The sequence below is a fragment of the Acidovorax sp. CF316 genome, from assembly GCF_000276605.1.
Classification (GTDB): Bacteria; Pseudomonadota; Gammaproteobacteria; order Burkholderiales; family Burkholderiaceae_C; genus Acidovorax.
This window is the reverse complement of sequence record NZ_AKJX01000088.1, coordinates 1-56,791: the sequence shown is the minus strand read 5'-3', so window position 1 is coordinate 56,791 and position 56,791 is coordinate 1. Positions and strand designations below refer to the sequence as shown.

The window sequence follows — 56,791 nt, the reverse complement described above, 5'->3', positions numbered from 1 at the left end:
TGGCCAGGAACTGCTCCACCGCGCCGCGCTGGCGCGCGAGCTGGCCGAAGGTGTCGAACCCGGCTTCGAGGAACTGCTGCAGCGCGCCCATGCCGGCCGCCGTGGCGGGCCCGCGCATCATGCGCAGCATGGTGCGCAGGCCGGGCGCCCGGGTCAGGCGCGCCAGGTCGCGGCCCATGGCCAGCACGCGCGCCAGCTGCTGCTGGCGCCCGGCGCGCTGGCCCACGGCGCGCCAGGCGGTGGTGTAGCGCATGGCCTCGGGTTCGGCTGTGACGGTCTGCAGCCAGGCGCGGCCCATGTCCTGGTCCAGGTTCTCGGTCTGGGCGTGCAGCACGGCCAGGGCAACGGCCGTGTCCACCACGGGGCGCGGGAACATGGTCTGCAGCGTGCCTGCGATGCGGCCGAACTGCTGGTCACGCGCCGTGTAGTCGCGGTCGCTGTAGAGTTCTTCCAGAAAAAAGCGTGCCGCGGGGCCGAACGCGGGCGAAGCCATCAGGTCCGCATAGGTGCCCGCAAAGCGGCGCGCCTGAAGGGTCTTGATGGTCGCCACGGCGACCCCCAGGGGGGCGTCCCCCGTGCGGTGCAGGCGCAGGGCGTTGACATCGGCAATGCTGTCGCGGATGGTCTGGGCCGCGTCCATAGGTCCCTCTCGTGTGGCCGCACAATGCAGGCATGCCATTAGACCCTGTTCAAAATGGTCTTGAACAGCCGCCGTTGACCGGAAACAACTCCATTGCAAACCATGATTGCGCGCTGGCAAAAAATCCTCCTCCTGATCCTGGCACTGGCCGAGACCGCCTGGCTGGCCTGGCAGTGGCCGCAATCCCCCGTGCGGGCGCTGGCCGGCGCGCTGCTGCCACTGGCCCTGTTCTGGCTGGTGATGGCCATCGAGTTCGTGCTCATGCACCACCTCAACCGGGGCGATGGCGCGCCCCGAGCGCGCGCTGCACAGGTGGTGCGCGCCTGGTGGGCCGAGGTCTGGGTGGCCCTGGTGGTGTTCTGCTGGCGCCAGCCGTTTCGCCACCAGGCCGTGGGGGACTGGCTGCCGGCGCAGGCCACGGGGCGCCGCGGCGTGGTGCTGGTGCATGGCTTCATGTGCAACCGGGGGCTGTGGCTGCCCTGGCATGGGCCGCTGCGCGCACAGGGCCATGCCCATGTGGCGGTGAACCTGGAGCCGGTGATGGGCTCCATCGACGACTATGCCGCGATCATCGAGGAAGCCGTGCTGCGCGTGACGGCCGCCACCGGCATGGCGCCGGTGCTGCTGTGCCACAGCATGGGCGGCCTGGCGGCACGTGCCTGGCTGCGCGCGCATGCGGCCGATGCGCGCGTGCACCGCATCCTGACCCTGGGTACGCCGCATGGCGGCACCTGGCTCGGGCGCTTCAGCCGTGCCGTCAACGGCCGCCAGATGAGCCTGGCGGGCGATTGGGTGAAGGGGCTGCTGAGCGTGGAGCCGCAGGGGCGTGCCCAGCGCTTCGTGTGCTGGTACTCCAACTGCGACAACATCGTCTTCCCGGCCAGCACCGCGACCCTGGTGGGTGCGGACAACCGTTTCCTCGATGGCCCGGCGCACGTGGAGATGGCGCTGCACCCCGAGGTCATCAGCGCCTGCCTGGCCGAGATCGGCAGGGGCTGAGCTCCCCGGTGCCTACTCGATCTTGATCTTGGCGGCGCGGATCAGGAATTCGTACTTGCTGTTTTCAGAGCGCACGAACTGCGCGAAGCCATCGAGCGTGAGTTCTTCGGGCGTGATGCCCATCTGCTTGAATTTTTCCTTGCCGGCGGGCGATTGCATGACCGCGGTGAACGCCGCCGCATAGCGCTGCGCATCGGCCTGCGGCAGGGACGCCGGGGCGAACAGGCCGAACCAGGTCGACACATTGAAGCCCTGGACCGAGTCGTTGATGCTGGGCACCTGGGGCAGCGCATCGTTGCGGCTCAGGGTGGTCACGCCCAGCGCGAGCAGCTTGCCCGAGCGGATGTGCGGCAGTGCCGACGCGAGGTTGTCGAACACCAGCAGCACCTGGCCCGATTGCAGCGCGGCCAGCGCCGGGTTCGATCCCTGGAAGGGGGTGTGGCCCATCCTGGTGTTGGTGAGCGACTTGAACATCTCGGCCGAGATATGGCCGATGCTGCCGTTGCCGCCCGAGCCGTACTTGGCCTGGTCGGGGTTCTTCTTGAGGTACTGCACCAGGTCGGGCGTGGTCTTGATGCCCAGCTTGGCGGCCTGCTCGGCGTTCACGACCAGCACGTTTGGTGTGCGGGCCACGAGCGCGATGGGCTTAAAGTCCTTGATCGGGTTGTACGGGAAGTTCTTGTACAGCCAGGGGTTCACGGCATGGGTGGCCACGGCGCCCATCAGCAGCTGGTTGCTGCCGGCTGGCGACTTGGCCACCAGATCGGCACCGGTTCCGCCACCGGCACCGGGCTTGTTTTCCACCTTGACGGCGCCCAGCTGTGCGGCAGCGCCTTCCGCGATGATGCGGGCCGAGGTGTCCAGCGGGCCGCCTGCAGGGTAGGGCACCACGATGGTCATCGGGGCGGACGGGGTCTGCGCCAGGGCGGCGGTGGCCGCCGCGGCCAAGGCAACGCTGAACAAGGTGCTACGGAGCGACATCGGGATCCTCTTGATTTCCGGGAATGCGCAGTATAGGCATCTGTACAGGGTTTACCCTTTGTTACCGCGTGGGTGTTCCCCGGTGCTGGGCGCGCGCTGGCCCGATGGCAGGCAAAGCCCCTGGGGATGCCGCGTCAGGGGCGCGAACCCGGGGCCTGCAGGGCGCGCAGGGCCAGTGCGGCGTCCACCCGCTGCAGCTCTTCGGCCGAGAACAGCTGCTGGCGCAGGGCCTGAGCGGCGGCCTCGCCCTGCCGGGCGCGGGCCTGGCCGAGCTCGTCGAGCCGGTTCTGCCAGTGCTGCTCGTCGCGGTCCAGCTGGGCCAGGGCGTGTGCCGCTTGCTCGCCGTACTGTGCGCTGCGCGCCAGGTGGCGCTGGACATCGCCCACGCCCTGGGCGTTGAAGGCCGCGGTCTGGGCCGCCGCATCGAGGTGGGCCGTGGCGGCGGCGCGTTCGGCGCGGCGCTCGGGCGCGAGTTCGGACTCGGCGGCGCGCAGTGCGCTGGCGCGCTCCTGCGGCGAGAGCTGGGTGTTGCGCGCGATCTCCAGGCGCGCCAGGGTGTAGCGGTCGAGTTCGGCCTCCTGCGCGAACAGGGCGTCGTGCTCTTCTTCCTGGAAGTGCTGCTGCCGGACCTTCTGGCGCGCCTCGATGGCCTCGCGCAGTGCGCGCGGATCGCTGGGATCGCGGGGGGCCGACAAGGCGCCCAGCGCCACGCGGTAGTCCACGTAGCGCTCGGCCAGGGCGAGGGCGCGGGTGGCCAGCGCGGCAGGGAAACGCTCGCCTACCAGCTGCGCCAGGCGTTTCTTGAGGGCCTCTGGGTCGCTGGCTTCGCCGGCATCGGCGATCAGGGCTTCCAGCGTGTGGCGCAGGCCGGGCACCAGCAAGGGGTCGCTGCCCCCTGCCGCCAGTGAGGCGGCCGAAGCGGCGGCCAGCGCTGCGGACGCGGGCGCTGCCGATGCCGTGCTGCGGGCGGGCAGAGCAGCGCCTGCCACAGGTGCTGCCGTGCCGGAGCCGGGCCCGGTGTCCTGGCTCGCCTCGGCCCGCCAGGCCCGCCACCCGAGCACGGCCGCGACCAGAAGCGCCAGGGCAATGGCGGTCACGGCGGGGCGGGGCAGGCGGTCCATGGCGGCCATCATCGCAAATTACAGGCCGGCTGCCTTGAGGCGGTTGGCCTGCTGGCGGTACAGGGTGACCGGGTCGGTCGAGAACCAGTCGCGCAGGCCCACAAGCTGGTTCACCTCGTCGAGGTGGTTCTGGCGGTAGTCGCCCAGGTGGGTGCCCAGCCGCGAGGAGCAGGCCGAGACCAGGCCGTCGTTGGCTTCGCCGAAGACCAGGCCCAGCACGCCGAGCAGGGCGTCGCTCGCGTCAAGCACATTGGTCAGGGTCTTGGTGCCCGTCCAGGAGTAGTAGCGCACGCCATTGACCAACTCGGCCCCGTTGCCGCAGCCTGCGGTGGGCACGCCCTGCGGGAAGCGGCGGTTGAAGGCGGCCGAGCCGGCCGTGGTCAGCGAGTCGAGCGCTGCCGTGGGCATCTGCGGCAGGCCGGAGCCCCCCGAGGTCAGGTTGATCAGCGCCACCAGCGCCGAGGCCGCGCCGTTGGCGATGGTCTCGGACACCGAGCCCGCGGGCGCCACGCCGCGCATGATGTCGGCCACGCGCGAACCGCGGTTGACGCCGCCCACCGAGGTCACCGAGGCGATCTTGCCCGGGGCCACGCCGGCCACGTAGCGCGCCGTGGGCCCGCCATGCGAGTGGCCCACCAGGTTGACCTTGGCCGCACCCGTGATGGCCAGGATGTTCTTCACCTGGGCCAGCAACTGCTCGCCACGCACCTCGGTGCTGTTGGCCGCCGAGACCTGGGCCACATAGACCTTGGCGCCCCCCTGGCGCAGCGCGTCGGGGATGCCGTAGAAATAGTCCACGCCCAGCGCCGAATCGAAACCGAAGAGGCCGTGCACCAGCACGATGGGGTAGCGCGTCTGCGTGTACCCGGCCTGTGCATGGGCACTGGCCCCCAGGAGCAGTGTCGAAGCGGTAGCGGCGAGCGCGAGTCGCCGCAGAAGGCGGCCAAAGAAACCGGTCATGTGCTTGTCTCCGTTGATGGATATTTTTGGTTTCGCAAAAAAGAACGACCGTTCGTTTTTGCGGTATTCATTGTTTGTTGGCAGCCCCCTGTGTCACTATCGGGACATACCCGAGTTTGGTGAAGGGCCATCGCGGCGCCCGGCAATTTCGTAAAATCCTGCGCAATGACTGCTTTCAACGCACTTGACAAGCTGGATCGGGCCATACTGCGCCGGTTGCAGGAAAATGGCCGCGAGACCTATGACGTGATCGGCGAGCAGGTGGGGCTCTCGCCCAGCGCCGTGCTGCGCCGGGTCAAGCGGCTCGAGGACGCGGGCGTGATCGCGCGCTACGTGGCCCTGGTGCCGCCCCAGGCCGTGGGCCTGGGGCTCACCGCCTACCTCAACGTGCGCCTGGAAAAGCACACCGAAAGCCACAAGCGCAACCCCATGGACGTGTTCCGCGCCAGCGTGCAGACCTGGCCCGAGGTGGTCGAGTGCGCCTCGCTCACCGGCGAAATGGACTACCTCTTGCGCGTGGTGGTGGCCGACATGGCGCACTACAGCCGCTTCATCATGGACACGCTGCTCAAGCACCCCAGCGTGCAGGACTGCAAGACCAGCTTCGTGCTGGACCGCGTGAAGGCGACCACCGCAGTGCCCGTGTGACAATGCGCGCGCCGTGGCCCTGCGCCTGCGTGCATGAAAGGCCGGACTGCCACCCATGATCGCCATCGACGACCTGCACTTCGGCTATGGCCGCAACGCGCTCTACCAGGGCTTTTCCGCCGAGGTGCACCAGCCCGGCATCTACGGTCTCTTCGGGCGCAACGGCAGTGGCAAGTCCACCTTGCTCAAGCTCCTGTGCGGGCTGCTCACCCCCTGGGGCGGTCGCATGCAGGTGCTGGGCCAGGTGCCGCGCCAGCGGGCGGCGGATTTCCTCGCCGGCATCTACATCGTGCCCGAGGAATTCCACCTGCCCAACCTGACCACGGGTCAGCTGGCGGACACCCAGGGCGTGTTCTATCCGCGCTTCTCGAAGGCCCTGTTCGGGGAATACCTGGCCGAGCTCGAGGTGCCTACCGCCAGCCGTTTCGAGGCCATGAGCCTGGGGCAGAAGAAAAAGGCCGCGATCGCCTTCGCGCTGGCCACGGGCACGCCGCTGCTGCTCATGGACGAGCCGACGAACGGGCTGGACATCGTGGGCCGCGGCCAGTTCCGCCGCCTGGTGCAGCGGCCCGAGCACGCCGAGCGCGCCGTGCTCATCAGCACCCACCAGGCCCATGACCTCGAAAGCATCCTGAGCCACATCTGGTTCATCGACCAGGGCCAGCTGGCCCTGTCGGCGCGCATGGCCGACCTCGCCGGGGTGCTGCGCACCGGCGTGGCCAGCGGTGCGCAGGACCTGCCCGCCGCGCAGGACCTGCTCTACCAGGAAAGCATCGGCCAGCAGATCGCCTATGTGGCACGCCATTCCCGATCCGATGCGCAGGCGCCGTCGGCAGAGGGCGCCGTGCAGCTGGAGCTGCTGTACAAGGCGCTGAGCCTCAACCGCGACGGCATGCTGGCGGCGCTGGCGCCATCGCAGCAGGCCAGCCCGGACCTGGAGCAGGCATGACCATGGAATTCATCCCTGTGCGTGGACCCGAGTCGCCCACCTTGTCCTGGCCGCGCTGGCGGCGTCTGGCGCGTGCCCACTGGGCCGAGCAGCGGCCCCAGTACCTGGCGCATATGCTGGTGAGCGGCATGCTCTACGTCGCACTGCTGTTGTTCCTGCTGGGGGTGTCGGGCTTTGCGGCTTTCCAGACCACCGTGCAGGCGGCGCTGTACTTTGGCGGCTTGTTCCTTACCGGTTTCGTGTTTGCCGGGCGCTATTTCGGCGCCATGGCGCAACGCGAGTCGGCCCTGCTGGCATTGATGCGGCCCGCCTCGGCGTTCGAGAAATGGTTGCTGTGCATCGTGGTGGTGGCCATTGCCTATCCGCTGGCCTACAGCCTGCTGTTTCTGGCGATCTCCTGGCCGGCGCAGCAGATCGCCATCGCGGCGCGCTCCGCCCTGGAGCCGCAGTCCTTCAAGCCCGAGGACTATGCGCTCTTCGTGCCCCTGCTGAAGATGGCCGCCAGGCAGGCCATGCCGGTACCCCAGCAAACCGGTTGGCTGGTTGCGGTCTGGGCCCTGCAGGCGTTTGCCGTGGCCGGCTCGCTGTACTACGCACGGGCCTCGCTGCTCAAGACCCTCGCGCTGGGCTTTGCCTTGTTCGTTCTCACGGCGCTGCTGTGCTCCATGGCCGGCGTGCGTGGGGAGGTGCTTTCTGCATGGTGGTCGGCGCGCCGCTCGGTGCCCCTGGATGCGGCGGTCCATGCCGTCAACGCACTCCTGTGGATCGGCCTGCCGGCACTGCTGTGGTTGCAGGCCTATGTGCACCTCCAGGAAAAGGAGCTGCTGTGAGTGCCACTGCGACGCGACGGCACGCCCTGCCCCGGCGCGGGCGCTGGCTCTTCCTGGCCACCCTGCTGCTGTTCTGGGCCCTGCTGGCCTTGAGCGGGATGGAGCGTTTCAAACGACCCGAACCCACCGCCATCGCCTACGCCATCCCGGCCTCGGCGCTGGAGGGCGTGACCGGGCTCCGGCTGGAGGAGGGGGGCGGCAATGCCCAGCGGCTGGCGGTGCGCGTGGTGCTGGACGAGGCACCCGAGGTGCGCATCACCCTGCGGGCACGGCGGGGGGAGGGCGAGGACCCGGACACGCTGCCTGCGCAATTCCCGGAGCTGACCGCCCGCCGGGAAGCCGACACGCTGGTCCTGCGCTGGACCGAAGTTCCGGCGGTTGCCGGTGTGCCGCCCAGGCGACACGGGAAATCGACGGTGTGGATGGATGAGATCGTGCTGCCCGCCCAGTTCCGGCACCTGGCGCTTGCACGCGCCCGTATCGAAGCGCGGACTCCCGTGGAGCGCCTGGAGGTGGTCGGGCAGGCCATCGCCGTGCGCGGTGCCATCGGGCGCCTGGACCTGTGGTCCACGCAGTGCCGGCCCTGCGCGTCCGGAACCACGCCCGCGCTGGCCGAGGACGTGGCCCAGTGCGCAGAACGCACGCGCCGGGGCACGGCAGCGCTGGAGGTGAACGCCGCCCGCATGCGCTCGCTGCGGGTCGATGCCCGTGCCGGGCAACTGGATCTGTCCGAGACCCAGGGCCTGGATCGGGCGCTGCTGCAGCTGGGGGATTCCGTCGCCCTGTCCGTGGACCGTGCCAGCGTGCTCGAAAAGGCGCGCGGCAATGACCGGGGCGAGCCCTTGGGCATGCCGGCCGCCTGTGGCGGGCCCGCGACGGACCCCGCGCCGGTACAACTGCTGCCGGCCAGTCCATCGCAGGCGGAGGGGGCTTCCGGCCCTTAGAACCTGTTCGCGGCCACCAATCCCGCATGGCCAGGGCTGTTGCTATTGCATCCCGCGCGCGGGAGGCTTAACGTGGCGCTTCAGGGCCAGCAGGTGCCTCGGTGGCGTGGTGTCATGCCCTGTACTTCCCATCAACTGCTATGGAACTGAGAGCTATTGGCGGGCGCTGGTAAACAAGTTTCGCCATTTTTGAAGGAATTCGACGTGCCTCCCTATTTTGCTGCGGTGCAGCAAAAATCACTGGAAATTCCTAGGGAAAACCCTTATATTCGGAGGCATGATCGCTACCAAAGACTGGCTCAAGGCATCCTGGGACGCAGGCCGGGGAATGCTGCGCCCGGTCACCGGGCGCCCGCATGAGAGCGAGGACACCATGTCTGCACCGTTGATGGTTCCCATCCGTTCGCTCGGCCCTTCGTACCGCGAGCGCATCACGGCCCACCTGCTGCGGCTGGAGCCCGCCGACCGCTACCTGCGCTTTGGCTACGCGGCCAACGACGAGCAGATCCGCCGCTATGCGGACCAGCTCGACTTCAACCGCGACGAGATCTTCGGCATCTACAACCGCCGCCTCGAACTGATTGCCATGGCGCACCTGGCATTCTCCGAGCACCCTGAATACAAGCACTGCGCCGAATTCGGCGTGTCCGTGCTCAAGCAGGCCCGGGGCCGGGGTTTCGGCGCACGCCTGTTCGAGCGCGCCGTGATGCATGCCCGCAACGAGGGGGTGAACATGGTGTTCATCCACGCGCTGTCCGAAAACACCGCCATGCTCAAGATCGCCCGCAATGCGGGTGCGCAGGTGCGCCGCGATGGCTCAGAGTCCGAGGCCTACCTGCAGATCGCCCCCGCCAGTCTCGACACCCGCATGGCCGAACTGGTCGAGCAGCAGTTCGCCGAGGTGGACTACCAGCTCAAGCGCCAGGCCAAGCAGTTCTGGGACTTCCTCGCCGGTGTGCAGGAAGTGCGCAGCGGCGTGCAACATGCACGCCACCAGTCCGCCGAATAGGCCGGACGGCGGCGCTTAGGCGGGCCCGTACCGGGGCGATGGCCGCCCGGACGACAGGCGCTGTCACAACAATCCGCTATCCTAGAGCCCCTGATCCACTACCGCACGTCCTGCACTCCAAGACAGTGTCTGACCCGCACCCCGGGCGATTGCCCGAAAAGGAAGACAAGCGCACCTTCCTGCAGAAAGTCGCCGAGTTCATCCACCCCGGACCGGACTCGACCGAAGAACTGATCGAGACGCTGGCCGAAGCCGAGGACAACGACGTCATTGGCGCGGAATCCCGCGTGATGCTCGAACGTGTGATCCGCATGGCCGACATGACGGCGGGCGACGTGATGGTGGCCGCGCCGCGCATGGACCTCGTCAACATCGACGCGCCCTTCGATGAGCTGCTGTACCTGGTGATCACCACGGCCCACTCGCGCTTTCCGGTGTACCAGGGCGAGCGCGAGAACATCATCGGCATCCTCATGGCCAAGGATCTGCTCAAGCTGCAGCGGGCGCCCGAGCTCAATATCCGCGCACTGCTGCGCCCGGCCGTGTTCGTGCCCGAGAGCAAGGGCCTGAATGATCTGCTGCGCGAGTTTCGCGGCAACCGCAACCATTTGGCCATCGTGATTGACGAGTTCGGCCGCGTGGCAGGGCTCATCACCATCGAAGACGTGCTCGAACAGATCGTCGGCGAGATCGAGGACGAGTTCGACATCCCCGAGGATGCGGGCGACATCTTTGCCCTGGCCGACCGCACCTACCGCGTGAGCGGCGACACGCCCATCGAACGCGTGGCCGAGTCTTTCGGGGTCACGCTGCAGGGCAGCGACCGCGAGGAGGCCTTCGACACCATCGGCGGCCTCATTGCCCATGAGATGGGCCATGTGCCCAGGCGCGGCGAGCATGTGCAGCTCGGCGGCCTGCATTTCGTGGTGCTGCACACCAAGGGCGGCGCGGTGCGCTGGTTCAAGGTGTCGCGGATCGAAGAGAGCCAGGCTGGCGACTGATGGGGCTGGAGCGCGGAACGCAGGGATCCAGAATCACCTTGCCGCTGTTGATCGCCGTGGTGGCGGGGCTTGCGCAGGCGGCTTCGCTGGCGTTGCCCTGGAACGGCCAGCCCCAGTGGTGGCTGCAGATCGCATCGCTGGCCGTGCTGGCCTGGCAGGTGCGCGCAGGCGCCACCACCTGGCGCCACGGGGCGCTGCTGGGCTTCGTGTTCGCCACGGCCTGGTTGTGCGGCACGTTCTGGTGGCTCTATATCTCCATGCACACCTATGGCGGGCTGGCTGCTCCGCTCACGGTGGCCGCCATCCTCGGGCTGGCCGCCTTTCTGGCCAGCTACTACGCGATCGCGATCGGCGCCTTCTGCCGGCTGGCGGTGGTGCAACGGGTCGGGGCGGCGCTATTGTTCGCGGCCCTCTGGACGCTGGCCGAGATGGCCCGCGGCTGGCTCTGGACCGGCTTTCCCTGGGGGGCCGGCGGCTATGCCCATGTGGACGGTCCGCTGGCGGCGCTGGCGCGCTATGTCGGGGTCTACGGCCTGTGCTTCGTCACCGCCGTGATCGCCATGTTGCTGGTGCAGTTGCGCGCCAGCGACCTGCGCAGCCCGCGTGCCTGGGCCCTGGTGGCGGGGGGGCTGGCCCTGCTGGGCCTGGCCGCCGTGGACCGCCACTGTGCCGTGGAGCTGTGCCACACGCCGGCGGCGCGGGCGCCCGCGCCGTTGCAACTGGCACTGCTGCAGGGCAATATCCCTCAGGACGAGAAATTCCAGCCCGGCTCGGGCGTGCCATTGGCCCTGCAGTGGTATCGGGAGCAACTCGACGGCGCCAGCGCGTCGCTGGTCGTGGCGCCGGAGACCGCCATTCCCCTCTTGCCGCAGCAGCTGATACCGGGCTACCTCGAAGGCATCGCCCGGCGCTATGGCAGCGGCTCGCAGGCCGTGCTGCTGGGCATTCCGCTGGGGGACGAGAGCGAGGGCTACACCAATTCGGTGCTGGGTGCGCGTCCTGGCCTGACCGCCCCCTACCGCTACGACAAGCACCACCTGGTGCCGTTCGGCGAGTTCATTCCGCCCTTCTTCAAGTGGTTCACGCAGATGATGAACATCCCCCTGGGTGATTTCAACCGGGGCGGCCTGGGCCAGGCGCCATTCGCCTGGGCAGGGCAGCGCATCGCCCCCAACATCTGCTACGAGGATCTGTTTGGCGAGGAACTGGGGGTGCGCTTTGCCGATCCGGCCGGCGCCCCCACGGTGTTCGTCAATTTCAGCAACATCGGCTGGTTCGGCAACACCGTGGCCATCGACCAGCACCTGCACATCAGCCGCATGCGCGCGCTGGAGTTCGAGCGGCCCATGGTGCGCGCCACCAACACCGGCGCCACGGCCATCATCGACCACCGGGGTGTGGTCACGCACCAGCTGGAACGCCACACGCGCGGCGTGCTGCTCGGCTCGGTGCAGGGCCGGGGGGTGGACGCGCAGCAGGGCTGGGCGATCACGCCCTATGCTTTCTGGGTGTCGCGCTGGGGCTTGGTACCGCTGGCGGTGCTGGCGCTCGCCATCATTGCCTTCGCCGCAGTGGCGCGCAACCGGGAAAACCGGTGATTTCCAGGGGCCCGGGGCTTGATCCAGCTCAGCCCTGGCCGGGTGCCCGAGCGCCCTGGCAGGCCAATCGCTGGCAGGGTTGCCCCGTGCCTTGATAATAGAGCCCGCAAGCGGGGGCTTGTTTTGCATACAACGATGATTTGAAGCGGTGTGGCCGCTGTTCTGGAGCACGACTGAAAATGGCTGATTCCTTTTCCTACGAACAACTGATCGCCTCGGGCGAGGGACGGCTGTTCGACGCCGACAGCGGGCGTTTGCCGCTGCCGCCCATGCTGATGTTCGACCGCATCACGCACATCGACAGCGATGGCGGCGAGCACGGGCTGGGAAGGATCCGCGCCGAGCTGGATGTGCGTCCCGACCTTTGGTTCTTTGCCTGCCACTTCCAGGGCGACCCGGTCATGCCCGGCTGCCTGGGCCTGGACGCCATGTGGCAGCTGATCGGCTTTTACCTGACCTGGCTGCGCCTGCCCGGCAAGGGCCGCGCCCTGGGCGCGGGCGAAGTCAAGTTCACGGGCGAAGTGGGCCCGGACGTGAAGCTGGTCACCTATGAGATCGACATCAAGCGCGTGATCAAGCGCAAACTGGTCATGGCCATCGGCGATGCGCGCCTGTACGCCGACGGCAAGGAAATCTACGTCGCCAGCGACCTGCGCGTGGGACTGTTCAAGCGCGAGGAAGCCGGTGCAGCCCCAGGGGAGGCAGCATGAAACGCGTGGTCATCACGGGCACGGGCATCGTCTCGTGCATTGGCAATGACAGTGCCAGCGTCACCGAATCGCTGCGCGAAAGCCGGCCCGGCATCCGCGCCATGCCCCAGTTCACCGAGCTGGGCATGCGCAGCCAGGTGGCGGGTGTGCCGCAGATCAACCTCGAAGAGCTGATCGACCGCAAGCAGCTGCGCTTCATGGGCGATGCAGCGGCCTATGCGCACATCTCGCTGGCCAATGCCATCGCCGAATCGGGCCTCACGCCCGAGCAGGTCTCGCACCCGCGCACCGGCCTCATCATGGGCTCGGGCGGCGGCTCGCCCGCCAACCAGATCGAGGCGGCCGACATCCTGCGCAGCAAGGGCATCCGCCGCGTGGGGCCCTACCAGGTCACGCGCTGCATGAGTTCCACCGTGTCCGCCTGCCTGTCGACCAACTTCGGCATCAAGGGCATCAATTACTCCATCACCTCGGCCTGCAGCACCTCGGCCCACTGCATCGGCGCGGCCGCCCAGCAGATCGCCTGGGGCATGCAGGACGTGATGTTCGCCGGCGGCGGCGAAGAAGTCAGCTGGGGCATGGGCCTGCTGTTCGACGCCATGGGCGCCATGTCCAGCGCCTACAACGCCACGCCCGAGAGGGCCTCGCGTGCCTATGACGCGAATCGCGACGGCTTCGTGCTGTCGGGCGGCGGCGGTGCCGTGGTGCTCGAAAGCCTGGAGCACGCGCAGGCGCGCGGTGCCTCCATCCTGGGCGAAGTCGTCGGTTTCGGCGCCACCTCGGACGGTGCCGACATGGTCGCCCCCTCGGGCGACGGCGCCATTGCCTGCATGCGCCAGGCGATTGCCACCGTGGACGGCCCCATCGACTACATCAACACCCACGGCACCTCCACGCCCGTGGGCGACGTTCCCGAGCTGCGCGCGATCCGCGAAGTCTTCGGAGATGCCATCCCCCCGTTCTCGTCCACCAAGTCGCTCACCGGCCACTCGCTGGGTGCCACCGGCGTGCAGGAGGCCATCTACTGCCTGCTGATGCTGCGCCAGGGCTTCATCGCCGGCTCGGCCAACATCGAGAACCTGGAGCCCGCTGCCGAGGGCATGCCCCTGGTGCGCGAAACGCGCGACGCGCCGATCCGCACGGCGCTGTCCAACAGTTTTGGCTTCGGCGGCACCAACGCCAGCCTGGTCCTGCGCCGCTGGGATAACTGACCCGCGCGGTTTTCAGCGCAGCCCGCCATCCTGCGAGGGATGGGCGGGTTTTTTCATGCCGCCTTTGCTGAAAGGGCCTGGTGCAGCAGCCCCGGCAGCATGGCCAGCATGCGCGTGGCGGGCAGGCCCGGGGGCAGGGCGCGGGCGTGGTAGCTGTACAACGACATGGGCGGCAGTTCGTGCAGTTCCACGGCCACCATGGCCTGCGGATCGAGCTGGGTGGCGGTGAGGAAGTCCACCACGGTCCAGCCCATGCCCCGGCGCACCAGGTCGAGTGCCAGGCGCGAGGTCTGCACCTGCAACCCGGGCCCGGCCGGCGTGCCCAGGCGCTGGGCGATCTCGTCGATGGACTGGCGCATGGGATCGTCTCCCACGAGCCGGATCACCGGCACCTGGGCCAGCCGGGCGGCCGGTGTCACGGCGCGCGGCGCGCGCGTCCACACCGACTGCGCCACCGCCAGGTACATGCGGCCGCTGACCAGCAGCTCGCTGCGCACCTGCGGGTGCGGGTGCTTGTAGAAGCCCAGGCAGAAGTCCACGCTGCGCGTGAGCAGGGCCTGTGTCATCTGGTCCTGGTGGATGGTGCGCACCTCCACGCCCACCTGCGGGTAGCGCAGCGCGTGCTCCTGCAGCACCCGGGGCAAAAACTCGTGCGTGATGGATGGAATGGCCGCCAGGCGCACGTCCCCCGTGTCGCTGGTGCCCAGGTTGCGCGCCGTGCGCCGCAGTGCGTCGAGCTGGCGGTGGATGCCGGTGGACTCGGCTGCCAGCACCTGGGCCTCGGGCGTGGGCGTGAGCCCGGCCGGCGTGCGCACGAACAAGCGGTAGCCCAGCTGCAGCTCGGTGTGCGCCACGGCCTTGCTCACGGCCGAGGGGGTGATGCACAGCAGGCGCGCCGCTGCGCTCATGTTGCCGGTTTGCAGCACGGCCTGGAAGACCTCGAGTTGGCGCAGGTTCATGGGTATGAATGAAATTCACAGGGGGTGGCTGATTATTCCCTGTCGGTGTGCGCAAGTCTCTCATACCATCCGGCACCGCCAACGAGCGGGTGAGGGCGCCAGCGGCACCAAGCGCGGCAACCCTCTTCAAAACAACTGTCTGGAGATTCCCGTCATGCGCATTTCCCATCCCGTGCACCGCTGGCTTGCCGGCCTGCTGCTCTCGGCCGCATCGGCCATGGCCATGGCCCAGGCGGCCCGTCCCCATGTCGTGGTGCTGGCCACCGGCGGCACCATTGCCGGCGCTGGCGCCTCGGCCGCCAACAGTGCGACCTATGCCGCGGCCAAGGTGCCGGTGGACAAGCTGCTGGCCGGCCTGCCCGAGCTGGCGAGCGTGGCCCGTGTCTCGGGTGAGCAGGTGTTCCAGATCGCCTCGGAAAGCTTCACCAACGAGCACCTGCTGCAGCTGGGCAAGCGCGTCTCGGCCCTGGCCAAGCAGGCCGACGTGGACGGCATCGTCATCACGCATGGCACCGACACGCTCGAAGAAACCGCCTACTTCCTGAACCTGGTGGTGCGGACCTCCAAGCCCATCGTGGTCGTGGGTTCCATGCGCCCCGGCACGGCCCTGTCGGCCGACGGCGCCCTCAACCTGTACGACGCCGTGGGCGTGGCCGCCAGCAAGGATGCGGCCGGCAAGGGCGTGCTGGTCACCATGAACGACGAGATCCAGAGCGGTCGCGACGTGAGCAAGACCATCAACATCAAGACCGAGGCCTTCAAGAGCCAGTGGGGCCCGCTGGGCATGGTGGTGGAAGGCAAGAACTACTGGTTCCGTGCCCCGGTCAAGCGCCACACGGCCGCGTCCGAGTTCAACATCGACGAGATCCAGTCCCTGCCCGCGGTCGACATCGTCTACGGCTACGGCAACATGAACACCACCGGCATCGAGGCCTACGGCAAGGCCGGCGTGAAGGCGCTGGTCCACGCCGGCACCGGCAACGGCTCGGTCGCCGCACAGGCCGTGCCTGCCCTGCAGGCGCTGCGCGCCCAGGGTGTGCAGGTGGTGCGCGCGGCCCGCGTGCCCGACGGTTTCGTGCTGCGCAATGCCGAACAACCCGACGACAAGTACGACTGGGTCGTGGCCCACGACCTGCGCCCGCAGAAGGCCCGCATCCTGGCCATGGTGGCCCTGACCAAAACCAACGACAGCAAGGAACTCCAGCGCATCTTCTGGGAGTATTGATTTCTTGAATTGGCGCACCACGCGTGCGCCGACCGGCTGCCCTTGCGGGCAGTCACCGGTGCGCACCGGCAGACAGACAGCTTGCGCAATCGGTTGGAAAGGCCGGGGCTCCAAAAGGGCCCCGGCCTTTGTACTTGGGGCGGTGTTTTCGTGTCCGGGAGCGGCCTGCCGAGGGCCTGCGAGCGAAGGCGTGCTGCAGCGCCGTAAAATCACCGGTTTGCGTGCGCAAAGGGTCGCCTCTGCGCAGCGGCCTTTTTCCATTCCCCCTTAATGCCCGGCCCTGGTCCGCCAGCGCCACAGACGCCATGTTGACATTCCAGCAAATCATCCTGAAGCTGCAGTCCTACTGGGACGCGCAGGGTTGCGCCCTCCTGCAGCCCTACGACATGGAAGTGGGTGCCGGCACCTCGCACACCGCCACCTTCCTGCGCGCCATCGGCCCCGAGCCCTGGAAGGCGGCCTACGTGCAGCCCAGCCGCCGCCCCAAGGACGGCCGCTACGGCGAGAACCCCAACCGCCTGCAGCACTACTACCAGTTCCAGGTGGTCCTGAAGCCCGCACCGTCCAACATCCTGGAGCTGTACCTGGGCTCGCTGGAGGCCCTGGGCTTCGACCTGAAGAAGAACGACATCCGCTTCGTCGAAGACGACTGGGAGAACCCCACCCTGGGCGCCTGGGGCCTGGGCTGGGAGGTCTGGCTCAACGGCATGGAGGTGACGCAGTTCACCTACTTCCAGCAGGTGGGCGGCATCGACTGCAAACCCGCCACGGGCGAGATCACCTACGGCCTGGAGCGCCTGGCCATGTACCTGCAGGGCGTGGACAACGTCTACAACCTGACCTGGACCGAGGGAGCTGATGGCTCCAAGCTGAGCTATGGCGATGTCTACAAGCAAAACGAGGTGGAGCAATCCACCTACAACTTCGAGCACAGCGACGCCGACTTCCTGTTCACCGCCTTCAACGCGCATGAAAAGCAGGCCAAGCACCTGATGGAGCAGCAACTGGCCCTGCCGGCCTACGAGCAGGTGCTCAAGGCCGCCCACAGCTTCAACCTGCTCGATGCGCGCGGCGCCATCAGCGTGACCGAACGTGCCGCCTACATCGGCCGCATCCGCAACCTGGCGCGCGCCGTGGCGCAAAGCTACTACGAGAGCCGCGAGCGCCTGGGCTTCCCCATGGCCCCCCGCGAATGGGTGGAGCAAATGGCCAAGAAGACCGCCTGAACCCGCCGGAGCCCCTGACAAATGACGACAACGCAAAACCTCCTGGTCGAACTGTTCGTGGAAGAGCTGCCTCCCAAGGCGCTCAAGAAGCTGGGCGACGCCTTTGCCGGCGTGCTGGCCGAGCAGCTCAAGGCCCTGGGCCTGGCCACGCCGGCCTCCACCGTGACGGCATTCGCCTCGCCCCGCCGCCTGGCCGCCCACCTGACGGCCGTGGCCGACAAGGCCGCCGACAAGGCCGTGCAGCAAAAACTCATGCCCGTGACCGTGGGCCTCGATGCCGGCGGCAATGCCACGCCGGCCCTGCTCAAGAAGCTGCAGGCCCTGGGCGCCGACGTGTCCGACCCCGCAGCCGCCGTGGCCGCGCTCAAGCGCGCCCCCGATGGCAAGGCAGAGGCCCTGTTCTATGACAGCGTGCTGCCCGGTGCCATGTTGCAGGAAGGCCTGCAGAAGGCGCTGCTGGAGTCCCTCGCCAAGCTGCCCATCCCCAAGGTCATGAGCTACCAGCTCGAGTCCGACTGCGAACTGCCCGGCTGGACCAGCGTGAACTTCGTGCGCCCCGCGCACGGTCTGGTGGCGCTGCACGGCAGCACCGTGGTGCCGGTGAAGGCACTGGGCCTGTCGGCCGGCAACAGCACGCAGGGCCACCGCTTCGAGGCGGCCGTGTCGCCCGTGGTGTTCAAGGACGCCGACAGCTATGCTGCCACGCTGCAGGGCGATGGCGCCGTGATCGCCTCGTTCGAAGGCCGCAAGGCCGAGATCGCGCGCCAACTGGCCGCCGCAGCCGCCAAGGTGGGCAATGGCGCCCGCCCGATCGAAGACGACGCCCTGCTCGACGAAGTGACGGCCCTGGTCGAGCGCCCCAATGTGCTGACCTGCGCGTTCGAGCAGGAATTCCTCGACGTGCCGCAGGAGTGCCTGATCCTCACGATGAAGGCCAACCAGAAGTACTTCCCGCTGCTCGACGCGGCCGGCAAGCTCACCCACCAGTTCCTGGTGGTGAGCAACATCAGCCCCACGGACGCCAGCTTCGTGATCGGCGGCAACGAGCGCGTGGTGCGCCCGCGCCTGGCCGATGCCAAGTTCTTCTTCGACCAGGACCGCAAGAAGACACTGGCCTCGCGCGTCGAAGGCCTGTCCAAGGTGGTCTACCACAATAAGCTGGGCACGCAGGGTGAGCGCGTGGAGCGCGTGCGCGCCATCGCCCAATCCATTGCCGAACAGCTGGGCGACGCCACGCTGGTGGCGCAGGCCGACCAGGCCGCGCAACTGGCCAAGACCGATCTGGTGACCGACATGGTCGGCGAGTTCCCCGAGCTGCAGGGCACCATGGGCCGCTACTACGCGCTCAACGACGGCCTGGGCGAGGTAGTGGCCGACGCCATCGAGGACCACTACAAGCCCCGCTTTGCCGGCGACACCCTGCCGCGCAACACCGCCGGCGTGGTGGTGGCGCTGGCTGACAAGCTCGAGACGCTGGTGGGCATGTTCGGCATCGGCAACCTGCCCACGGGCGACCGCGACCCGTTCGCGCTGCGCCGCCATGCACTGGGCGTGATCCGCATGCTGGTCGAGAAGGACCTGCCGCTGGACATGGGCGCGCTGCTGGCCGGTGCCGTGCCCGCCTTCGGCGACAAGATCACCGATGCCTCGGCCGCGCTGGCCGATTTCATCTACGACCGCCTGGCCGGCAGCCTGCGCGAGCAGGGCTACAGCGCCCAGGAAGTCGATGCCGTGCTGGCCCTGCGCCCGCAGCGTCTGGCCCTGGTCGAAAAGCAGCTGGCCGCCGTGCGCGCCTTTGCCGCGCTGCCCGAAAGCCCGGCCCTGGCCGCAGCCAACAAGCGCGTGGCCAACATCCTCAAGAAGGCCGGCGAGGTGGATGCGCATGTCAATCCCGAGCTGCTGCAGGAAAAGGCCGAGCAGGACCTGTATGCCGCGCTGCAGCGCTTCGTGCCCGAGGCCAATGCCCAGTTCGACGCGGGTGACTACACCGCATCGCTGCAGACGCTGGCCGTGCTGCGCGCGCCGGTCGACGCCTTCTTCGACGATGTGATGGTGAACGCCGAGCAGATGGACCTGCGCCTGAACCGCCAGGGCCTGCTCAAGAGCCTGCACGACGCGATGAACCGGGTAGCCGACCTCTCCCGTCTGGCGGCCTGACCTGCTAGGCTGGCGGCTGTCACAAGGGGATTCCCATGAAACTCGCCATCCTGGACCGCGACGGCACCCTGAACCCGCTGGGTGAGGATTTCATCACCTCGCCCGAGGAGTGGACGGCCGTTCCCGGCGCGCTCGAGGCCGTCGCGCGCCTGAACCACGCCGGCTGGCATGTGGCGCTGGCCACCAACCAGCCGGGCCTGGGGCGCGGGCTGTTCGACGTGGTGGCGCTCAATGCCATCCACGCCAAGATGCACAAGCAGCTGTCCGCCGTGGGCGGGCGCATCGATGCCGTGTTCTATTGCCCCCATGCGCCCGAGGAGGAATGCACCTGCCGCAAGCCCGGTCCGGGTCTGCTGGAGCAGATCAGCGACCGCTACGGGGTGGAGCGCCACGACGTGCAGGTGGTGGGCAGCTGCCTGGCGCACCTGCAGGCGGGTGCTGCGCTGGGCGCGCAGCTGCACCTGGTGTGCACTGGCAGCGCGGCCGGCCTGGTGCCGGGACAGGCACTGCCGCCGGGCTATCCCCCGGGCACACAGGTGCACGACAGCCTGGCGGCGTTTGTCGAGCAACTGTTGCCGACGGCTCCCCTGATGGCGGTCTGACCTTTCGCAACACCCTCATGGCTACCCCGCGCCTGCGCCGCGGCGGGCAGTGCAAGACCTTCATACCATGGCCCTGATCCGTTCCATCATTCACCTGCTCTGGATGGCGACCACCGTCATGCCCTATGCGTTGCTCATCATGCTGGGCACCCTGTTCGGCGTGCGCGGCCTGCCGTTGTACCGCATCGCGGCCGCGTGGCTGTCGCTGTGCATCAGCGGCGCGCGTGTGCTGCTGGGCATCCGCGCCCGGGTGTCGGGCATGGAGAACCTGCCGCAGGGCGAGCACGACGGGGCCATCCTGCTGGTCAAGCACCAGTCGACCTACGAGACCTTTCTGATGCCCACGATCATGCCGCACCCGCTGGCCTACGTGTTCAAGAAGGAGCTGCTCTACGTGCCCTTCTTCGGCTGGGCCATCGGCCGGCTGGACATGATCCACATCGACCGCAGCCAGCGCGCCCAGGCCTTCAACAAGGTGGTGCAGCAGGGCAAGGACCTGCTGGCCAAGGGCATCTGGATCATCATGTTCCCCGAAGGCACGCGCATCGAGCGCGGACAGAAGGGCACCTACAAGACCGGTGGCACGCGCCTGGCCATCGAAACCGGCGCGCCGGTGGTGCCCATTGCCGTGACCTCGGCCAAGGTGTGGGGCCGCCGGGCCTTCGTCAAGCGCCCGGGCGTGGTGGATGTGTCCATCGGCAAGCCGATCTCCAGCGTCGGGCGCGAAGCGGAAGAGCTGATGCAAGAGGTCGAGGCGTGGATCGAGGCCGAGATGCGTCGCCTCGACCCCGAGGCCTATCCCGCAGTCCATTGACTGCCTATTGACCGCGCATTGATCGGACGCCCCCCATGATGCAGCGGCTCGTGCAGATGGCACTGGACTTCTTCGACGCGACGCCCCCTGGCGCCGCGCCGCCACCGGTTGCCAAGGTGCCCGCCACGCCACCGCCCCGGCCCGTGGGACCGCCAGCGGTCCCTCTGCCTTCGCTGCTGTCGCCTGCCGAATTCCGCCATCCCGAGGCCAAACGCGAACTGCTGCTGGGCGAGGCAGTGGTGGCCTATGCGCTGCAGCGTGCGCGCCGGCGCACCATCGGTTTCAGCGTAGGGCCCGATGGCCTGTCGGTGCGCGCCCCCAGTTGGGTGACCCTGGGCGCCATCGATGCGGCGCTGCGCGACAAGTCCGACTGGATCCTGCGCAAGCTCGGTGAGGCGCGCGAGCGCCAGCAGCGCATGGAGGGCGGGCGCATCGTCTGGGCCGACGGCACCGTGCTGCCCTACCTGGGTCGGCCGATCACCGTGGTGCTCGACCCTGCGCACGGCTTCAGCGGCCGCGGCGGGCAGCTCAAAGCCATCGCCTCGGCCGAAGATCCGGATGCGCCGCTGGCCTCGCGCCTGCACATCGGACTGCCGCACAGCGCCGGGCCCGCGCAGATCCGCGATGCCGTGCAGGCCTGGCTGATGCGCGATGCCAAGCGCCATTTCACCGAGCGCCTGGAGCACTTCGCGCCGCTGCTGGACGTGCGCTGGACCAGCCTGCGCCTGTCGAGCGCGCAGACACGCTGGGGCAGCGCCAAGGCCGATGGCTCCATCCGCCTGAACTGGCGCCTGTTGCACTACCGGCCTGCGGTGATCGACTACGTGGTGGCGCACGAGCTGGCCCACCTGCGCGTGATGGACCACAGCCCGCGCTTCTGGGACACGGTGGCCACCGTCGTCCCGGACTATGCAGCCCTGCGCAACCACCTGCGCGACGAGCCCGCCCCCCTTTGGGATTGAGCGCGGGCGGGGCAGGGTGACACCGGGCGCGGCACAATGGCAGCAACAACGCCATTCCCGCGCCCACCATGATCCCCCTGCAGCTCTTCGATCCCGCCTCCAGCACCTACACCTACGTGCTGCACGACCCCGCCACGCGCCAGGCGGTCATCATCGACCCGGTGGACGAGCACCTCGACCGCGACCTGGCCGTGCTGCAGTCTTTGGGCCTCACGCTGCGCTGGACGGTGGAAACCCACACCCATGCCGACCACATCACCAGTGCCGCACGCCTGGCCGAGCACACGGGTGCGCAGATGGCCGTGCCGGCGGGTTGCGACATCGGCACGGCGGTCGTGCAGCTTGAGCACGGCCACACCCTGGATTTCGGCGGTGAAGCGCTGGAGGCCCTGCACACGCCAGGCCACACGGCGGGCAGCATGTCCTACCGCTGGCGCAACCATGTGTTCACGGGCGATGCGCTGCTCATCAACGGCTGTGGCCGCACGGATTTCCAGTCGGGCGACGCCGCGGCGCTGTACCGCAGCATCACGGGCGTGCTGTTCGCGCTGCCCGATGACACCACGGTCTGGCCCGGCCACGACTACCAGGGCCGCAGCCACAGCAGCATCGGCGCCGAGAAGGCCGGCAACGCCCGCGTGGCGGGACGCAGCCAGGCCGAGTTCGTTGCGTTGATGGAGTCGCTCAACCTGCCGCGCCCGCGCCGCATGGACGAGGCCGTGCCCGCCAACCAGCACTCGGGCCAGCGCCAGGACGCCGATGGCGCGTCGCTGCAGGCGCCGCGCGGGGCCGAAGGCTATGCCGGCGATGTATCGCCCGCGCTGGCCTGGCAGTGGGTGCAGGAGGGCCAGGCCGTGCTGGTGGACGTGCGCAGCGATGCCGAGCGCGAATGGGTGGGCCAGGTGCCTGGTGCCGTGCCTGTGGCCTGGAAGCAATGGCCCGGCATGGCCATGAACCCCGATTTCGATGCACAGATCCGCCTGGCTGTGCCCGAGGGTGGGCGCGTGGTGTTGCTGTGCCGCAGCGGCGTGCGCTCGGTGGCGGCCGCCAAGCGTGCGACCGAGCTGGGCATCACGGCCTACAACATCCTCGAAGGGTTCGAGGGGGATGCCGATGGCCAGGCGCATCGAGGCCGCAAAGGCGGCTGGCGCTTCAGAGGCCTGCCATGGCGACAGGGCTGAGCACCATGCACCATGAAAAAAGCGGGCCTTGCGGCCCGCTTTTTTCGTTGGGAAGCGCTGTGCGCTCAGAGCGGCGGGATGCGCAGCTTCTGGCCTGGGTAGATCTTGTCGGGATGCGTGAGCATGGGCTTGTTGGCCTCGAAGATCTTGGGGTACTTGTTGGCATCGCCGTAGAACTTCTTGGCAATGGCCGAGAGCGTGTCACCGCGCACCACGTCGTGGTACTGGGCTTCGGGCTCGGGGTTGGTCACGTTCATCAGGTTCTCGACGCTGGTGACGCTGGCCACGTTGCCGCAGCACAGGGTGACTTTTTCCTTGGCCGCCTGCGTGGGGGCATCGCCCTTGACGGTGACCTTGCCCTGGCTGCCATCGAAGGCGACCTGCAGGTTGGTTGCGCCCAGGTTCTGGGTGCCGATGTAGGTCTCGATGGCCTTGGCCGCCGTGGCGTTGAGGTCGTCCTGCGATGGAGCGGCGGCCGTGGCGGCGTGCGCATCCTTGCCGCCGAACAGCTTTTCACCGGCTTCCTTGATGAAACTGAAAAGACCCATGTCGTATCTCCTAAGGTTGCACAAAACAGGAAGGGCCACTGTAGCGGCAAAGTGCGACGCCGCAATGTAAGACGGGCGCGCGACACGATTTTTCACATTGACGCACGCGGGCTGTCCCCGGTGCGACGGCGTGCATGGCACGGGTTATGGGGGGCGGCAGGTGCGCCCGGCCAAAACTCGGGATAATCCGCCGCATGACTTTTCTGGCCATCGACGTCGGCAACACCCGCCTCAAATGGGCACTGTACGACGCCCACCGCCCCGGGGCCACGCTGCTGGCCCACGGCGCCGAATTCCTGGACCACATCGAGAAGCTCGCCGAAGGCAGCTGGGCCGACCTGCCGGTGCCGCAGCGCATGCTCGGCTGCGTGGTGGCGGGTGACGCCGCCAAGCGCCGCGTTCAGGAGCAGATGGAGCTGTGGGACGTGGGCGCACAGTGGGTGGTGTCCTCGGGCGAGGAGGCGGGGCTGGTCAACGGCTACGACCATCCCTCGCGCCTGGGCTCGGACCGCTGGGTGGCCATGATCGGTGCGCGCCACCATGTGCTGGCCCAGGGGGCTGCGCGGCCGCTGGTGGTGGTGATGGTGGGTACGGCGGTCACCGTGGAGTGCATTGACGCGCATGGGCGCTTCATGGGCGGGTTGATCCTGCCGGGCCACGGCATCATGCTGCGCGCGCTCGAAACAGGCACTGCCGGCCTTCATGTGCCCACGGGCGACGTGCGCATGTTCCCCACCAACACCAGCGATGCGCTGACCAGCGGCGGCACCTATGCCATCGCGGGCGCCGTGGAGCGCATGGTGCAGCATGTCATCCAGCACTGCGGCGAGAAGCCGGCCTGCATCATGACCGGCGGCGCCGGCTGGAAGATGGCGCCGAGCATGACGCGCCCCTTTGAGCTGGTGGACAACCTGATCTTCGACGGACTGTTGGAGATCGCCTCCCGGCGCTTTGCTGGCTGAGCGCCGGGGCGGCGCCCAGCGGCGTCAGTCTTCCAGCTCGGCGCGCGCCATTTCCACGTCCAGGCGCTCCATGGCGTCGGCGGACTCGCAGGCAGCGGCCTTCTCGTAGAGCTGGGTCGCTTCCTTCATCTTCTTGTCGCCTTCGAGCATCACCAGCGCATTGGCGTACTCCACCATGGCGATGGCCGATCCGGGGTTGAGCTTGAGGGCTTCCTGGAACAGCTTGAGCCCGGTGTCCTTCTTGGCGCCATAGGTCATGCCACCGATCAGCGAGCCCACCTTGTCGATCACCTCGGCGTGGAAGGCGCCCAGCGCAATGCGGGCGTCGGCGTGCTTGGGGGCCAGGGCGATGGATTTCTCGAGCGACTCCTTGACCTTGCCGCCCAGGCCCTGGGCCAGGGCCTTGGCCACGCTGATGCCCTGGCTGTAGCGGCCCAGGGCGTAGGCATGCCAGTACCAGGCATTGGCGTTGTTCGGGTCGTCACCGGCCTGGGCTTCGGCGCGCTCGGCCACCTGGGTGAACAGGTCCAGGCGGGTCTTTTCCTTCTGCTCGAGGTAGTTGGCGTAGATGGCCGTGGCCTTGTTGGCCACGGTGATGCCGGGGCCGCCAGCGGCCAGGCCGGCGGCGGTGGCTTTCTCGAAGTCACCGCTGTGGAACAGCGCCCAGGCCTGCAGCACAGCCGCGTCCTTGGGGCAGGGCTCGGCGTCGCCGCTGTGCAGCCGGGCCCAGTGCTTCTTCACGCTCGTGGCATCGAAGCTGTAGTCACCCGCATGGGGAAAAGGGGTCCATTTGGCCATGGTGTGTCTCCTGTGGTTCTTGGGGTCGGGTGTTGGGGGGATGGCGCCTGGGCGCTCAGCCCGGTGGGGTGGCGGCGTAGGCGCCAACGAGTTCCAGCAGGTGTGCGCGCTGCCCGCTTTCCAGGTAGGGCATGAGCAGGTTGAGCACATGGTGGGCGCCGCGCAGCAGGGCCGCCTGGGCGCTTTCGGGCTCCAGGGCGCGGCGCGGGTCGCGCACGTACTCGAAGCTCAGCCAGTAGGTCAGCACCACCACCATGCTGGTCGCCGTGGCCTCGAGCTCGCGCGTGTCGATGTGCAGCGCGTCCGAGCGGCCCATGCCATCCAGCATGGCGCGCACGGCGCGGGTCTTGTTCTTGAGGATGGCCTGGAAATGGGTCTCCAGGCGCCGGTTCTTGGACAGCAGGTCGTTGAGGTCGCGGTACAGAAAACGGTACTGCCAGATGAGCTCGAACAGCGTGTGCATGAAGAACCAGGCGTCCTCCACGTTGCGCACCCCGTCGGCGGCGGCGAGCAGCTCGGTCAGCGACTGCTCATAGCGGTCGAACAGCGCATTGATCAGCTCGTCCTTGGCCGGGTAGTGGTAGTACAGGTTGCCGGGGCTGATGCGCAGCTCGGCCGAGATCAGGGTGGTGGAGACGTTGGGCTCGCCGAACCGGTTGAACAGGTCCAGCGTGACTTCCAAGATGCGTTCTGCGGTGCGTCGCGGCGCTTTCTTCACCATGTGTGCGGGCCCTCTTCGCGTCGTTTTGGATCGGTGTTGGGATGTCTCTGGTGGCTACTCTAACCGAGGCGCCGATGCTGCACTGCATCAATATTGGCATGTCCTTGGAACCTGTTTCTGCGCCCCAGGCTTGGGGGCTCCCGCAACGAAAAACGGCTGGCACGCACAGGGCGTGTCAGCCGTTCGTAGCAACGGGCCGGTCGGGGCGGCCCATTGGCAGGGGACGATCAGTTGGAAGCGGCAGCTGCCGAGGCGGGCGCAGCGGTCTTGGCACTGGCCTTCTTGGCGGGGGCTGCTGCCTTCTTGGCAGGAGCGGCCTTGGCGGCAGGCTTGGCTGCAGCCTTGCGGGGCGCTGCTGCCTTCTTGGCGGCTGCCTTCTTCGCGGGGGCGGCTGCCTTCACTGCGGCCTTGGCAGGTGCCTTGGCCGGGGCTGCCTTGCCGGTGCCCTTGGTCAGTGCGTCCACGCGTGCCGTCAGGGCTTCCAGGTCACGCGCCGAGGGCACGCCGAGCTTGGACAGGGCCTTGGCCACGCGGTCCTCGAAGATGTTCTCGAGCTTGTCCCACTGGCCCTGGGCCTTGGAGCCGATGTCGCTGGCCATGGTGGTCACGCGGCTGGTGGCTTCGGAGATTTTTTCTTCGGCCACGGCCTGGGTCTTGCGCTGGATGGACAGGCCTTCCTTGACCAGGGACTCGAACACCTTGCCGCCTTCTTCCTGCGCCTTGGAAAAGGCACCCAGGCCCGCCAGCCAGATCTGCTGGGCCGAGTCCTTGACGGTGCTCGACAGCTGGGCATTGCCATTTTTCTTGTCGGCGCTGAGTTTCTGCAGTTTCTTGACCATGGGGCCTCCGGTATGCGGGTGGGTGGTTGGGGTTGCCAGTGCCGGGTGGCTTTGGCGCATGGCCGAACTGTACGCCGCGTGGCAGGCCAGGTGTAGGCGCGCGCTCCTAAAAACGTAGAGCGTGGCCTCTAGCAGGCCATGCTGGTCGGCCACAGGGCTGCGCGGGTTTGTGCTGAATCCACCGGCCATGCGCTTGCGCAAGAATGAACAGATCTCACAGGAGTTTTTTCATGCAGTATTTCGTGACGGGAGCGACGGGGTTCATTGGCAAGCGGCTCGTGAAGAAGCTGCTGGAGCGCAAGGGGGCCGTGGTGCACTTCCTGATCCGCAAGGAGAGCGCGGACAAGGTGGCCGACCTGCGCAGCTACTGGGGCGTGTCGGCCGCGCGGGCGGTACCGGTGTTCGGCGACCTCACGGCCAAGAAGCTCGGCGTGGCGTCCGAGGACGTGAAGAAGCTCAAGGGCCAGATCGACCATTTCTACCACCTGGCCGCGGTCTACGACCTCGGCGCGGATGAGGAAACCCAGGTGGCCGTGAACATCGAGGGCACGCGCAATACCGTGGACCTGGCCAAGGCCATCGACGCCGGGCACTTCCACCACGTCTCGTCCATCGCCGCTGCGGGCCTGTACGAGGGCGTGTTCCGCGAGGACATGTTCGAGGAGGCCGAGGGCCTGGACCACCCGTACTTCCAGACCAAGCACGAGAGCGAGAAAATCGTGCGCGAGGACTGCAAGGTGCCCTGGACGGTGTACCGCCCGGCCATGGTGGTGGGCGACAGCACGACCGGCGAGATGGACAAGATCGACGGCCCCTACTACTTCTTCAAGCTGATCCAGCGCCTGCGCCAGCTGCTGCCGCCCTGGATGCCCACTGTGGGCCTGGAGGGCGGGCGCGTGAACATCGTGCCGGTGGACTTCGTGGTCAACGCGCTTAACGTCATCAGCCACCAGAAGGACATCGGCAAGAAGTGCTACCACCTGGTGGACCCGGTGGGCTACCGCGTGGGCGACGTGCTCGACATCTTCAGCCGCGCCGCGCATGCGCCACGCATGAACCTGTTCATCAACGCCGCGCTGCTGGGCTTCATCCCCAAGGGCATCAAGAAGAGCCTGATGGCCATGGCGCCCGTGCGCCGCGTGCGCAATGCCGTCTTGAAGGACCTGGGCTTGCCCGAGGACATGCTGACCTTCGTGAACTACCCCACGCGCTTCGATTGCCGCGAGACCCTGGCGGCGCTCAAGGGCTCGGGCGTGAGCTGCCCCAACCTCAAGGACTATGCCTGGCGCCTGTGGGACTACTGGGAGCGCAACCTCGACCCCGAGCTGTTCATCGACCGCAGCCTCAAGGGCACGGCGGGTGGCAAGGTGGTGCTGGTCACGGGGGGCTCCTCGGGCATCGGCCTGGCGGCCGCGCACAAGTTCGCCGAGGCGGGCGCCACCACCATCATCTGCGGCCGCGACCAGGACAAGCTCGACGAGGCCTGCGCCGAAGCCCGGGCCAAGGGCTACGAGTTCATCGCCTATGCCGCCGACATCGCCGACATGGCCGATTGCGACCGCTTCGTGCAGCTCCTGATCGACAAGCACGGCGGCGTGGACTTCCTGATCAACAACGCGGGCCGTTCCATCCGCCGCGCCATCGAGTCGAGCTACGACCGCTTCCACGACTACGAGCGCACCATGCAGCTCAACTACTTCGGCTGCCTGCGCGTGACCATGGGCTTTCTGCCCGGCATGGTGGCCAAGCGCAAGGGCCATGTGGTCAACATCAGCTCCATCGGCGTGCTGACCAATGCGCCGCGCTTTTCGGCCTATGTGGCCAGCAAGGCCGCCCTGGATGCCTGGACGCGCTGTGCCTCGAGCGAGTTCGCCGACCAGGGCATCACCTTCACCACCATCAACATGCCGCTGGTGCGCACGCCCATGATCGCACCGACCAAGATCTACAACAACGTGCCCACGCTGAGTCCCGAGGAGGCGGCCGACATGATCGCCCAGGCCTGCATCTTCAAGCCGGTGCGCATCGCCACGCGCCTGGGCATCACCGGGCAGATCCTGCATGCGCTGGTGCCGCGCGTGGCGCAGATCACCATGAACACGAGTTTCCGCATGTTCCCGGATTCCACCGCCGCCAAGGGGGCCAAGGACGCCAAGCCGCAGCTTTCCGCCGAAGCGGTGGCGCTGCAGCAGATGATGCGTGGCATCCATTTCTGATGGCCTTTCCACCCGCCCCGGCCGGCCCGTGTTGAACTCTGTTACCGGGTAACCGGGCGGGGTGGGATAATCGCGGGTTCTGCCGAGCAGGCATTTCACACAGCCCACCCTATGATTCTGGTTACCGGCGGCGCGGGTTTCATCGGCGCCAACTTCGTTCTTGACTGGCTTGCTGCCTCCAGCGAGCCCGTCGTCAACCTCGACAAGCTCACCTACGCGGGCAACCTGCACAACCTGGACAGCGTTCAGGGCGATGCCCGCCATGTCTTCGTGCAGGGCGATATCGGCGACACCGCCCTGATCGCCCGCCTGCTGGCCGAGCACAAGCCGCGTGCGGTGGTCAACTTCGCGGCCGAATCGCATGTGGACCGCTCCATCCACGGGCCCGAGGACTTCATCCAGACCAACATCGTCGGCTCGTTCCGCCTGCTGGAGGCCGTGCGCGCCCACTGGAGCGCACTGCCCGAGGGCGAGCGCGCGGCGTTCCGCTTCCTGCATGTCTCCACCGACGAGGTGTACGGATCGCTGGCACCCACGGACCCGGCATTCGCCGAGACGCGCGGTTTCGAGCCGAACAGCCCCTACAGCGCCAGCAAGGCCGCCAGCGACCACCTGGTGCGCGCCTGGCACCACACCTACGGCCTGCCGGTGCTCACCACCAACTGCAGCAACAACTACGGGCCCTACCACTTCCCCGAGAAGCTGATCCCGCTGATGATCGTCAACGCCCTGGCCGGCAAGAACCTGCCGGTGTACGGCGACGGCATGCAGGTGCGCGACTGGCTCTACGTGAAGGACCACTGCAGCGCCATCCGCCGCGTGCTGGAAGCCGGCGCCCCCGGCGAGACCTACAACGTGGGCGGCTGGAACGAGAAGCCCAACATCGAGATCGTGAACATGGTCTGCGGCCTGCTCGATGAGCTGCGCCCCCGCGCCGATGGCCAGAGCTACCGCACCCAGATCACCTACGTGAAGGACCGTCCGGGCCACGACCGCCGCTACGCCATCGATGCGCGCAAGATCGAGCGCGAGCTGGGCTGGAAGCCTGCCGAGACCTTCGACACCGGCATCCGCAAGACCGTGCAGTGGTACCTGGAGCATGCCGACTGGGTGGCCAGCGTGCAGACCGGTTCCTACCGTGACTGGGTGCAGACCCAGTACGCGCAGGAGCCCGCAGCCGTTGCGGACGCCAGCGCATGAACATCCTGCTCTTCGGAAAGGGCGGCCAGGTCGGCTGGGAACTGCAGCGCAGCCTGTCGGTACTGGGTACGGTCACGGCGCTGGACTTCGACAGCACCGAGCACTGCGGTGACTTCTCCAACCCTGCTGGCGTGGCCGAGACGGTGCGCGCCCTGCGCCCCGACGTCATCGTCAACGCCGCGGCCCACACCGCCGTGGACAAGGCCGAGAGCGAGGCCGACTTCGCCCGTACGCTCAACGCCACGACCCCTGGCGCCATCGCGCAGGAGGCCGCGAAGCTTGGTGCCTGGCTGGTGCACTACAGCACCGACTATGTGTTCGATGGCAGCGGCAACCGCCCCTGGGTGGAATCCGATGCACCCGCCCCCTTGAGCGTCTACGGCCGTACCAAGCTCGAAGGCGAGCAGCTGATCGCCCAGTCCGGCGCGAAGCACCTGATCCTGCGCACCAGCTGGGTCTACGCCGCACGCGGCGGCAATTTCGCCAAGACCATGCTGCGCCTGGCCCAGGAGCGAGAACGCCTGACGGTGATCGACGACCAGTGGGGCGCCCCGACCGGTGCCGACCTGCTGGCCGATGTGACGGCCCACGCCATTCGCCACCTGCAGCAGCACCCCGAGGTCGCGGGCCTGTACCACCTGGTCGCAGCCGGCGAGACGAACTGGAACGAGTACGCGAAGTTCGTGCTGGCACTGGCCGCGAAGCACCCGGTGGGTGAAAAGATCGTCGCCAAGGAAGTCGCTCCCGTGCCGACCAGCGCCTTCCCCACGCCAGCCGTGCGCCCGCACAACTCGCGCCTGGACACCACCAAGCTGCGCAGCACCTTCGGCCTGACCCTGCCGCATTGGCAGGCCGGCGTGGCGCGCATGCTCACCGAGATTCTCTGAAAAATACCCCATGACGGCACGCAAAGGCATCATCCTCGCCGGAGGCTCCGGAACCCGGCTGCACCCGGCCACCCTGGCCATCAGCAAGCAATTGCTGCCGGTGTACGACAAACCCATGATCTATTACCCGCTGAGCACGCTGATGCTCGCGGGCATCCGCGACATCCTGGTGATCAGCACCCCGCAGGACACGCCGCGTTTCGAGCAATTGCTCGGCGATGGCAGCCAGTGGGGCATCAACCTGCAGTATGCGGTGCAGGCCAGCCCCGACGGTCTGGCGCAGGCCTTCGTGATCGGCGAGTCTTTCCTGGCGGGAGCGCCCAGCGCGCTGGTGCTGGGTGACAACATCTTCCACGGGCACGACTTCCACGAACTGCTGGGCAGCGCGGCCGAGCGCACCGATGGCGCCACCGTGTTCGCCTACCATGTGCACGACCCCGAGCGCTACGGCGTGGCCGAGTTCGACGCCAACGGCAAGGTGCTGTCGCTGGAGGAAAAGCCCAAGGTCCCCAAGTCGAGCTATGCGGTGACGGGCCTGTATTTCTACGACAACCAGGTGGTGGAGCTGGCCAAGGGCCTCAAGCCTTCGGCCCGGGGCGAGTACGAGATCACCGACCTGAACCGGCTGTACCTGGAGCGCGGCCAGCTGAACGTGGAGATCATGGGCCGGGGCTACGCCTGGCTCGATACCGGCACGCACGAGAGCCTGCTCGAAGCCGGCCAGTTCATCGCCACGCTGGAGCACCGCCAAGGCCTGAAGATCGCGTGCCCCGAAGAGATCGCCTGGCGCTGCCAGTGGATCGACAGCGCGCAACTGGAGCGCCTGGCGCAGCCGCTGACCAAGAACGGATACGGCCAGTACCTGATGCGCGTGCTCAAAGAAAAGATCTACTGATTCCCTGAAATTCATTCCATGCAAGCAACCCGACTGGCCATTCCCGACGTCGTGCTGATCGAACCCAAGAAGTTCGGCGACGCGCGCGGCTTCTTTTTCGAAAGCTTCAACCAGCGCGCCTTCAACGAGGCCACCGGTACCGACCACGATTTCGTGCAGGACAACCACAGCCGCAGCGCCCGCGGCGTGCTGCGTGGCCTGCATTACCAGGTCCAGCAGCCCCAGGGCAAGCTGGTGCGCGTGGTGCGTGGTGCCGTGTTCGACGTGGCGGTGGACATCCGCAAGGGCTCGCCCACCTTCGGCCAGTGGGTCGGTGAGGAGCTGAGCGAAGACAACCACCGCCAGCTGTGGGTGCCGCCGGGCTTTGCGCACGGCTTCCTGGTGCTCAGCGAGACGGCGGAGTTTCTGTACAAGACCACCGACTACTACGCGCCGGCGCACGAGCGCTGCATCATCTGGAACGACCCTTCCATCGGCATCGAATGGCCCGACATCGGCGCCAACCCGCTGCTGTCGGCCAAGGACCAGCAGGGCCTGACCCTGGAGAACGCGGAAGTCTTCGCTGCTGTTGCCGCCACCCGCTGACGGCGGCCTCTGGCGCACCTGAAAAGTCCGGCATGACCCTGCATGTGCTCCTGTGCAGCCACAACGGGGCACGCTTCATTGCGCAGCAGATTGCCTCGATCCGCGCCCAGTCCCGCGCCGTGGACGTGATCCACGTCTTCGACCATGCGTCGGACGATGGCACGCGGGCCGTGCTGAGCCAGCTGGCGTCCCAGCCGGGCGCCCCCCTCGAGCTGCACTGGCTCGGCGACGCTCCCGGGCCGGCGATGTCCTTCTTGCGTGCCATCGGCTACCTGGCATCCCGCGTCGATGCGGCAGACAGTATCTTCCTGGCCGACCAGGACGACGTCTGGCTGCCCGGCAAGGTGGCTGCCATGCTGGAGGCAGCGGCCCACAGGCCACGTCCCTGGGCGCTGTTCCATGACGTGCAGGTGGTGGACGAGGCGCTCGCCCCTCTGCAGCCCAGCTTCTACACCGGCAACCCGTACGCGGTGCCGCGCGACCTCGATCCCCGACGGTTGCTGCTGACCAACCCGGTGGTCGGGCACACGCTGCTGCTCTCCGGGGACTTTCTGGCGCTGATGGCCCGGTTGCCCGGGCAGGATGCCTATGTGATGCACGACTGGGCCGTGGCCCTGGTGGCCCAGCGCATGCAGTGCCTGGTCTATGTGCCGCAAGCCCTGTCGCTGTACCGGCAGCACGGTGCCAACCTTCTGGGGGCATCGCGCGAGCGCCGGCTGGGTGAACAGCTGCAGCGCGGCATGCAGCTGGCCGAACGCGTGCTGGTGCAGGCCATGGCCTGGGCGCGTGCCCCCTCGTCAGGGCTGGTGCCCGCTGCCAGCGCAGCAGCGGGGCCGGTGTGGATGTCTCGGCCCTGGGCCGGCCACAGCCGCCTGCGCACGGCCCTGCACCTGGCCTTCCATGCCCTGGTGTCGGCACCCACGCTGCGGCGGCGGGCCCTGGGCATCTTCCTGTTGCTGCAATTGCTGCGCCCTGCCCATGGGAGTGCCAGGCCATGACGGGTGCGGCCGAGAAGCCACTGCGCATCGCCGTCATCGGCACCGATGGCATGCCGGCCCGCTACGGCGGCTTCGAGACCTGCGTGGAGCAACTGGCGCCACGGCTGGCCCGGCGTGGCCATGCCGTGCAGGTGTTCGGCTCCTCGGTCGGGCGCACAGAGCGGGCGGTTCTCCAGGCGGGTCTGGTGCACCGCTACCTGCCGCTGCGTGCCAACGGCCTGTGGTCCGTGCCGTACGACCTGCTCAACTTCCTGCTCTGCTGGCGCCAGTCGGATGCCATGCTGGTGATGGGTGTCTCGGGCGGCATTTTCATGCCCTGGCTGCGGCGCCTGGCCGGCCGGCGCCGCATCATCGTGAATGTGGACGGGCTGGAGACCCGGCGCGACAAGTGGACCGGGTTCAAGCGCTGGTTCCTGGCGCGCAGCGAAGCCCTGGCCGTGCGCCATGCCCACGTGGTGGTGAGCGACAACCAGGCCATCGCCGAGATGGTGCAGGCCCGGTACGGCCGCGCCAGCACCGTGATCGCCTATGGCTGCGACCATGTGCAGCAGTTGCCCGCAGCCGAGGCCCAGGCCCTGGTGCGCGAGCGCTTCGGCCTGGCACCGGGCGGCTACCTGCTGACCGTGGCCCGCATCGAGCCCGAGAACCAGATTGCCGAGATGCTGCAGGCCTTTCTGGCCTCGCCCCAGCCCCAGTATGTGGTGGTGGGCAACTTCGGCGGTACACCGCTCGGACGCGAGCTGCAGGCCCGCTACCAGGGCGAGCCGCGCATCCAGTTCATCGACTCGCTGTTCGACCCTCGGGCGCTGGCCGCCCTGCGCGCCTGCTGCCACATCTACCTGCACGGCCACAGCGTGGGGGGCACCAACCCTTCCCTGGTGGAAATGCTGCCCTATGGCCGGCCGCTGCTCGCCTTCGACTGCAGCTTCAACCGCCATACGCTGGCGGGCGGGTGCGGTTACTTTGCCGACGTGCCGTCGCTCATGGCGCAGCTGCAGCACCCGGCGCTGCCGGCCTGGGTGCCGGGGCCGCAACTGGTGCAGTCGGCGCGCTACCGCTGGGAGGCGATCGCCGACGCCTACGAGGCGCTGTGCCGCGCAGACACCGTCCGCAGCGGGGGCGGCACGCCATGAGCCCGCGTGTGCTGGCTTGCGTGGTCGCCTACCTGCCGCAGGCGGACCGGCTGGCGGCCCTGATCGAGCGCCTGCTGCCGGACGTGGCGGGCCTGCTCGTCATCGACAACGGCCAGACCATCGACCCGCAGGCCGCCCCCTGGAACCAGATGCAAGGCGTGCAGTGGTACCGCGCGTCCCGCAACCTGGGCATGGGCGCTGCGCTGGAGATCGCACGCGGACGTGTGCTGGCGGAGGGCTACGACTTTCTGCTGAGCTTCGACCAGGACTCCCTGCCACCTCCTGGCTATGTGCCGCAACTGCTGGGCATCTGGGCGCGCGAGGCCGATGCGACCTGGGCGGCGCTGGGCGCGGCCGTGGTGGATGAAGCCACGGGCGCGCCCCTGCCGGTGACCCGGGTGGATGGGCGGGGGGGGCTGGTGGCGTCCAGTGCCCTGGTGCCTGGCCCGGCCGCGGCGGTGGACCATGTGATCACTTCCGGCTGCCTGGTCGCGGCGCCGGCCCTGGCTGCCGTGGGGCCGTTTCGCGCCGACTGGTTCATCGACCTGGTTGACACCGAGTGGTGCTGGCGCGCGCGGCACCGCGGCCTGGCAGTGGTGCAGACCGGCGATGTGGCGATGGTACACACCATCGGGCGGGCGGGCGTGCGGGTGCTGGGGCGCAGGGTGCTCGCGCATGCGCCGGCGCGTGTGTACTTCCAGGTGCGCAATGCCTTGTGGCTGCTGCGTTCGCGCGAGGTTCCGGCAGGCTGGCGCAGGCACCTGGTCGCGCCGCTGCTGCGCAAGGTGGTCCTCCAGGCGCTGTTGCCCGACCAGCGGCTGGCGCGCTGGGGAGCGGTGGCGCGCGGCGGCTGGCAGGGCCTGGTGGGCCGGCCCGATGCCCAGGATCGCTCCCGCGTGTGACGCCCTGAAGGCAGGCGCGGTGTCGCCGCGAGCACGCTGCTGCGCAAAAAACAGCCGTTGTAATCGATTGGCAGGGCAACAATCCGTTGCATCGGGACGGATTTGCGCACGATCAGAGCTGCATACGACAGAATATAGAATTGCAGACCTGCCCAGCAGCCCGCCCAGGCGGTCGGCTGGCAAAAAATCCCACAGACCTGGTCTCAGCCCTGGCAACCGCCGCGGCCCTTCGGCAACGAAGGCTGCGCATTGCCGTGTGTGCGCCTTTTTTGCGGATGCACCCGGTTTCCACGCGCTCCAGACCGTCCCCACGTTTCCTTTTCCTGATCTGAATGCACAACATGCACCCTAGCGAGGCTGAGATCATTCCTTACCACGCCTCCCCTGTGCCTCCTGCCCCAGGTGGCGTGCTCGTACTGGCGCCCCACCCAGACGACGAGGTGTTCGGATGCGCCGGTGCGATCGCCGGGCACTTGCAGGCCGGGCACTCCGTCCAGGTGGTCCTGTTGACGGCGGGCAGCCACGGAGAGCAGGGCGAGGCCGGGCAAGGCTATGCCGAAACCCGCCTGTCCGAAAGCGCTGAGGCGGCCCGCGTGCTGGGCCTGCCGCCGCCCCAGTGCTGGGGCCTGCCGGACCGCGAGATCAGCTACGGCGAAGCCCTGGTGGGCCGCATCACCCAGGCGATCGCCGAAACCGGTGCCGACGCGGTGTACGCTCCTTCCCCTTGGGAGCTGCACCCCGACCACCGTGCAACCGCCCTGTGCGCCCTGGAGGCGGTACGCCGCCTGGAAGGCGTGAGCCTGCACCTGTATGAAGTAAGTGCCCCCCTGCGGCCCAACCGGCTGCTGGACATCACGCCCGCGTGGTCGCTCAAGCAGCAGGCCATGCAGGTCTTTGCCAGCCAGGAGAAGAAGCTGCCCTATGCGAGCTTCATCTCCGCGCTCAACCGCTTCCGCGCGCTCACGCTGTTCCCGGCCGCGGAATATGCCGAGGCCTTCGAGAGCTACACCTCGGCCGATCTGCGCGCGGGGGGGCCGCTGCTGATCGAAGGCGAGAAGCAGCGCCTGCTGGGCCGCGGCGTGGCCGTGCTCCCGCAGGACATGCCGCTGGTATCGGTCATCGTGCGCACCATGGGCCGGCCCACGCTGGCCAAGGCGCTTGGTTCCGTGGCGCTGCAGACCTACCCGCACCTGGACATCGTGCTGGTGGATGCCGCCGGCGATGGCCTGCCCGGCACGCAGTGGGCCGGGGGACCGGTGCCCGTGAGCCTGGTGTCGCAGGGCAAGAAGCTCAACCGCGCGCTGGCGGCCAATGCCGGCATGGCGGCGGCCACGGGCGAATACCTCATCTTCCTGGACGACGACGACTGGTTCTACCCGGACCACATCGCCAAGCTGGTGCTGGCCGTACGCCAGAGCACCACGGTCAAGGCGGTGCACACGGCGGTGGAGTGCGTCGATGCGAAGAGCGAGCCGGTGGGCGAGATCTTCCAGTTCCCCTACGCCTCGGGCGAGTTGCGCTACGGCAACTTCATGCCCATCCACTCGGTGCTGTTCCATCGCAGCCTGGTGCAGGCCGGCGGCGCCGCCTTCGACGAGCGCTTCGATCTGTACGAGGACTGGGACTTCTGGCTGCAGGTGGAAGGCCGCACGCCGTTCGAATTTGTGCCCGGCGTCTCGGCGGCCTACCGCATCCATGCCGGGGCAGGCGAGGGCGTGCAGGCCGATCGCCAGCGCGCAGCCGATGCCACCGCGCAGCTCTATGCCAAGTGGCAGGTGCTGCAGTCGAAGCAGACCTTCGAGGAGCTGGTCACGCGCTCACTGTCGCGGCGCAGCGTGCTGTCGCAACTGGCCGAGCGCGGCAAGGACGTGAAACGGCTGACGCAGGACCTGATGGACCAGCAGCAGCGCGCCATGGACGCCATGCAGGCAGCGGACAAGGCCCGCCAGGATGCGCACCACCTGGGCGAGGCGCATGACCTGGCCTGCGCCGCGCGCGACGTGGTGCAGCAGGAGCGCGATGCCACCATCGTGGAACTCCATGCCGTGGTGCGCGAGCGGGACCTGGCCCACCAGCATGGCGCGAACGTGCTGAGCCTGTACACCGATGCCCAGGTGCACATCGGCTCCCTGGAGGCTTCTGCCGCCGCCCTGGGGGCGGAGATCGCCCTGGCACGCAACCATGCGCACAACCTGCAGACCATGCTGGACGGCACGCAGCACCAGTTGCGCCTGGTGACGGGCTCGCGCTCATGGAAGATCACCCGCCCGCTGCGCCTGGTGGTCCGGCTGCCGCGCTACGCCCGGAGCGTCGTGGCGGCCTATTCGGTGGCCCGCAGCCGGGGTGTGGGCCTGCCTCACCTGGTCAAGCGCACGGTGTCGGTCCTGCGCACCCAGGGTGTGCAGGGCGTGCGCCAGCGCCTGCGGCGCATGCTGCATGGCTCTGGCCATGGGGCGGAAGCGCTGGATACCGGAGCGTCCGTGCCGGACGCCGTGCCCGGTGCCGCACCACGCAGTTATACCGACTGGGTGGCGAAATACGACACAATGGACCCGGTCAAGCTCTCGCGCCTGGTGGCCGAGGCGGCCGAGTTGCCGCGCAAGGCCCTGGTCTCCATCATCATGCCGGTCTACAACCCCGATCCGCAGGACGTGGGCCGCGCTATTGCCTCGGTGAAGAACCAGGTCTACCCGCACTGGGAGCTGTGCATCTGCGACGATGCATCGACCAAGGCTGGCACGCGCGCGCTGCTGGAGGCGGCAGCCGCCGAGGAGCCCCGTATCCGCCTGGCCTTCCACGAAAAGAACCGGCACATTTCGGCGGCGACGAACACGGCCATAGCCCTGGCCAAGGGCCAGTACATCGCCCTGCTCGACCACGACGACGAGCTCACGCCGCATGCGCTGCTGCGCGCCATGCAGGCCTTTGCGCGCAACCCGCAGGGCAAGGTGCTGTACTCCGACGAGGACAAGATCGACCAGACAGGTCGGCGCTTCGATCCCTACTTCAAGCCCGATTTCAACCTGGGCCTGCTGCGCTCGCACAACTACATGTGCCACTTCGCGGTCTACGACGCGCATTTCATGCGCGAACTCGGCGGCCCACGCGTGGGCTTCGAAGGGGCGCAGGACTACGACCTCGCACTGCGCGCCATCGACAGCGTGGACGCGACCGCCGTGCTCCATGTGCCGCAGATCCTCTACCACTGGCGCACGGCAACCGGCAGCACGGCCTCGGGCCACGGCAACAAGAGCTATGCCTTCGAGGCCGGCCGGCGCGCCCTGCAGGAGCACCTGCAGCGCCGCGGCCTGCAGGGCGAGGTGCTGGAGGCGACCGAGGCCTCGGGCATGTACCGCGTGCGCTGGGGCATTCCGGCCAACCCGCCGCTGGTGAGCATCGTCATCCCGACCCGCAATGGCGAGAAGATCCTGCGCCAGTGCCTGGACAGCCTGGTGCAGACCCGCTATCCCAATTACGAAATCATCGTGATGGACAACGGCAGCGACGAAGCCGCTTCGTTGCAGCTGCTGGCCGAGCGCACGGCGTCGGGACAGATCCGGGTGCTGCGCGACGACGGCCCGTTCAACTTCTCGGCCATCAACAACCGGGCGGTACACGAGGCCACGCGCGGCGAGTTCGTGCTGCTCATGAACAACGACATCGAGGCCACCCACCCCGATTGGCTCGACGAGATGGTCGGCCCGGCCCTGGAGCCCGGCGTGGGCTGCGTGGGCGCCCGGCTGTGGTACCCCGATGGCCGCATCCAGCACGCGGGCGTGGTGCTGGTCTGCGGCGTGGCGGGGCATGCGCACAAGCTGCTGGCGCGCGGCCAGCACGGCTACATGGGTCGCGCCGTGCTGGCGCAGGACTTCGTGGCCGTGACGGCGGCCTGCCTGCTGCTGCGCAAGTCGATCTATGAAGAGGTGAGCGGCCTGGATGAAACCCTGGCCGTGGCCTTCAACGACGTGGACTTCTGCCTGCGTGTGCGTGAAGCAGGTTACCGCAACCACTGGACGCCGTATGCCGAGTTGATCCACCACGAGTCGGTCTCGCGCGGCTACGAGGACACGCCGGAGAAGCAAAAGCGGTTCAACTCGGAAGTGAAGATCCTGCAGACCCGTTGGCCGGTGCTGCTGGCCAATGACCCCTGTTACAACCCCAACCTGACCATCGACGCCGAAGACTTCTCGCTGGCCTGGCCCCCCCGGGTCGTCTGACGCGGCGCTCGTCGCCACCCTTTGCCACGTGACCGTTTCCTTCCTTGAATCCATCGTATGAGCCGACTTGATTCCCTGTTGCCGCTGCTTGCCTGCCCGCGTTGCGGCTCACGACTGAACCAGCATGAGAGCCGGATGGTGTGTGGTGGGTGCGGCACGGCCTACCCGCTGCGCAATGGGGTGCCCGTGCTGTTGCCGGAAACCATCGAGGAGGCGGGGACGGGCGAGGCATCGGTGGACGATCCGGTCTCGCGCCACCCCTACAGCCAGGAATCGCAGAGGATCATCGAGGACCACAAGGACGGGTGGGTGCTGGACCTGGGCGCGGGTGGCAAGCTGCAGCGCTGGGACAACGTGGTGCAGATCGACATCTTCCGCTACCCGATGACCGACGTGGTCGGCTCCGCGGACCGGTTGCCGTTCCGCGACAACAGCTTCAGCGCGGTGATCAGCCAGGCGGTGTTCGAGCACCTGCAGTATCCGCAGGCTGCGGTCGAGGAAATCCGCCGCGTGCTCAAGCCGGGCGGGGTGGTCAAGATCGACACCGCCTTCCTGCAACCCGAGCACGGCTATCCCCACCATTTCTACAACGCCACCGAGACCGGCCTGCGCGAGTGGTTCCGCGAGTTCGACCTGCGCTGGAGCGGGGTGGAACCCCACCAGCATCCGCAGTGGTCGCTGAGCTGGTTCATGGGCGTGTACCTGGACCGCCTGCCGGCCGGGGCGGCGGCGCTGCTGCGTGCCACCCCATTGGGCGACGTCGTCGATGCCCTGCAGAGGGCGGGCACGGGTGCCGCCCAGCCGCAGGACGCCGCCATCATGGAGGCGCTCGGCGCGCTGCCTGAACACCACCTGCGGACATTGGCGGCAGGGGTTTCGATTCGAGCGATCAACCCGCCCAAGACCTTGCCGTCGTCCGCATCCCCTGCGATGGAGGGCGTGTCCCCGGTCGTGGCCACGGATCTGGACCGCAAGCTGGCCGCCGCGCGCACGGACCTGGAGCGCCTGCGCTCGGAGTTGACCACGGTGCGCGAGCACCATCTGCTCGCCAACGACCAGTCGCGCTATATGGCGCAGTACTACCGCCTGATCGCCGATGCCGGCGAAGAGGCGCCCCTAAGTGCCGGGCGGCGGGCGCATGCCCTGTTCCATGCCAAGAACATGGTGCGCGCCGTGGTGCCGCCAGGCATGTGGCGGTTCATGCGGGATGGCTGGCGCTCATTGTCCGGTGCAGGCGCGGCGCAGAGCGCTCAGGCGGCCCCCGCCCAGGCGGTGGCTGCACCCTTCGTCTCGGTCGTGGTGCAGCCATTCGACGTGGCTGCGCTCACCGCCACCTTCTTCTCGCTGGTGCGCCAGACCTACTCGGGCTGGGAGTTGCTATTGCTGGGCCACCCCGATCAGTCACCTGCGGTGCGCAGGGCCATGGAGGACTTTGCCCGGCTGGATTCACGGCTGACCATCGTCTCCCGGACCGATCCTGAGGGCTTGTACCCCTGGCGTGGCCGGTACCGACTGGTGTTGCACGAGGGAACCACGCTCTCCTTCAATGCCCTGCAGGAGATGTTCACGCTCGCCAAGATGCGTCCTGGCACAGAGGCCATCATGGCAGACTACGATGCCGTCCTGGGGCGCGACGATGTGATGCCTCCCGTGCGGTGCCAGAGCGCGCCGGTTCCGCAGATCGACAGTTCGTTCGCGGTCTCGGCGCCGTTCGTTTTGCTGGCGGCCGAGGCGTTGCGCGGAAATGGTGCGGGCCGCATCGTCAATGTGAACTATCAGCAGGTCGCCCATATCCCATTGGTGCTCTTTCACGCGCTGCAGGAGCCTGTATCCCCCACGAGTCGCCCACCGGCAACTCATTGAACTTCCACACTATCTTGAGACACGCATGAAGAATTTTGCACAAAACATCACGCTTGCCGCAGCCATGGTTGCGGTGTTGCCATGGCTGGCCGGTTGCGCTACCTCGCAGCCGGCAGGCAGCGCGACAGCCGCGCCGAGTACGGCCTTGACCCAGTCCAAGCCGCTGAACGTCGTTTTCGAGTCTGCGGCTCTGGAGTCGAAGCTGGCGCAGATGGGCGTGCTTACCAATTTCAAGCGCTATTGGCAAGCCCATTTGGACCGCAACTGGGGCCTGCGCTACGAGCTGGAGCATGGGATCGACCCCGGCCGGACGGATGCAAAGTTCTATGCGGACTACCACGCAAAGGCCTGGACCCTGAAATCCTTCAAGGTGCATGATGTGACCCTGGATGGCAAGCATGTCATCCTCGACGTGGAGAGGGCCTTGGCCGATCCGACCGGCAAGAAGGCCGATGTCACGGTCCGCGACTCCGATATCTGGCTGGAGGTGGACGGGCAGTGGAAGCACGTCAACCTCGACTCCGTCCTGAAGTCGCGTTGATGATAGGGCCGTGGCACGGATCGCCTGCAAGGTCGGGCAGAACGCCTGTCGGGCTGTCAGGATGGTCGTGCCGCTGGCCCACTGTGTGGCGAGGGGGCAGGCCGCAGGCTTGCCGTGTCGGGCGCAGGAAAAGGACAACGGGCGCTTGTTGCAGAGCTGCAACATCCATCGCCCTAGTTGTGACACCAAACACATTTTATCTACGCCCCCCTGCTCAAACCGGGGGGCGATTGTGTAGGATGCGAATCAACAGTCCATAGAGTCCGCTTGTCTAGATTGTGTACGCGGGGCGGATTGTTGAAGTATCTGGTGTAAACTTGTAAAGCTATGAGTGTGGGCTTGCTCAGGTGCTTTTTTTAATTTTTATGGAGAAATCTGTGATGAAGAAGAAACTTCTTGCTGTAGCAATGGGCGCCATGCTCGCTGCTGGTGCTGCAAACGCTGTGACCGTGAATCACGCTGGTTTGGGTGATTTGCTGGTCGCTCCCTCGTATTTCATCGGTGGGGGATGGCAAAGTGAGTTGAAGGTTATCAACACGAGCCTGACGCAATCCGTGGTTGCCAAGGTCGTGATTCACGACAACGAGCGCTCCGAAGAACGTCTTGACTTCTTGATCTACCTGTCGCCTGGCGACGTGTGGGTCGGTACCCTGGCCAGCCAAGCTGCCGGTGCCAATGGCCAAACGACCCGCTCGGTCGTGACGTCCAGCGACGATTCGATCCTGCTGCCTAACTCCAACAACTTCGCGTCCGCTGCTACCCCAGCAGTGATCGTGAGCGGTGCTGGCGAAGGCCGTTCGCCTCTGACCAACATCGGTTACATCACGATCATCGAATCGCAAGCATTCGACATCGCTCCTAACGCTCCTGGCGTGTCCAAGGCTGCCATCAAGGCTGCATTCGACGCTGCTCCAGCTGTGGTTGCCGACACCAACACGCCTAACGTGCTGGCTGGTTTCCTGACCATCTCCAACCCGCTGAACGGCCAAAACGCTTCGCTGCCTACCCTGGCACTGGCTGACTACAACAACCGCATCAAGCAAAACATCGGTGTTGACTCCAGCCTGGGCGCTCCACGTTCGCAAGCTACGGTTGCTGACATCGAAGACGCACTGTGGAAGACCTCGTTCGTCGTGCCTTACGTTGTTGGTGGCAGCCAGTCTTCGCTGGTCTCCTTCACGTTCCCCACGAAGCTGACGTACCGTAACGTCATCAGCGGCCAGTACCCCTTCGCTACGAAGGTCGCTATCTCCGCCGACGTGTTCGACTACAGCGAAAACCGCATCACCGGCCCAGCGTTCAACATCTCGCCTCTGCCTGCCGCATCGGTAACCAGCGTGTTCGAACACGACTGGCTGGCTTTCGGCAGCCAGATCAGCGTGGGTTCGTTCACCGCTGGCTGGGCTAACGTCCGCTACGCCAACCCAACGGTTTCCGTTGGCCAAACCTCGGCTCCTTCTGTGAACCTGGGCAAGTCCGGCGGTCCTGGCATCGTTACCTACATCAACACGATTGGCCCAGAAGTCACGTGGCACTACGCTCCTTCTAACTAAGAAGTTGCGACTTTAGTAAAAAGGCCGCCGGCGAGAGCTCGCGGCCTTTTTTTTTTGGGTGGATGCAATGCGGTATCTAATTGTTATTTTTTTGGCTGCAATGGGCACATTCGCCCAGGCCGCGAATTTTGTGTCGATGCACCAGTCTGCGCACAAAATCGCCCTTCCTCCGGCACCCGGCACCTTCGTCTACCCCTTTGATACCAAGGTGGGCTTCAAGGCGCAGTACGATCCTGCGGGTGTGACAGGTTGCGCAATCGGCTTTGGCACCGGCGGCTGCGCCTTCCCTGGTGGTGGTTCCCTTTCCCTTCCCGAGTTCACTGGCTTCCAGATGCAAAGCCAGGAGTTCAAGGTCTATATTCCCGCAGGCTCCCGTTCATTCCTGTTCTCGGGCTATGCTGCCCAAGGCACCCAGTCGGCCTTCGTGCTGCGCTACGGCAAGGAGCCAACCCGCGTCGCACCCCTGAGCGCTTCCGAGTACTCGATTGCCCAGGTCAATGAGCGCATCGACACCTCGTTTGGGCGCCTGGTCAATGAAGATGTCGACCACTTCGTCGTGCACGATGGTGGCGGCACCCTGCGTTTCGTGGGCGGCCAGCTCGATGCCAACCGCAGCAGCACTGACCAAGGTAAGTGGCTCTATGTGCGCCAGCTGAGCGGCGCCGCGCTCTACGACTACCAGGGCGCCATTGACGTGGACATGCCCAAGTATGCGGCCGGTTACGCCAAGATTTCCTGGACCACCAGCCCGTTCCCGGATCCCGTGGATGCTGCATCGCCGACCACTCCGACGACGCCGACCACCCCCACGACTCCGACGACGCCGACCACCCCTACGACTCCGACGACGCCGACGACTCCCGCCCCTACGGCTGGGGCGGTTACAACCACCATGGTGTCAGCGGCCGGTCAGCCCCTCAAGCTCGACATCACCTTGGAGCAGACCAGTACCGCGGTGGCCGCCAGTGAAAAGACCAGTGTCTGGATTGCCGCGCGCATTCCTGCCAATGGCCTCTTCTTCACGACGGACGTCTGGTTCTTCCGCAAGGCCGACTCGTGGGTCCAACTGGTCTTGCCGAATCCCGAGACGGTTGCGTACTCCAGCCAGATCCCCTCAGCAACCAGCCTCAAGTTCTCGCCGTCGTTCGACCTGACGACTGATGACTTGCGTGCATTCAACGTCGAAATCTATTTCGGCTACAAGAACAGCAATGGTTCCTTCATCAGCAAAGGAAAGATCTGGTAAAGGCGCAGCCTTTCGAAGACAAAAAAAGGCCCTTCGGGGCCTTTTTCTTTGGGGGCGCGCAAATGACGGACGGGGCAGGTCGCCCAGGCCGACTAAGGCGCTGAAGTGCCGCAGGCCCCGCACAGCCCCTTGGGAGCAGCGCGCGGCATGGGTTCATGGCCTTACGGTGGGAACCTGGAAGGGGTTGGCGCCCTGGTTTTGCTGCATGTTGGCATTGTTGCGCGCTGCATTCAGTGCCTCGGAGAGGCTGTTGAACACCGTGTTGGCCGCGTTCGGTGAGTTCGCAGCCGGCGCGGGGGCCGGGGCTGCTGCTGCCTGCTGCTGGGCCACCTGGGCGGTGCCCGCACCCGGAGGAGAGGTAGGTGCAGCGGCAGCCGCCTGGGCGGCTGCCGGATCTCCGGCGGGTGCCTGCACCACGGGCGTGGCGCCTTGAACAGGCGATGGGCTCTGGGCCACAGGGGCGGGCGCCCCGGGGCCGGTCGCCCTGTCCATCTTCTTGGTGAAATAGATGCTCTGCTGTCCCCCGGGCGCCGACAGCACCACGTGGGTGGGGTGGACCTGGCTCAGGGTGAACTCGCCCAGCGCCTGCCCTTCACGGAAGGTCGAGAAAGGGCGCCCCTCCGTGGCGGCGCTGGCGAAGCGTGGCCCCAGGCGCACATTGGCCATCTTGACGCTGCCTGCAATCACCACGCCGTACAACTGCAGATCCTGGTCGGTGACCACGGCAGGTGGCGGTGGCGGTGGTGGTGGCGGCACGGGCGGCACGCGGTCCGGCCATGCCTTGCGCTGGGCATCGAAAGGATTGGCCGCGCCCATGTAGGTGGGCGTGGGACTTGCAGCTAGCGGAGCCGCAACGGCAGGCGCAGGGGTAGCTGGGACCACTGCCGCAGGCGCCGGGCGCACCGGCACCCCGGGGGCTGTGCCCTGTGGAGCCTGAGCCCATGCCTGCCCGCTGAGGGCGATGCCTGCTGCGGCCATCGCCAGCGCCAAGGTGCATGGCGATGGCTGGCCCGCGGGGGCAGAAAGGAAACCAAGAGTAGGCATGTACTCACTCCCAAGAAATCGAAATGCCAGGCGGGCCCGGCGAAAAACAAGTGATGCTGCAGCGACCTGCCCGGCAGGGCGGATGGCGCAGGGAAGTGTTGCGCAATGACAAGGCGCAGGACCGCATTGCTGCATGTCCTCCTTGTCCGTGGGCTGGATTTTCGCAGAGTGGCGGGTGGCCTCGGCGCTACAGGATGTGTCGTCCTGCCGCGAGCCTGTGCCACTCAGGCCGATGGGTGCGCTCCTGCCTCCCGGGGTGAGCCATAGGGCGGATGGAACCTGGCCAGCAATTCGCTCCCCGCGTTGCGCTCCTGGCCGCCGCCGCTGCTGCGCAAACGCGCAAACACCGCGCCTTCTCCGAAATGCGCCAGCGTCTGGTAGGAGGCGAATGCCCGTGCTCCAGTTCCCAGGTGCCCGACGCCGATCTGCCGCAAGGGATCGGGGCTCAACTCCAGCACCCAGCCCTGCTGGAGCGCTGTGGGTACCTCAAGCTCGATGCCGTCGGCTGTTCGCTGGCCCGGCTGCTCCAGGTCCCCCAGCGGACCGGGCGGCACGTGCTGCAGCTGGTGGGCTTTGTGAAGCCAGCGATCCCCTGCATAGTGCTTGCTGAAATAGATGGCGGCCCCAGCTTCCATCAAGCCCTGCTTGTGGGGTGCATTGCGCCAGGCGTGCACCGCCTGCGCTTCGGGGGCCATGGCCATGCCCCAGCCCTGGCGGCGCAAGCGCAGGCACAGGTCGGAGTCCTCGAAGTACATGAAGAAACGCGGGTCGAACAGGTTGCCCCCCGCGTCCAGAACACGGCGGTGCACGATGACCGCGCCGCCCGACAGCGCCCGCTGGCGCAATGGTGTGTGCCGGGCCTGCCAGGAGCGCAAGGCCTCGGCCCCCGTGGCGTGGCGGACCCGGTCCCGGATGGCGGGTTCCCTGCGGGCACGCTCCGTGGCCCAGGCACGCACGGCGGTAGGCAACCAACTGGGCGGCAGGCGCCATTGCAGGGCAGCATCCAGGAACTGCCGCGGTGCGACCGCTCCCAGCGTGGCGTCACGGGCCAGCACATCCACCAATGCCGCGGTGCATCCCTTGACCAGGCGCACATCGGGGTTCACCAGGAAAAAGCAGTCGGCGGACGAGGCCTGCAAGGCCAGGTTGCAGCCGCGGCCAAACCCGATGTTGCCGTCAGCGCGGTGGGAGTGCACGGACGGCGGCAGCAGCGACTGCAGCAAGGCCCACTCCCTGTCGTCATCGCTGTTGTCGACCACGCGCACCTCTATGCCGGGCGCATCGGCCAGCACGGACTCCACGGCCGCCACAATTTCGGCGGCATCCCGGTAGTTCACCAGAATGGCGCAGCAGCTCAGGCCCATGAACCCTCCTGGAGGGGCGTGGCGCGCACCAGGAAGGCATAGGTATTCCAGCTTTCTGGATCCGCCTTCAAACGCGGGCTCTGGGCCCAGTGTCGGGCCCAGTCCTCGGGGGCTGGCACCTGCACGCGCTCCAGGTGCTCTACCTGGAAGCCTGCAGTCGCCAGCAAATCCTGCAGGGTCTTCCAGGTGAAGAAGCGCACATGGGTCACGCAGTGGATGCCCAGCGGGCAGTAGTCCCAGCGCCCTTCGATCAGATCGGCCACCACCCCCCAGTGGCCCACGTTGGGAATGGAGATGAGGACCGATCCACCTGGCGCCAGCAGGCTGCGGGCACGGGCCAGCCAGGCCTGTGGGTCATTGGCATGCTCCAGCACATCCAGAAAGCTGATGCAGTCGAATGCGCCGTCGCCCTGGTTCGGCAAGCCGGCAAACGGCTGGGTTAGAAAGTCGCCCTGCCACACATGGTCCACCTGGGTGCGCGCGGTGCGGCAGGCCTCCTCGGAGTACTCGGCCAGATGCGTTTCGCTGCCGCGCAATTCCTTGACCGCCTGCAGGAAGCCCCCCTCTCCGCCACCCACGTCCAGCATGCGGGCCACGCCGGCAGGCAGCAGGGGCAGCATGTCTTCGCGCCGTGCCTGGTGGTAGCTGGCGAAGTCGTGCACGAAGGCACCGGGCACCCACCGGGCGTGGCTGCGCACGGTGCCGGCATGCACGGCGGCCACGGTGGTCAGCGTCACCAGTGGTACATGCTGGCCACTGTCTGCAAGCAGCGGGAGCTCGCTGGTCCCCAGTTGCTCCAGGTAGCGCTCCATGCCGCGCACGGTGCAGTAGTCGGGGGCCAGGGCAGGCGGAAAGCCCGGGTCGAATGCGTGTACGGCCGTGGGCGTACCCTGCACACCGTCGAGCGCCCGGCCCAGCCGGTCCAGCACGTCGGGGCCCGCCATGACATGGCCATGGCGCAGCAGCAGCACGCGGGCATTTTCTTCCAGCGGTGCGGCGGCCGATGCCCGCTCCAGCGCCTGGCTCCACGCCTGCGGACTGGCCGGCTCGGGCATCTCCTGCCACACCGTGGGCGCGGGCAACATGCGGTGCAACTGGTCCCAGCCGTAGCGGAATTCTTCCGACGACAGCGGGCTCGATGCGGTGGAGACGATGACCAGTGCGATGGGTGTCATGGCGCGTCCTGGTCCAGGGGCTGCGCATCTGCTGCGAGCATCGACTGCGCCAGGGCGCGCACGTCACCACGTTGGTGGATGGCCACGCAGGTGGTTGTGAGGGGGAATTGCTGTTCCCATTTGGCCTCGAACGCCGCTCCGCTGCGCGCGATGCGCTGCGCCGTGGGGCGGGGCAGGGGCGGGTGCTGCGGGGTGTTGGACCAGTGTTCGCAAAACGCATCCACGGCGGCGGCCTGCAAGCCCGCCGCCTGGGCCTGCAGCACCAGGTCGGTGGCGTAGAAATCCCAACCCAGCGCCGGGTCCATGCGCAGGCCGCTGTCGCTGCGCACGGCCACCAGCAGTTCGTCCAGGCTGTCCACCAGGCAGGGCAGGGGTGCCGCGCCGCGCAGCACCTGGCCGCGGTCCAGCACGTGGCCTGCGTGAACGGCGGCTGCTCCTGCACCCACCACGCCGTAGGTTCCGACGACGGACAGGCGCCCCAGCTGCTGCTCTGCCTGTGCGATGGCCTGGGCGAACAAGCTGTCCCAGCCCCCGGGCAGCACCACATCCTGGTGCACCCACACCACCCACTCCTGTGTGGGCCGGGAGTCCATCACGGCGTTGAACGCCTGGGCTGCGGACGGGGCGTTCCAGCGCAGCACCAGCGGCTGCCGGCCGGCCGCCATGCAGGGGGACGCCAACAAGCGCTCGCGCACGATGTCGAAGCTGCTCACGGCACTGACAAACAGAAAATCAGACACGGTCAACAATCCTTGGAGCGGCACCAGCCGCCATCATGCGCCCGTGGCCTCGGCGGCCACGTAGGTGCGGTACAGGTCGGCCGCCCACCATTGCCAGGGATGGGCCAGCAGATGGCGTTCGAGTGCCGAGTAGGCCTGCTGCAAGCCGCCATTTTCGAGGGTGACGGGTTCGGTGACTTCCACTGTGAAGTGCCCTCCCGGCCCCTCCTGGCAGGTGTAGAGCGCCAGCGGCGCATGGCCCGCCCGGGCCAGAAATTGCGGGCCCGACGCCATCCGGCGCTGTGCGCCCAGAAAGTCCACGGGCTGCGACCGGTCCTGCGAGGTGGAGGGGCCATCGCAGGCGATGACCACGATCTCTCCGCGGCGCAGCGCGCTCACGAAGAAGCGCATGCTGTCCTCGAAGTGCGTCACCCGCCCGGGGGCCAGCAGTCGGTTCAGTGCCACCGCCTTGGTGGCAAAGTGCTGGCTGATGGCGGGCGGCACCATGGCATCGTCCGTGAGCTTGGTGGACATGAGGTTGACCGTGAGGCCGGCTTCGGCAAGTGCCGCCAGGCCCACGTAGAGGCTGTCGAAATGCGCCGTCATGAGCACCACGCCTTGCTGGCTGTCGCGCGCCTTGACCAGCGCTTCCAGCCCGATGATCCTGGCCTGGATGTTCTTGCGGTCCAGATGGCTCAGCCTGGCGGCCTCGACCTCCTCGCGCGACATGCATACGAAGCGCCGCAGCGTCAGCCGGCGCGGCAGCGTGCCTTCTTGGGCCTGCAGGCGCAATTGCGCCATGGCGTGCTGCGTGGCCTCGCGCACATAGCCGTGGCCCAGCGACAAGGTGCGCCAGTCCCAGTCCATCGCATAGTTGATGCAGCCGCGCAGTATCCACAGCGGGCGGGCAAGCCACCGCGGCAGCCGCGCCAGCAGGGGCAGCACCAGGCCGTAGTCCAGCCGCGCCACGCTCCGCGACAGCCAGCGCGGAAACTGCTTCAACGGCTTGGTGCCGGGGCTTCCGGCTTCTTCAACACGAAGATGTGGTACCCCATGTCACCGTCCTGGGCGAGTTCACGGTAGTTGTTCAGCACCAGGGACCAGTACTTGGAGATGCGGCTGCGGTTGCCGGGCTGGCCGGCATTGAATTCATGCACGTGGTGGTACAGCGGGCCATACACCTGCGGTCCGATGTCTTCGGTCGACACCAGTTCGAAGCCGGCATCGCGGATGAGCGCGTGGTAGGTCTCCGCGCTCTCGTAGTAGTTGCCCTGGCGAAAGCGCACACCTTCCACGCGCGAGCAGGTGATGTCGGCCACCACGGCGTAGCCCCCCGGCCGCAAGGTGCGGAAGATCTCGCCGAAGAACGAGGGCTTGTCGTCGTAGTGGAACGAGGACTCGATGCACAGCCCGAAGTCGAACGCGTTGTCCTGCAGCGGCAAGGCCATGGAATTGCCCTGCTGCGCCTGGAAGCGGTCCAGCACCCCATGGGCCTTGGCATTGGCCTGCGCAAGGGCCAGTTGGCCTTCGGCGATGTCCACACCCGTCATGCGCGCGTTCGGCAACTGTTTGAGCACGTTGATGCTGATGCCGCCGATGCCGCAGCCCACTTCCACCCCCTGGGCACCGTCCTTGGGAATGGAGGCGATGATGCGGTGCACCAGCGACTGCTGTGCCTCGTACAGGTGGTTCACGCCATCCGACCAATAGCCGAAGTTGAGCATCACGGTGGGCGCTGCGGCGGCCTTGCTGCCCAGAGCGATCCAGTAATCGCGGTTCTGTGCGTAAAAATCTGAAACTTCGTGTGCGCTGTTCATAAAATTCGGTAAAAAGGATTGGCACGGGCCCAGTGCAGGGGGCTCTTGTCCATCATCGTGGAAATCAGCGCAGGGGCCAACAGAGGGCCGATGGCTGCGCGCAGGCCTCAAGGGCCAAGCTTAGCGAAAATCCGTATCCCCTCCGGTAAGCCACCAGGGGCGTTGGAGCAGATCGCCGGTGATCGCAGGGTCGCGGGCTACCGTCACGCAGTTGGTGCATGCCAGTTGCGAACTGGCGTCCGCCAGTGCCGGCATGGCGCCCAGTCGCGCCGCCAGCGGTGCACTGAACCACCCGGTGAGCGCCGTTGCGCCGGCAGAGGCCGCCAGGGCGCGGGCAGCCACCAGCACGGTTGCGGTGTGGCGCAAGGGTGCCAGCCAGTCCACGATTTCCCAGGTGCCAGGGCCCGGTCGCAGGACCACCGCGCCCAGGATGCGCCGAGTGAGCCGGTGGCGCACCCACCAGGCCTGGTAAGGCCCGTCGGGGTGGCGGGCGAAACGGTGGCGCCACCAGTCGGCGTCGCGCCGGGGCAAGACAAAGCCTTGCGCGTCGCTGCGCAATGCCTGCCAGAGCGTGTCCAGCCGGCCTTGCGTGTGCGGGTCTGTCCAGTCCAGCGGCGCTGTTGCCCACAGGCGAAGCTTGCCGCCGTTGTGGCCGGCTGGCGGGCTGGGCCACGCGAGGGCAAGGACCTCACCCAGCGTTTCATAAAGACCCAGTGCCTTGCCGAGCCGGGCGGCGCGCTCGTTCGGGAAGCCGAAGCCGATGGCAAAGCGGGTCTGCGCGCCGATGTGCTGCTGCAAGAACGATTGGGCCGCCGTGGCAAAGGCGCCGTTGCGCGACAGCACACCCCGCGCCTGCTCCATCACCATCACATCGCCCAGTTGCACCGCGGCGCGTTCCCTGCCGTCCCACAGCAGTGTGCGGGCCGTGCCGCCGTAGTGTGCGATCAGCTTGCCTTCGTGGTCGCGCGTGCCGGTGGCCTGGCCCCGGCCGTCCGCGTACTTCCATTGCCACAGGGCATCGCTCATGCTGGAGCCGAACACCTGGGCAAACAGGGCACGCACCTCGGGTGATTCGGCGGGGCCCAGGTTGACTGCGTACCAGGATCTTGCGTTCATGCCGCCACCTTGGCTGTCCACTGGCGGGGCAGGCTCACCAGGCCTTGCTCCAGCCCGGTCTGCACCACGCGCAGCGTGATGGCGCGCTCCACGATCTCATACGGGTGCAGGCCACGCTCGCACGCCAGGATCACCGAGATGGTGTAGTCGCCCTGCAGCAATGGCAGCTTTGGCAGTGTCAGGGTGCCGATGCCAGAGCCAACGGCGTCCCGGGACAGCTCCACGCCGTCGTTGGCGCTGCCGGCGCTGGCCACCACCGTGCCATTGGCATGGGCAATGCCGATGGCCACCGACGGGCAGGGCAGGGCCGGGTCGCTGTCGAACTGCACGCGCAACTCCAGCGTCGTGCGGCCGGAGTGGATGGCCAGCTCGCGCCCGGCCACGCCGTCGGCCAGTGCCTGGATATCGGTGATCACGGCCGTGCCGTCGGGCGCCTTGCGCACCTTGGCGCCGTGGGCCAGGGAGTCGGCCTCGAAGCTGTCTGCCATCGCATTCGTGGCGGCATCCGCATGGGCTGGTCTGGCGTCGCCCTCTCTGAGGGGTGCGTCCTCCATCACCAGCGAGGTCTCGTAGGCTGCAGTCACCTTGGGTGCTTCGTCCCACATGCGCATGCGCCCGCCCTCGAGCCAGAGCGCGCGCGAGCATAGGGCCTGCACGTGGTACATGGAGTGGGAGCAGAACAGAATGGTCGCACCCCGGTCCTTCATGTCCATGATGCGGTCGAAGGACTTGCGTGCAAAGGCGCCATCGCCGACCGAGAGCGCCTCGTCGATCACCAGGATGTCCGGGTCCACGCTGGTGGCCACGGCAAATGCCAGGCGCACGAACATGCCGCTGGAATAGGTCTTGACCGGCTGGTGGATGAACTGGCCGATGTCGGCAAACGCCAGGATGCTGTCCAGTCGCTCGTCCACCTGGGCCCGGCCCATGCCCAGGATGGCGGCGTTCATGTACACATTCTCGAGCCCGCTGAAATCGGGGCTGAAACCGGCGCCCAGTTCCAGCAGCGCGGCCACCCGCCCGCGCACTGCCAACGTGCCGTGCGTGGGGGTGAGCGTGCCGCACACCATCTGCAGCAGCGTGGACTTGCCGGCGCCGTTGCGGCCCACCAGACCCACCACTTCGCCGCGGCGGATATCGAAGCTCACATCCTGCAGTGCCCAGAAATCCCGGCTGTACTGCTTGTAACGGCCCCACAGGAGCTGCTTGAGGCGGTCGCTGGACTGTGAGAACAGTGAAAACCGCTTGCCCACGCCGCGGGCTTCGATGGCCAGGGTCTGGAGGGTGTCTGCAGGGCTATCAAACGACATCGGAAAACCCCGTGCGAACCTTGTGGAAGAAGGCTGCGCCTGCCGCTGCCACGGCAGTGCAGGCGGCCAACAACACGGCCAGGGCCTGCCAGTCGGGCCAACGGCCATTGAGCAGCACCTCGCGCGTGCCCGTCATCACCCAGGCCAGCGGGTTGAGCAGCAGCCAGGGGCGCACCGCCTCGGGCAGGGCCTCCACCGGAAAGAAGATCGGACTCAGGAACATCAATGCAGCGACCACCATGCCCAGCAGCTGCGCCACGTCACGTACATAAGTGCCCACTCCGGCCAGGAACCAACCCAGGCCGAGCACCAGCGGCAGCAGCGGCAGCCAGACCAGGGGCAATGCCAGGGCGGTGATGGTCAGTCCATGGCCGCTCAACACCGCCATGCCCACCAGCAGCAGCGCTGACACCGCCAAACCCACGCAGGCGCTGGCCGCGTTCACCCAGGGCATGATCTCCAGCGGAAAGACGACCTTCTTGACCAGGTGGGGCTGCTCCAGCACCAGGTTGGGCGAGCGGTTCACGCACTCCGCGAAGAAGCCGAACACGGCCAGGCCCGCATAGATGCGCAGCGCAAAGGCCAGATTGCCTTCGTCCACGCCACCATGCCAGCGCACACGCATGACGTGGCGGAACACCAGCGTGTAGACCCCCAGCATCAGCAACGGCGTGAGCACCACCCACACCATGCCCAGCCACGACTGCCGGTAGCGAGCATGCACTTCGCGGCGCGCCAGTTGCAGCACCAGGGACAGATGGCGCCAGGGCCACAGATAAGACAGAAGGAATCTCAAGGCAATAACCGTAAAACGAGGGAGAGCGCCAGCGGCGATCCGGTGGGGGCGCCCATGGCAGGAGGTGTCAGGCTTTGGGAGGGTCCGCGCGTCCTTCTGCAATATCGCGCATGAGCTCAGGCTGCATCAGCTTGAGGATGTTGCCTTCCCGTACCAGCACCTTGTGCAGGAACAGCACCTGGAACGCCCGTGTAACCGTCTCCCGGCTGGCGTTGATCATGATGGCCAACTCCTGGTGGGTGGGGGCCTGTGCGACCTCGGCCACCCCGTCGACCGGGCGCTGCGGCAATTGTAAAAGCAATACGCAAAGCCGCTGAAAGGGGTTGGGAAGGCTCAGCAGCGTGCGCTGCGCCATCACAGTGCGCACCCGCTGCGCCAGCCGGGTCATCACGGCCTGTGCCAGCGCCGGGTGCCCCAGGATCAGCTCGCGTGCTGCGGCACCGTCGAGAAATGCCACCGTGGACTTCACCGCAGCAATGACGAATTCCGAGGGCGGCTTGCCATCCACCAGGGCCAGCTCGCCGAAATAATCCCCCGGATCCACGAAATACATGCCTACACTGCGGCCGTCCACCGTGAAATCGACCCCCTGCAGCCGTCCTTCCACCAGAAAACCCAGCTCCTGGGTCGGGTTTTCCTTGCCCATCACCATGGCCCGGCGGGCAAAAGAACGCAGCGCCATGCGTGCCGACAGTGGCTCCAGGGCTTCGCGCGCCAACGGCTGCAGCAAAGGAAACTGGCTCAACAACTGAACGGAAACGGGCATAGATAGGGAAAAACGCGGCTTGAGCCGATAATACGAAGCCGCTGAAAACGGCGCCCAACGGGCGCCAGGAGATGCAGATCCAGGGCTGGATCGTGCCATGCACCCATGGGATGTTTGCCGGGCTGCGCCAAGCAGCGCATTGCGGCATTACACCACTGGCAACGCTCCCAGCATATTGCCAGTGCTGCGGCAAGTGGTGTGTGACCGTGCTCACACACTGTGAAACAGACATGAGCGAAAATAGGGACCAGAGCTATTTCCTGGCCTGCGCCTGTTTTGGCGCCGCCAGGCATTCTCTGCTGTCCGAAAGGCACACCATGAACCACCGATTGCACCCCATTGCCGCCTGCCTAGCCTTTCCCTTGATGGGGATGGGTGGCCTCGCGCTTGCCTCTACACCCGGGCAACCCTTGGGTGCTGTCGTGGGTGAAGCCACCTTTGTCATCGGGGCGGCCGCCATTCTCCAGGAAGACGGCAGCAGCCGCGTGCTGGACCGTGGCGCCGCCGTGCGTGTCGGCGACCGCATCGAAACCAAGGCCGGTGGCCATGTGCACCTGCGCTTTGTGGACGGTGGTCGCCTCAGCGTGCGGCCGGCCAGCCGCCTGCACATCGAAAGCTACAGCCATTCTGCGCAGCAGCCGCAGCTGGGGGCCATCAAGTTCCGCCTCGATGAAGGCGTGGTGCGCTCCATCACCGGCAGCTGGGGCGAGGCCGCGCGCGAGCGTTTCCGCCTGAACACGCCCGTGGCCGCCATTGGCGTCAAAGGCACGGACTTCGTCGTGCGCTCCGACATGGAACGCACGGCTGCCTCGGTCTACACCGGCGCCATCACGCTCACCCCGCTGGCCAACAATGGCTGCGGCGCGAGTGTCGGCCCCTGCATCAGCGGCCACGAAAAGCTGCTGTCGGACGACATGAAGGGCCAGATCCTCGAGTACAGCCGCCGTGATGCCACGCCCCTGCTGGTGGCCACCGACGCCGTGACACGCAATGCCCGTGCCGTGGAAATCACCGCGCGCACCGACAAGGCGCAACCCCAGACGCTGGACGACCTGCGCGCCGAGCCTACACCCGTCAAGTCGCTCACGAGCGAGCAAAAGGCGGTGGAAGTGGCCGTCTATACCCCACCAGTGGCGCCTGTGGCGCCCCCGCCGGCACCGGAACCCCCGGTGACGGTCGCGCCGCCACCACCCCCTGCGCCCGCACCGGCTCCCACCCCTGCGCCGCCCCCTTCCGTGGTCGAACCCTCGGTGCCGGTGCTGCCACCCCAGGTAACCCAGCTGGCATGGGCTCGTAACCCCTGGACCTCGCGCGCCGAGGGCGACAGCTTTGTGGTGGATTACGAAACCGCATTGAAATCGGGCTGGAACCGGGTGATCGGCAACCCGTCCTACGCGCTCTTCCAGAATCCGGACGCCCAGGGCAAGCTGCCCCAGGAAGGGGTGGTCAACTTCCGCCTGGCCAATGCCAGCGCCCAGTTCTACAAGGATGCGCAAACCGCCATCGAGGCGGTGGCAGTGCAGAGCGGGGCCCTGCAGGTGGACTTCGGCCGCTCGCTGTTCAATACCTCGCTGTACATGGCTAGCAAGAGCGTGGGTTCGCAGAACATCCAGGCCTCGGGCAATGTCAATGCCACAGGGCAGTTCATCCCCACCGCATCCAATGCCAACCTCACGGGCCACCTGAATGCCAACGGCACCGAGGCTGCCTATGCCTTCGAGAAACCCCTGTCCCAGGGCTCGCTCAGCGGCGTAACCCTTTGGGGGCGCTGATTGACGCCACGCCAGCCGCCAGCGGACAGACGTCCGGTAGGACGACACCGGGCGCTGCTGGCAGGACTGGCAGCCGCCGCC

Annotated in this window: 51 protein-coding genes and 1 pseudogene (1 of these 52 cut by a window edge); 33 read left to right on the top strand and 19 right to left on the bottom strand. The window is 67.3% G+C overall.

Annotated elements, in window-relative coordinates; translation table 11 throughout:
• Positions 1–640: the 5' portion of a hypothetical protein gene (locus PMI14_RS07120; RefSeq protein ID WP_007852027.1), read on the bottom strand. The gene continues 101 nt to the left of window position 1, outside the view; only the first 640 of its 741 coding nucleotides appear in the window; it begins with the start codon at positions 638–640; its stop codon lies beyond the left edge, outside the window.
• A 102-nt stretch (positions 641–742) separates the two neighbouring features.
• On the opposite strand from PMI14_RS07120, the gene PMI14_RS07115 reads away from it, so the two are divergent.
• Positions 743–1,639 carry a triacylglycerol lipase gene (locus tag PMI14_RS07115; RefSeq protein ID WP_007852026.1) on the top strand — a complete coding sequence of 299 codons (897 nt, stop codon included), beginning with the start codon at positions 743–745 and terminating at the stop codon, positions 1,637–1,639.
• A 12-nt stretch (positions 1,640–1,651) separates the two neighbouring features.
• Here the strand turns inward: PMI14_RS07115 and PMI14_RS07110 are convergent, their stop codons facing one another.
• From PMI14_RS07110 to PMI14_RS07100, 3 genes are all read right to left on the bottom strand, one after another.
• Positions 1,652–2,620 (bottom strand): tripartite tricarboxylate transporter substrate binding protein, encoded by a 969-nt coding sequence (locus PMI14_RS07110; protein WP_007852025.1) that lies wholly within the window; start codon positions 2,618–2,620, stop codon positions 1,652–1,654.
• Positions 2,621–2,754: 134 nt separating this feature from the next.
• Positions 2,755–3,741 (bottom strand): lipase secretion chaperone, encoded by a 987-nt coding sequence (locus PMI14_RS07105; protein ID WP_108016389.1) that lies wholly within the window; start codon positions 3,739–3,741, stop codon positions 2,755–2,757.
• An 18-nt stretch (positions 3,742–3,759) separates the two neighbouring features.
• Positions 3,760–4,701, bottom strand: coding sequence for a triacylglycerol lipase (locus PMI14_RS07100; RefSeq protein ID WP_007852022.1), 942 nt, complete (start codon positions 4,699–4,701; stop codon positions 3,760–3,762).
• Between the two features lie 165 nt (positions 4,702–4,866).
• Here PMI14_RS07100 and PMI14_RS07095 point away from each other — a divergent pair, with 165 nt between their 5' ends.
• The 9 genes from PMI14_RS07095 (at position 4,867) to fabB (ending at position 13,601) form a co-directional block, all read left to right on the top strand.
• Positions 4,867–5,349 (top strand): Lrp/AsnC family transcriptional regulator, encoded by a 483-nt coding sequence (locus PMI14_RS07095; RefSeq protein WP_007852021.1) that lies wholly within the window; start codon positions 4,867–4,869, stop codon positions 5,347–5,349.
• 55 nt (positions 5,350–5,404) lie between these two features.
• The gene (locus tag PMI14_RS07090) at positions 5,405–6,298 is read left to right on the top strand and encodes an ABC transporter ATP-binding protein (RefSeq protein WP_007852018.1); all 894 of its coding nucleotides are present in this window, start codon (positions 5,405–5,407) and stop codon (positions 6,296–6,298) included.
• Between the two features lie 2 nt (positions 6,299–6,300).
• On the top strand, positions 6,301–7,128 hold the full coding sequence (locus PMI14_RS07085) for a hypothetical protein (RefSeq protein ID WP_238541812.1): 828 nt from the start codon (positions 6,301–6,303) through the stop codon (positions 7,126–7,128).
• A complete protein-coding gene (locus PMI14_RS07080; protein WP_007852010.1) occupies positions 7,125–8,072 on the top strand; it encodes a hypothetical protein in 948 nt (315 codons plus the stop codon). Before PMI14_RS07085 ends, PMI14_RS07080 begins: the two co-directional genes overlap by 4 nt.
• A 277-nt stretch (positions 8,073–8,349) precedes the next feature.
• On the top strand, positions 8,350–9,081 hold the full coding sequence (locus PMI14_RS07075) for a GNAT family N-acetyltransferase (protein ID WP_007852008.1): 732 nt from the start codon (positions 8,350–8,352) through the stop codon (positions 9,079–9,081).
• 125 nt (positions 9,082–9,206) lie between these two features.
• Positions 9,207–10,082 carry an HlyC/CorC family transporter gene (locus PMI14_RS07070; protein ID WP_007852006.1) on the top strand — a complete coding sequence of 292 codons (876 nt, stop codon included), beginning with the start codon at positions 9,207–9,209 and terminating at the stop codon, positions 10,080–10,082.
• A complete protein-coding gene (gene lnt, locus PMI14_RS07065) occupies positions 10,082–11,680 on the top strand; it encodes an apolipoprotein N-acyltransferase (protein WP_007852003.1) in 1,599 nt (532 codons plus the stop codon). The genes PMI14_RS07070 and lnt overlap by 1 nt, the downstream gene beginning before the upstream one ends.
• Positions 11,681–11,859: 179 nt before the next feature.
• Entirely contained in the window at positions 11,860–12,390 is a 531-nt protein-coding gene (gene fabA / locus PMI14_RS07060; protein WP_007851999.1) for a 3-hydroxyacyl-[acyl-carrier-protein] dehydratase FabA, read from the top strand.
• Complete coding sequence (gene fabB, locus PMI14_RS07055) at positions 12,387–13,601, top strand: beta-ketoacyl-ACP synthase I (RefSeq protein WP_007851995.1); 1,215 nt, start codon at positions 12,387–12,389, stop codon at positions 13,599–13,601. Before fabA ends, fabB begins: the two co-directional genes overlap by 4 nt.
• Before the next feature lie 53 nt (positions 13,602–13,654).
• On the opposite strand, the gene PMI14_RS07050 is transcribed toward fabB, so the two are convergent.
• Positions 13,655–14,560 carry a LysR family transcriptional regulator gene (locus tag PMI14_RS07050; protein WP_007851992.1) on the bottom strand — a complete coding sequence of 302 codons (906 nt, stop codon included), beginning with the start codon at positions 14,558–14,560 and terminating at the stop codon, positions 13,655–13,657.
• Between the two features lie 154 nt (positions 14,561–14,714).
• Here PMI14_RS07050 and PMI14_RS07045 point away from each other — a divergent pair, with 154 nt between their 5' ends.
• The 8 genes and pseudogenes from PMI14_RS07045 (at position 14,715) to PMI14_RS35535 (ending at position 22,727) form a co-directional block, all read left to right on the top strand.
• A complete protein-coding gene (locus PMI14_RS07045; protein ID WP_007851989.1) occupies positions 14,715–15,785 on the top strand; it encodes an asparaginase in 1,071 nt (356 codons plus the stop codon).
• A gap of 305 nt (positions 15,786–16,090) precedes the next feature.
• Positions 16,091–17,011: a glycine--tRNA ligase subunit alpha gene (glyQ, locus tag PMI14_RS07040; RefSeq protein WP_007851987.1), complete on the top strand. Its 921-nt coding sequence runs from the start codon at positions 16,091–16,093 to the stop codon at positions 17,009–17,011.
• Positions 17,012–17,032: 21 nt separating this feature from the next.
• Positions 17,033–19,168, top strand: a complete 2,136-nt coding sequence (gene glyS, locus PMI14_RS07035) for a glycine--tRNA ligase subunit beta (protein ID WP_007851984.1) — start codon at positions 17,033–17,035, stop codon at positions 19,166–19,168.
• Positions 19,169–19,203: 35 nt separating this feature from the next.
• Positions 19,204–19,770 (top strand): D-glycero-beta-D-manno-heptose 1,7-bisphosphate 7-phosphatase, encoded by a 567-nt coding sequence (gene gmhB, locus PMI14_RS07030; RefSeq protein ID WP_007851981.1) that lies wholly within the window; start codon positions 19,204–19,206, stop codon positions 19,768–19,770.
• Between the two features lie 67 nt (positions 19,771–19,837).
• A complete protein-coding gene (locus PMI14_RS07025) occupies positions 19,838–20,584 on the top strand; it encodes a 1-acyl-sn-glycerol-3-phosphate acyltransferase (protein ID WP_007851979.1) in 747 nt (248 codons plus the stop codon).
• Positions 20,585–20,622: 38 nt separating this feature from the next.
• Positions 20,623–21,546, top strand: a complete 924-nt coding sequence (locus PMI14_RS07020; protein WP_035202746.1) for a M48 family metallopeptidase — start codon at positions 20,623–20,625, stop codon at positions 21,544–21,546.
• Positions 21,547–21,614: 68 nt separating this feature from the next.
• A pseudogene (locus tag PMI14_RS35540) lies at positions 21,615–22,115 on the top strand (MBL fold metallo-hydrolase); the annotation flags it as partial.
• Positions 22,116–22,235: 120 nt separating this feature from the next.
• Complete coding sequence (locus tag PMI14_RS35535) at positions 22,236–22,727, top strand: rhodanese-like domain-containing protein (protein ID WP_369751434.1); 492 nt, start codon at positions 22,236–22,238, stop codon at positions 22,725–22,727.
• Positions 22,728–22,792: 65 nt separating this feature from the next.
• Here the strand turns inward: PMI14_RS35535 and lysM are convergent, their stop codons facing one another.
• Positions 22,793–23,275, bottom strand: coding sequence for a peptidoglycan-binding protein LysM (gene lysM, locus PMI14_RS07010; RefSeq protein ID WP_007851976.1), 483 nt, complete (start codon positions 23,273–23,275; stop codon positions 22,793–22,795).
• 194 nt (positions 23,276–23,469) lie between these two features.
• Between lysM and PMI14_RS07005 the strand changes: the two genes are divergently transcribed.
• Positions 23,470–24,237 (top strand): type III pantothenate kinase, encoded by a 768-nt coding sequence (locus PMI14_RS07005; RefSeq protein ID WP_007851975.1) that lies wholly within the window; start codon positions 23,470–23,472, stop codon positions 24,235–24,237.
• Positions 24,238–24,261: 24 nt separating this feature from the next.
• On the opposite strand, the gene PMI14_RS07000 is transcribed toward PMI14_RS07005, so the two are convergent.
• The 3 genes from PMI14_RS07000 to PMI14_RS06990 form a co-directional block, all read right to left on the bottom strand.
• Positions 24,262–25,035: a hypothetical protein gene (locus PMI14_RS07000; protein ID WP_007851974.1), complete on the bottom strand. Its 774-nt coding sequence runs from the start codon at positions 25,033–25,035 to the stop codon at positions 24,262–24,264.
• Positions 25,036–25,090: 55 nt separating this feature from the next.
• A complete protein-coding gene (locus tag PMI14_RS06995) occupies positions 25,091–25,756 on the bottom strand; it encodes a TetR/AcrR family transcriptional regulator (protein WP_007851973.1) in 666 nt (221 codons plus the stop codon).
• A 227-nt stretch (positions 25,757–25,983) separates the two neighbouring features.
• Positions 25,984–26,595, bottom strand: a complete 612-nt coding sequence (locus PMI14_RS06990) for a phasin family protein (protein WP_007851971.1) — start codon at positions 26,593–26,595, stop codon at positions 25,984–25,986.
• Between the two features lie 230 nt (positions 26,596–26,825).
• Between PMI14_RS06990 and PMI14_RS06985 the strand changes: the two genes are divergently transcribed.
• From PMI14_RS06985 to PMI14_RS06925, 13 genes are all read left to right on the top strand, one after another.
• Positions 26,826–28,811, top strand: a complete 1,986-nt coding sequence (locus tag PMI14_RS06985; RefSeq protein ID WP_007851969.1) for an SDR family oxidoreductase — start codon at positions 26,826–26,828, stop codon at positions 28,809–28,811.
• Positions 28,812–28,922: 111 nt separating this feature from the next.
• Positions 28,923–30,011: a dTDP-glucose 4,6-dehydratase gene (rfbB, locus tag PMI14_RS06980; protein ID WP_007851968.1), complete on the top strand. Its 1,089-nt coding sequence runs from the start codon at positions 28,923–28,925 to the stop codon at positions 30,009–30,011.
• On the top strand, positions 30,008–30,898 hold the full coding sequence (rfbD, locus tag PMI14_RS06975; protein ID WP_007851966.1) for a dTDP-4-dehydrorhamnose reductase: 891 nt from the start codon (positions 30,008–30,010) through the stop codon (positions 30,896–30,898). Before rfbB ends, rfbD begins: the two co-directional genes overlap by 4 nt.
• A gap of 10 nt (positions 30,899–30,908) precedes the next feature.
• Positions 30,909–31,793, top strand: coding sequence for a glucose-1-phosphate thymidylyltransferase RfbA (rfbA, locus tag PMI14_RS06970; RefSeq protein ID WP_007851963.1), 885 nt, complete (start codon positions 30,909–30,911; stop codon positions 31,791–31,793).
• An 18-nt stretch (positions 31,794–31,811) separates the two neighbouring features.
• Complete coding sequence (rfbC, locus tag PMI14_RS06965) at positions 31,812–32,378, top strand: dTDP-4-dehydrorhamnose 3,5-epimerase (protein WP_007851962.1); 567 nt, start codon at positions 31,812–31,814, stop codon at positions 32,376–32,378.
• A 32-nt stretch (positions 32,379–32,410) separates the two neighbouring features.
• Complete coding sequence (locus tag PMI14_RS06960) at positions 32,411–33,376, top strand: glycosyltransferase (protein ID WP_007851959.1); 966 nt, start codon at positions 32,411–32,413, stop codon at positions 33,374–33,376.
• Positions 33,373–34,509 (top strand): DUF1972 domain-containing protein, encoded by a 1,137-nt coding sequence (locus tag PMI14_RS06955; RefSeq protein ID WP_007851958.1) that lies wholly within the window; start codon positions 33,373–33,375, stop codon positions 34,507–34,509. The genes PMI14_RS06960 and PMI14_RS06955 overlap by 4 nt, the downstream gene beginning before the upstream one ends.
• Positions 34,506–35,411, top strand: coding sequence for a hypothetical protein (locus PMI14_RS06950; protein ID WP_007851955.1), 906 nt, complete (start codon positions 34,506–34,508; stop codon positions 35,409–35,411). Before PMI14_RS06955 ends, PMI14_RS06950 begins: the two co-directional genes overlap by 4 nt.
• 341 nt (positions 35,412–35,752) lie before the next feature.
• A complete protein-coding gene (locus PMI14_RS33425; protein ID WP_162137117.1) occupies positions 35,753–39,628 on the top strand; it encodes a glycosyltransferase in 3,876 nt (1,291 codons plus the stop codon).
• Positions 39,629–39,685: 57 nt separating this feature from the next.
• On the top strand, positions 39,686–41,491 hold the full coding sequence (locus PMI14_RS33420) for a methyltransferase domain-containing protein (RefSeq protein WP_081497288.1): 1,806 nt from the start codon (positions 39,686–39,688) through the stop codon (positions 41,489–41,491).
• 25 nt (positions 41,492–41,516) lie between these two features.
• On the top strand, positions 41,517–42,032 hold the full coding sequence (locus tag PMI14_RS06935) for a hypothetical protein (RefSeq protein WP_007851949.1): 516 nt from the start codon (positions 41,517–41,519) through the stop codon (positions 42,030–42,032).
• 380 nt (positions 42,033–42,412) lie between these two features.
• Positions 42,413–43,585: a hypothetical protein gene (locus PMI14_RS06930; RefSeq protein WP_007851946.1), complete on the top strand. Its 1,173-nt coding sequence runs from the start codon at positions 42,413–42,415 to the stop codon at positions 43,583–43,585.
• A gap of 100 nt (positions 43,586–43,685) precedes the next feature.
• Positions 43,686–44,831 carry a hypothetical protein gene (locus PMI14_RS06925; protein WP_007851936.1) on the top strand — a complete coding sequence of 382 codons (1,146 nt, stop codon included), beginning with the start codon at positions 43,686–43,688 and terminating at the stop codon, positions 44,829–44,831.
• Between the two features lie 153 nt (positions 44,832–44,984).
• Here the strand turns inward: PMI14_RS06925 and PMI14_RS06920 are convergent, their stop codons facing one another.
• The 10 genes from PMI14_RS06920 to PMI14_RS34755 all read right to left on the bottom strand — a co-directional run bounded on the left by PMI14_RS06920 (position 44,985) and on the right by PMI14_RS34755 (position 54,938).
• Positions 44,985–45,647, bottom strand: coding sequence for a hypothetical protein (locus PMI14_RS06920; protein ID WP_007851933.1), 663 nt, complete (start codon positions 45,645–45,647; stop codon positions 44,985–44,987).
• Positions 45,648–46,099: 452 nt separating this feature from the next.
• Positions 46,100–47,239 carry a glycosyltransferase family 2 protein gene (locus PMI14_RS06915; RefSeq protein ID WP_007851930.1) on the bottom strand — a complete coding sequence of 380 codons (1,140 nt, stop codon included), beginning with the start codon at positions 47,237–47,239 and terminating at the stop codon, positions 46,100–46,102.
• The gene (locus PMI14_RS06910) at positions 47,230–48,414 is read right to left on the bottom strand and encodes a methyltransferase domain-containing protein (protein WP_007851926.1); all 1,185 of its coding nucleotides are present in this window, start codon (positions 48,412–48,414) and stop codon (positions 47,230–47,232) included. Before PMI14_RS06910 ends, PMI14_RS06915 begins: the two co-directional genes overlap by 10 nt.
• Entirely contained in the window at positions 48,411–49,154 is a 744-nt protein-coding gene (locus tag PMI14_RS06905) for a hypothetical protein (RefSeq protein ID WP_007851923.1), read from the bottom strand. The genes PMI14_RS06910 and PMI14_RS06905 overlap by 4 nt, the downstream gene beginning before the upstream one ends.
• Positions 49,155–49,187: 33 nt before the next feature.
• A complete protein-coding gene (locus PMI14_RS06900; protein WP_007851922.1) occupies positions 49,188–50,135 on the bottom strand; it encodes a lysophospholipid acyltransferase family protein in 948 nt (315 codons plus the stop codon).
• Entirely contained in the window at positions 50,132–50,950 is an 819-nt protein-coding gene (locus PMI14_RS33415) for a class I SAM-dependent methyltransferase (protein ID WP_007851920.1), read from the bottom strand. The genes PMI14_RS06900 and PMI14_RS33415 overlap by 4 nt, the downstream gene beginning before the upstream one ends.
• 120 nt (positions 50,951–51,070) lie before the next feature.
• A complete protein-coding gene (locus PMI14_RS06890; protein ID WP_007851919.1) occupies positions 51,071–52,066 on the bottom strand; it encodes a GNAT family N-acetyltransferase in 996 nt (331 codons plus the stop codon).
• Positions 52,063–53,376, bottom strand: coding sequence for an ABC transporter ATP-binding protein (locus PMI14_RS06885; RefSeq protein WP_007851917.1), 1,314 nt, complete (start codon positions 53,374–53,376; stop codon positions 52,063–52,065). The genes PMI14_RS06890 and PMI14_RS06885 overlap by 4 nt, the downstream gene beginning before the upstream one ends.
• Positions 53,366–54,172: an ABC transporter permease gene (locus PMI14_RS06880; RefSeq protein WP_007851915.1), complete on the bottom strand. Its 807-nt coding sequence runs from the start codon at positions 54,170–54,172 to the stop codon at positions 53,366–53,368. The genes PMI14_RS06885 and PMI14_RS06880 overlap by 11 nt, the downstream gene beginning before the upstream one ends.
• Before the next feature lie 67 nt (positions 54,173–54,239).
• Positions 54,240–54,938 carry a Crp/Fnr family transcriptional regulator gene (locus PMI14_RS34755; RefSeq protein WP_158279151.1) on the bottom strand — a complete coding sequence of 233 codons (699 nt, stop codon included), beginning with the start codon at positions 54,936–54,938 and terminating at the stop codon, positions 54,240–54,242.
• A 422-nt stretch (positions 54,939–55,360) separates the two neighbouring features.
• Here PMI14_RS34755 and PMI14_RS33410 point away from each other — a divergent pair, with 422 nt between their 5' ends.
• Positions 55,361–56,710: a FecR domain-containing protein gene (locus tag PMI14_RS33410; protein WP_052024343.1), complete on the top strand. Its 1,350-nt coding sequence runs from the start codon at positions 55,361–55,363 to the stop codon at positions 56,708–56,710.
• Positions 56,711–56,791: the final 81 nt, after the last annotated feature.

Coding starts and splice junctions, on each gene's coding strand:
- PMI14_RS07115 (WP_007852026.1), top strand. CDS start 743: ATGATTGCGCGCTGGCAAAAAATCCTCCTCCTGATCCTGGCACTGGCC.
- PMI14_RS07110 (WP_007852025.1), bottom strand. CDS start 2,620: ATGTCGCTCCGTAGCACCTTGTTCAGCGTTGCCTTGGCCGCGGCGGCC.
- PMI14_RS07105 (WP_108016389.1), bottom strand. CDS start 3,741: ATGGACCGCCTGCCCCGCCCCGCCGTGACCGCCATTGCCCTGGCGCTT.
- PMI14_RS07100 (WP_007852022.1), bottom strand. CDS start 4,701: ATGACCGGTTTCTTTGGCCGCCTTCTGCGGCGACTCGCGCTCGCCGCT.
- PMI14_RS07095 (WP_007852021.1), top strand. CDS start 4,867: ATGACTGCTTTCAACGCACTTGACAAGCTGGATCGGGCCATACTGCGC.
- PMI14_RS07090 (WP_007852018.1), top strand. CDS start 5,405: ATGATCGCCATCGACGACCTGCACTTCGGCTATGGCCGCAACGCGCTC.
- PMI14_RS07085 (WP_238541812.1), top strand. CDS start 6,301: ATGGAATTCATCCCTGTGCGTGGACCCGAGTCGCCCACCTTGTCCTGG.
- PMI14_RS07075 (WP_007852008.1), top strand. CDS start 8,350: ATGATCGCTACCAAAGACTGGCTCAAGGCATCCTGGGACGCAGGCCGG.
- lnt (WP_007852003.1), top strand. CDS start 10,082: ATGGGGCTGGAGCGCGGAACGCAGGGATCCAGAATCACCTTGCCGCTG.
- fabA (WP_007851999.1), top strand. CDS start 11,860: ATGGCTGATTCCTTTTCCTACGAACAACTGATCGCCTCGGGCGAGGGA.
- fabB (WP_007851995.1), top strand. CDS start 12,387: ATGAAACGCGTGGTCATCACGGGCACGGGCATCGTCTCGTGCATTGGC.
- PMI14_RS07050 (WP_007851992.1), bottom strand. CDS start 14,560: ATGAACCTGCGCCAACTCGAGGTCTTCCAGGCCGTGCTGCAAACCGGC.
- PMI14_RS07045 (WP_007851989.1), top strand. CDS start 14,715: ATGCGCATTTCCCATCCCGTGCACCGCTGGCTTGCCGGCCTGCTGCTC.
- glyQ (WP_007851987.1), top strand. CDS start 16,091: ATGTTGACATTCCAGCAAATCATCCTGAAGCTGCAGTCCTACTGGGAC.
- glyS (WP_007851984.1), top strand. CDS start 17,033: ATGACGACAACGCAAAACCTCCTGGTCGAACTGTTCGTGGAAGAGCTG.
- gmhB (WP_007851981.1), top strand. CDS start 19,204: ATGAAACTCGCCATCCTGGACCGCGACGGCACCCTGAACCCGCTGGGT.
- PMI14_RS07025 (WP_007851979.1), top strand. CDS start 19,838: ATGGCCCTGATCCGTTCCATCATTCACCTGCTCTGGATGGCGACCACC.
- PMI14_RS07020 (WP_035202746.1), top strand. CDS start 20,623: ATGCAGCGGCTCGTGCAGATGGCACTGGACTTCTTCGACGCGACGCCC.
- lysM (WP_007851976.1), bottom strand. CDS start 23,275: ATGGGTCTTTTCAGTTTCATCAAGGAAGCCGGTGAAAAGCTGTTCGGC.
- PMI14_RS07005 (WP_007851975.1), top strand. CDS start 23,470: ATGACTTTTCTGGCCATCGACGTCGGCAACACCCGCCTCAAATGGGCA.
- PMI14_RS07000 (WP_007851974.1), bottom strand. CDS start 25,035: ATGGCCAAATGGACCCCTTTTCCCCATGCGGGTGACTACAGCTTCGAT.
- PMI14_RS06995 (WP_007851973.1), bottom strand. CDS start 25,756: ATGGTGAAGAAAGCGCCGCGACGCACCGCAGAACGCATCTTGGAAGTC.
- PMI14_RS06990 (WP_007851971.1), bottom strand. CDS start 26,595: ATGGTCAAGAAACTGCAGAAACTCAGCGCCGACAAGAAAAATGGCAAT.
- PMI14_RS06985 (WP_007851969.1), top strand. CDS start 26,826: ATGCAGTATTTCGTGACGGGAGCGACGGGGTTCATTGGCAAGCGGCTC.
- rfbB (WP_007851968.1), top strand. CDS start 28,923: ATGATTCTGGTTACCGGCGGCGCGGGTTTCATCGGCGCCAACTTCGTT.
- rfbD (WP_007851966.1), top strand. CDS start 30,008: ATGAACATCCTGCTCTTCGGAAAGGGCGGCCAGGTCGGCTGGGAACTG.
- rfbA (WP_007851963.1), top strand. CDS start 30,909: ATGACGGCACGCAAAGGCATCATCCTCGCCGGAGGCTCCGGAACCCGG.
- rfbC (WP_007851962.1), top strand. CDS start 31,812: ATGCAAGCAACCCGACTGGCCATTCCCGACGTCGTGCTGATCGAACCC.
- PMI14_RS06960 (WP_007851959.1), top strand. CDS start 32,411: ATGACCCTGCATGTGCTCCTGTGCAGCCACAACGGGGCACGCTTCATT.
- PMI14_RS06955 (WP_007851958.1), top strand. CDS start 33,373: ATGACGGGTGCGGCCGAGAAGCCACTGCGCATCGCCGTCATCGGCACC.
- PMI14_RS06950 (WP_007851955.1), top strand. CDS start 34,506: ATGAGCCCGCGTGTGCTGGCTTGCGTGGTCGCCTACCTGCCGCAGGCG.
- PMI14_RS33425 (WP_162137117.1), top strand. CDS start 35,753: ATGCACCCTAGCGAGGCTGAGATCATTCCTTACCACGCCTCCCCTGTG.
- PMI14_RS33420 (WP_081497288.1), top strand. CDS start 39,686: ATGAGCCGACTTGATTCCCTGTTGCCGCTGCTTGCCTGCCCGCGTTGC.
- PMI14_RS06935 (WP_007851949.1), top strand. CDS start 41,517: ATGAAGAATTTTGCACAAAACATCACGCTTGCCGCAGCCATGGTTGCG.
- PMI14_RS06930 (WP_007851946.1), top strand. CDS start 42,413: ATGAAGAAGAAACTTCTTGCTGTAGCAATGGGCGCCATGCTCGCTGCT.
- PMI14_RS06925 (WP_007851936.1), top strand. CDS start 43,686: ATGGGCACATTCGCCCAGGCCGCGAATTTTGTGTCGATGCACCAGTCT.
- PMI14_RS06920 (WP_007851933.1), bottom strand. CDS start 45,647: ATGGGCGCGGCCAATCCTTTCGATGCCCAGCGCAAGGCATGGCCGGAC.
- PMI14_RS06915 (WP_007851930.1), bottom strand. CDS start 47,239: ATGGGCCTGAGCTGCTGCGCCATTCTGGTGAACTACCGGGATGCCGCC.
- PMI14_RS06910 (WP_007851926.1), bottom strand. CDS start 48,414: ATGACACCCATCGCACTGGTCATCGTCTCCACCGCATCGAGCCCGCTG.
- PMI14_RS33415 (WP_007851920.1), bottom strand. CDS start 50,950: ATGAACAGCGCACACGAAGTTTCAGATTTTTACGCACAGAACCGCGAT.
- PMI14_RS06890 (WP_007851919.1), bottom strand. CDS start 52,066: ATGAACGCAAGATCCTGGTACGCAGTCAACCTGGGCCCCGCCGAATCA.
- PMI14_RS06885 (WP_007851917.1), bottom strand. CDS start 53,376: ATGTCGTTTGATAGCCCTGCAGACACCCTCCAGACCCTGGCCATCGAA.
- PMI14_RS34755 (WP_158279151.1), bottom strand. CDS start 54,938: ATGCCCGTTTCCGTTCAGTTGTTGAGCCAGTTTCCTTTGCTGCAGCCG.